At 66.6% G+C, this 56,718-nt stretch carries 51 protein-coding genes and 1 tRNA gene (2 of these 52 only partly in view); 24 read left to right on the top strand and 28 right to left on the bottom strand.

Features of this window, described 5'->3' with window-relative positions; translation table 11 throughout:
- The 3 genes in view from DYQ94_RS11850 to DYQ94_RS11840 are tightly spaced (at most 4 nt apart) and all read left to right on the top strand, a layout consistent with a single transcriptional unit that may run on beyond the window.
- Positions 1–205 carry the 3' end of a carbon-nitrogen hydrolase gene (locus DYQ94_RS11850; RefSeq protein ID WP_160954530.1) on the top strand. 680 nt of this gene lie to the left of the window's left edge, so the window shows 205 of its 885 coding nt (coding positions 681–885); the start codon falls outside the window, past its left edge; it ends in the stop codon at positions 203–205.
- Positions 206–209: 4 nt separating this feature from the next.
- On the top strand, positions 210–737 hold the full coding sequence (locus DYQ94_RS11845) for a GNAT family N-acetyltransferase (RefSeq protein ID WP_160954588.1): 528 nt from the start codon (positions 210–212) through the stop codon (positions 735–737).
- Positions 730–1,962 carry a TraB/GumN family protein gene (locus DYQ94_RS11840; RefSeq protein WP_160954531.1) on the top strand — a complete coding sequence of 411 codons (1,233 nt, stop codon included), beginning with the start codon at positions 730–732 and terminating at the stop codon, positions 1,960–1,962. Before DYQ94_RS11845 ends, DYQ94_RS11840 begins: the two co-directional genes overlap by 8 nt.
- Before the next feature lie 118 nt (positions 1,963–2,080).
- Here DYQ94_RS11840 and DYQ94_RS11835 read toward each other — a convergent pair whose 3' ends face one another.
- The 10 genes from DYQ94_RS11835 to DYQ94_RS11790 all read right to left on the bottom strand — a co-directional run bounded on the left by DYQ94_RS11835 (position 2,081) and on the right by DYQ94_RS11790 (position 16,005).
- Entirely contained in the window at positions 2,081–3,040 is a 960-nt protein-coding gene (locus DYQ94_RS11835) for an endonuclease/exonuclease/phosphatase family protein (protein WP_237474879.1), read from the bottom strand.
- The gene (locus DYQ94_RS11830) at positions 3,037–6,174 is read right to left on the bottom strand and encodes a discoidin domain-containing protein (protein ID WP_160954532.1); all 3,138 of its coding nucleotides are present in this window, start codon (positions 6,172–6,174) and stop codon (positions 3,037–3,039) included. Before DYQ94_RS11830 ends, DYQ94_RS11835 begins: the two co-directional genes overlap by 4 nt.
- A gap of 26 nt (positions 6,175–6,200) precedes the next feature.
- On the bottom strand, positions 6,201–7,037 hold the full coding sequence (locus DYQ94_RS11825) for a carbohydrate ABC transporter permease (protein WP_016904891.1): 837 nt from the start codon (positions 7,035–7,037) through the stop codon (positions 6,201–6,203).
- On the bottom strand, positions 7,034–7,918 hold the full coding sequence (locus DYQ94_RS11820; protein WP_184429050.1) for a carbohydrate ABC transporter permease: 885 nt from the start codon (positions 7,916–7,918) through the stop codon (positions 7,034–7,036). Before DYQ94_RS11820 ends, DYQ94_RS11825 begins: the two co-directional genes overlap by 4 nt.
- The gene (locus tag DYQ94_RS11815) at positions 7,915–9,267 is read right to left on the bottom strand and encodes a sugar ABC transporter substrate-binding protein (RefSeq protein WP_160954534.1); all 1,353 of its coding nucleotides are present in this window, start codon (positions 9,265–9,267) and stop codon (positions 7,915–7,917) included. The genes DYQ94_RS11820 and DYQ94_RS11815 overlap by 4 nt, the downstream gene beginning before the upstream one ends.
- 3 nt (positions 9,268–9,270) lie before the next feature.
- Positions 9,271–10,890, bottom strand: coding sequence for a glucoamylase family protein (locus DYQ94_RS11810; protein WP_126966098.1), 1,620 nt, complete (start codon positions 10,888–10,890; stop codon positions 9,271–9,273).
- A 101-nt stretch (positions 10,891–10,991) separates the two neighbouring features.
- Positions 10,992–13,970 carry a TonB-dependent receptor gene (locus DYQ94_RS11805; protein WP_102581593.1) on the bottom strand — a complete coding sequence of 993 codons (2,979 nt, stop codon included), beginning with the start codon at positions 13,968–13,970 and terminating at the stop codon, positions 10,992–10,994.
- A 121-nt stretch (positions 13,971–14,091) separates the two neighbouring features.
- On the bottom strand, positions 14,092–15,114 hold the full coding sequence (locus tag DYQ94_RS11800) for a LacI family DNA-binding transcriptional regulator (RefSeq protein ID WP_160954535.1): 1,023 nt from the start codon (positions 15,112–15,114) through the stop codon (positions 14,092–14,094).
- A 325-nt stretch (positions 15,115–15,439) separates the two neighbouring features.
- Complete coding sequence (locus DYQ94_RS11795) at positions 15,440–15,709, bottom strand: BolA family protein (RefSeq protein ID WP_039521812.1); 270 nt, start codon at positions 15,707–15,709, stop codon at positions 15,440–15,442.
- Complete coding sequence (locus DYQ94_RS11790; RefSeq protein ID WP_016904541.1) at positions 15,706–16,005, bottom strand: YciI family protein; 300 nt, start codon at positions 16,003–16,005, stop codon at positions 15,706–15,708. Before DYQ94_RS11790 ends, DYQ94_RS11795 begins: the two co-directional genes overlap by 4 nt.
- Positions 16,006–16,355: 350 nt before the next feature.
- Between DYQ94_RS11790 and DYQ94_RS11785 the strand changes: the two genes are divergently transcribed.
- The 3 genes from DYQ94_RS11785 to DYQ94_RS11775 are packed head-to-tail and all read left to right on the top strand — an operon-like array spanning position 16,356 to position 20,077.
- Complete coding sequence (locus DYQ94_RS11785; RefSeq protein WP_024940608.1) at positions 16,356–17,261, top strand: segregation and condensation protein A; 906 nt, start codon at positions 16,356–16,358, stop codon at positions 17,259–17,261.
- Between the two features lie 13 nt (positions 17,262–17,274).
- On the top strand, positions 17,275–18,456 hold the full coding sequence (gene scpB, locus DYQ94_RS11780) for an SMC-Scp complex subunit ScpB (RefSeq protein ID WP_160954536.1): 1,182 nt from the start codon (positions 17,275–17,277) through the stop codon (positions 18,454–18,456).
- Positions 18,449–20,077: a pseudouridine synthase gene (locus DYQ94_RS11775; protein ID WP_046342972.1), complete on the top strand. Its 1,629-nt coding sequence runs from the start codon at positions 18,449–18,451 to the stop codon at positions 20,075–20,077. Before scpB ends, DYQ94_RS11775 begins: the two co-directional genes overlap by 8 nt.
- Positions 20,078–20,278: 201 nt before the next feature.
- Here DYQ94_RS11775 and DYQ94_RS11770 read toward each other — a convergent pair whose 3' ends face one another.
- Entirely contained in the window at positions 20,279–20,716 is a 438-nt protein-coding gene (locus DYQ94_RS11770; RefSeq protein WP_016904973.1) for a hypothetical protein, read from the bottom strand.
- 165 nt (positions 20,717–20,881) lie between these two features.
- On the opposite strand from DYQ94_RS11770, the gene DYQ94_RS11765 reads away from it, so the two are divergent.
- Positions 20,882–21,652, top strand: coding sequence for a glutaminyl-peptide cyclotransferase (locus tag DYQ94_RS11765; RefSeq protein WP_126966096.1), 771 nt, complete (start codon positions 20,882–20,884; stop codon positions 21,650–21,652).
- 86 nt (positions 21,653–21,738) lie between these two features.
- Here the strand turns inward: DYQ94_RS11765 and DYQ94_RS11760 are convergent, their stop codons facing one another.
- Positions 21,739–22,539, bottom strand: coding sequence for an amidohydrolase (locus DYQ94_RS11760; protein ID WP_024939977.1), 801 nt, complete (start codon positions 22,537–22,539; stop codon positions 21,739–21,741).
- A gap of 145 nt (positions 22,540–22,684) precedes the next feature.
- The gene (locus tag DYQ94_RS11755; RefSeq protein WP_102251913.1) at positions 22,685–23,833 is read right to left on the bottom strand and encodes a pyridoxal phosphate-dependent aminotransferase; all 1,149 of its coding nucleotides are present in this window, start codon (positions 23,831–23,833) and stop codon (positions 22,685–22,687) included.
- A gap of 198 nt (positions 23,834–24,031) precedes the next feature.
- Between DYQ94_RS11755 and ccmA the strand changes: the two genes are divergently transcribed.
- The 11 genes from ccmA to DYQ94_RS11700 all read left to right on the top strand — a co-directional run bounded on the left by ccmA (position 24,032) and on the right by DYQ94_RS11700 (position 32,962).
- Positions 24,032–24,676 (top strand): heme ABC exporter ATP-binding protein CcmA, encoded by a 645-nt coding sequence (gene ccmA, locus DYQ94_RS11750; RefSeq protein ID WP_024939979.1) that lies wholly within the window; start codon positions 24,032–24,034, stop codon positions 24,674–24,676.
- Positions 24,673–25,368, top strand: coding sequence for a heme exporter protein CcmB (gene ccmB / locus DYQ94_RS11745; RefSeq protein ID WP_126966095.1), 696 nt, complete (start codon positions 24,673–24,675; stop codon positions 25,366–25,368). The genes ccmA and ccmB overlap by 4 nt, the downstream gene beginning before the upstream one ends.
- Positions 25,369–25,462: 94 nt before the next feature.
- On the top strand, positions 25,463–26,215 hold the full coding sequence (ccmC, locus tag DYQ94_RS11740) for a heme ABC transporter permease CcmC (RefSeq protein ID WP_024939980.1): 753 nt from the start codon (positions 25,463–25,465) through the stop codon (positions 26,213–26,215).
- Positions 26,212–26,382 (top strand): heme exporter protein CcmD, encoded by a 171-nt coding sequence (locus DYQ94_RS11735; protein ID WP_024939981.1) that lies wholly within the window; start codon positions 26,212–26,214, stop codon positions 26,380–26,382. Before ccmC ends, DYQ94_RS11735 begins: the two co-directional genes overlap by 4 nt.
- Entirely contained in the window at positions 26,379–26,849 is a 471-nt protein-coding gene (gene ccmE, locus DYQ94_RS11730; RefSeq protein ID WP_024939982.1) for a cytochrome c maturation protein CcmE, read from the top strand. The genes DYQ94_RS11735 and ccmE overlap by 4 nt, the downstream gene beginning before the upstream one ends.
- A gap of 171 nt (positions 26,850–27,020) precedes the next feature.
- Positions 27,021–28,958 (top strand): heme lyase CcmF/NrfE family subunit, encoded by a 1,938-nt coding sequence (locus DYQ94_RS11725; RefSeq protein ID WP_126966094.1) that lies wholly within the window; start codon positions 27,021–27,023, stop codon positions 28,956–28,958.
- Positions 28,951–29,553: a DsbE family thiol:disulfide interchange protein gene (locus tag DYQ94_RS11720; RefSeq protein ID WP_024939984.1), complete on the top strand. Its 603-nt coding sequence runs from the start codon at positions 28,951–28,953 to the stop codon at positions 29,551–29,553. Before DYQ94_RS11725 ends, DYQ94_RS11720 begins: the two co-directional genes overlap by 8 nt.
- Positions 29,550–29,984: a cytochrome c-type biogenesis protein gene (locus tag DYQ94_RS11715; protein ID WP_160954538.1), complete on the top strand. Its 435-nt coding sequence runs from the start codon at positions 29,550–29,552 to the stop codon at positions 29,982–29,984. Before DYQ94_RS11720 ends, DYQ94_RS11715 begins: the two co-directional genes overlap by 4 nt.
- Positions 29,984–30,997, top strand: a complete 1,014-nt coding sequence (locus DYQ94_RS11710; protein WP_160954539.1) for a tetratricopeptide repeat protein — start codon at positions 29,984–29,986, stop codon at positions 30,995–30,997. Before DYQ94_RS11715 ends, DYQ94_RS11710 begins: the two co-directional genes overlap by 1 nt.
- A gap of 346 nt (positions 30,998–31,343) precedes the next feature.
- Positions 31,344–32,546 carry a homoserine O-acetyltransferase MetX gene (metX, locus tag DYQ94_RS11705; RefSeq protein WP_126966092.1) on the top strand — a complete coding sequence of 401 codons (1,203 nt, stop codon included), beginning with the start codon at positions 31,344–31,346 and terminating at the stop codon, positions 32,544–32,546.
- A complete protein-coding gene (locus tag DYQ94_RS11700) occupies positions 32,540–32,962 on the top strand; it encodes a DUF1294 domain-containing protein (protein ID WP_126966091.1) in 423 nt (140 codons plus the stop codon). The genes metX and DYQ94_RS11700 overlap by 7 nt, the downstream gene beginning before the upstream one ends.
- 57 nt (positions 32,963–33,019) lie before the next feature.
- Here DYQ94_RS11700 and cydC read toward each other — a convergent pair whose 3' ends face one another.
- The gene (gene cydC, locus DYQ94_RS11695) at positions 33,020–34,696 is read right to left on the bottom strand and encodes a thiol reductant ABC exporter subunit CydC (RefSeq protein ID WP_126966090.1); all 1,677 of its coding nucleotides are present in this window, start codon (positions 34,694–34,696) and stop codon (positions 33,020–33,022) included.
- On the bottom strand, positions 34,693–36,438 hold the full coding sequence (gene cydD / locus DYQ94_RS11690; protein ID WP_126966089.1) for a thiol reductant ABC exporter subunit CydD: 1,746 nt from the start codon (positions 36,436–36,438) through the stop codon (positions 34,693–34,695). The genes cydC and cydD overlap by 4 nt, the downstream gene beginning before the upstream one ends.
- A gap of 148 nt (positions 36,439–36,586) precedes the next feature.
- Between cydD and DYQ94_RS11685 the strand changes: the two genes are divergently transcribed.
- The 5 genes from DYQ94_RS11685 to DYQ94_RS11665 all read left to right on the top strand — a co-directional run bounded on the left by DYQ94_RS11685 (position 36,587) and on the right by DYQ94_RS11665 (position 41,067).
- On the top strand, positions 36,587–38,209 hold the full coding sequence (locus DYQ94_RS11685; RefSeq protein ID WP_126966088.1) for a cytochrome ubiquinol oxidase subunit I: 1,623 nt from the start codon (positions 36,587–36,589) through the stop codon (positions 38,207–38,209).
- Positions 38,210–38,225: 16 nt separating this feature from the next.
- Positions 38,226–39,377, top strand: a complete 1,152-nt coding sequence (gene cydB, locus DYQ94_RS11680) for a cytochrome d ubiquinol oxidase subunit II (protein ID WP_126966087.1) — start codon at positions 38,226–38,228, stop codon at positions 39,375–39,377.
- A 92-nt stretch (positions 39,378–39,469) separates the two neighbouring features.
- On the top strand, positions 39,470–39,580 hold the full coding sequence (gene cydX, locus DYQ94_RS11675) for a cytochrome bd-I oxidase subunit CydX (protein WP_024939993.1): 111 nt from the start codon (positions 39,470–39,472) through the stop codon (positions 39,578–39,580).
- A gap of 60 nt (positions 39,581–39,640) precedes the next feature.
- A tRNA-Pro gene (locus DYQ94_RS11670) sits at positions 39,641–39,717 on the top strand.
- Between the two features lie 123 nt (positions 39,718–39,840).
- Entirely contained in the window at positions 39,841–41,067 is a 1,227-nt protein-coding gene (locus DYQ94_RS11665; RefSeq protein ID WP_160954589.1) for a CynX/NimT family MFS transporter, read from the top strand.
- Here the strand turns inward: DYQ94_RS11665 and DYQ94_RS11660 are convergent.
- From DYQ94_RS11660 to DYQ94_RS11600, 13 genes are all read right to left on the bottom strand, one after another.
- Positions 41,048–42,961 carry a CocE/NonD family hydrolase gene (locus tag DYQ94_RS11660; protein WP_054591568.1) on the bottom strand — a complete coding sequence of 638 codons (1,914 nt, stop codon included), beginning with the start codon at positions 42,959–42,961 and terminating at the stop codon, positions 41,048–41,050. The genes DYQ94_RS11665 and DYQ94_RS11660 overlap by 20 nt on opposite strands.
- 127 nt (positions 42,962–43,088) lie before the next feature.
- The gene (locus DYQ94_RS11655; protein WP_160954542.1) at positions 43,089–44,333 is read right to left on the bottom strand and encodes a glutamate-5-semialdehyde dehydrogenase; all 1,245 of its coding nucleotides are present in this window, start codon (positions 44,331–44,333) and stop codon (positions 43,089–43,091) included.
- Positions 44,334–44,491: 158 nt separating this feature from the next.
- Complete coding sequence (proB, locus tag DYQ94_RS11650; protein ID WP_126966085.1) at positions 44,492–45,646, bottom strand: glutamate 5-kinase; 1,155 nt, start codon at positions 45,644–45,646, stop codon at positions 44,492–44,494.
- A gap of 13 nt (positions 45,647–45,659) precedes the next feature.
- Complete coding sequence (locus DYQ94_RS11645) at positions 45,660–45,920, bottom strand: YciI family protein (protein WP_126966084.1); 261 nt, start codon at positions 45,918–45,920, stop codon at positions 45,660–45,662.
- Complete coding sequence (locus tag DYQ94_RS11640; protein WP_039521854.1) at positions 45,920–46,273, bottom strand: cupin domain-containing protein; 354 nt, start codon at positions 46,271–46,273, stop codon at positions 45,920–45,922. Before DYQ94_RS11640 ends, DYQ94_RS11645 begins: the two co-directional genes overlap by 1 nt.
- A complete protein-coding gene (locus DYQ94_RS11635; protein ID WP_046343005.1) occupies positions 46,273–47,568 on the bottom strand; it encodes an argininosuccinate lyase in 1,296 nt (431 codons plus the stop codon). The genes DYQ94_RS11640 and DYQ94_RS11635 overlap by 1 nt, the downstream gene beginning before the upstream one ends.
- A gap of 176 nt (positions 47,569–47,744) precedes the next feature.
- Positions 47,745–48,695, bottom strand: coding sequence for an N-acetyl-gamma-glutamyl-phosphate reductase (gene argC / locus DYQ94_RS11630; RefSeq protein WP_046343008.1), 951 nt, complete (start codon positions 48,693–48,695; stop codon positions 47,745–47,747).
- A complete protein-coding gene (locus DYQ94_RS11625; RefSeq protein WP_046343010.1) occupies positions 48,692–49,303 on the bottom strand; it encodes a GNAT family N-acetyltransferase in 612 nt (203 codons plus the stop codon). The genes argC and DYQ94_RS11625 overlap by 4 nt, the downstream gene beginning before the upstream one ends.
- 5 nt (positions 49,304–49,308) lie before the next feature.
- Complete coding sequence (locus tag DYQ94_RS11620; protein ID WP_024940003.1) at positions 49,309–50,652, bottom strand: acetylglutamate kinase; 1,344 nt, start codon at positions 50,650–50,652, stop codon at positions 49,309–49,311.
- Between the two features lie 49 nt (positions 50,653–50,701).
- A complete protein-coding gene (locus DYQ94_RS11615; protein WP_126966083.1) occupies positions 50,702–51,802 on the bottom strand; it encodes an acetylornithine deacetylase in 1,101 nt (366 codons plus the stop codon).
- 323 nt (positions 51,803–52,125) lie between these two features.
- Entirely contained in the window at positions 52,126–53,370 is a 1,245-nt protein-coding gene (locus DYQ94_RS11610) for an argininosuccinate synthase (RefSeq protein WP_126966082.1), read from the bottom strand.
- Between the two features lie 71 nt (positions 53,371–53,441).
- On the bottom strand, positions 53,442–54,467 hold the full coding sequence (locus tag DYQ94_RS11605) for an N-acetylornithine carbamoyltransferase (RefSeq protein ID WP_104569960.1): 1,026 nt from the start codon (positions 54,465–54,467) through the stop codon (positions 53,442–53,444).
- Between the two features lie 312 nt (positions 54,468–54,779).
- On the bottom strand, positions 54,780–55,277 hold the full coding sequence (locus DYQ94_RS11600; protein ID WP_024940007.1) for a glycine zipper 2TM domain-containing protein: 498 nt from the start codon (positions 55,275–55,277) through the stop codon (positions 54,780–54,782).
- Positions 55,278–55,463: 186 nt separating this feature from the next.
- On the opposite strand from DYQ94_RS11600, the gene cysS reads away from it, so the two are divergent.
- Positions 55,464–56,718: the 5' portion of a cysteine--tRNA ligase gene (gene cysS, locus DYQ94_RS11595; RefSeq protein ID WP_160954543.1), read on the top strand. It continues 170 nt past the right edge of the window; 1,255 of the gene's 1,425 nt are visible here — the first part of the coding sequence; the start codon lies at positions 55,464–55,466; its stop codon lies off the right edge, out of view.

The raw sequence follows: 56,718 nt of genomic DNA, 5'->3' as shown, positions 1-56,718 counted from the left end.
GGGCACGTCGGGCATCCAGTTCTGGGGCAACAGCCATGTGCTGGGGCCGCAGGGCGAGTTCATCGCCGAAGCCGGACAGGACCCGACCGTGCTGGTCTGCGACGTCGACCTGCAGCGCAGCGAACACGTGCGCCGCATCTGGCCGTTCCTGCGCGATCGCCGCATCGATGCGTATGGCGATCTGCTCAAGCGCTACATCGACTGACCGCATGCCAGTGGAGTTGCGCGAAGTCCGCGACGCGGACATCCCGGCCATCACCGCGATCTACGCGGAGCAGATTGCCGGGGTCAACAGCTACGAATACAGCGCACCATCGCGGGATGAGATGGGTGCACGGGTGCGCGCGAGCGTGGATGCCGGCTACCCCTATCTTGTTGCCGAACGCGATGGCGTGGTGGTGGGCTATGCCTACGTCGGCGCCTATCGCGCACGCGCCGGCTACCGCTGGACCGTCGAGAATTCGATCTATCTCGCCAGCGGCGCGCAGGGCCACGGCATCGGCAAGGCCTTGCTCGGCGAGCTGATCGCACGCTGCCAACAGCGCGGCTATCGACAGATGATTACGGTGATCGGCGATGCCGACAACCTGGCATCGCGACGGCTACATGAACGTTTTGGTTTTCGCACGGTCGGAGTGTTCACCGGTATCGGCCGCAAGCATGGTCGCTGGCTGGACGGCGTGCAGATGCAACGCGCGCTCGGCTCCGGTGACACCGCCCCTCCTTCTGATGAATGACCCCATGACTGAGCAAACCACCCACGTTCTGGACGATGCGCTGTCCGGCCAGCCGCATCGCATCGTTGAACGCGATGGCGTGCGCTATACCCTGCTCGGCACCGCGCATGTCTCGTTGGCCAGCGTGGCTGCGGTGCAGCGGGCGATCGGCAGCGGCCGCTACGATGCGGTGGCGGTGGAACTGGACGCGCAGCGCCTGCAGGCGCTCAGCGACCCCGATGCCCTCGCCCGCCTGGACCTGGTGCAGGTGATTCGCAAGGGCCGGGTGGCCTTGTTTGCGGCCAACCTCGCCCTGGCCGCCTACCAGCGCCGCCTGGCCAAGCAGCTCGGTATCGAGCCGGGCGCGGAATTGAAGGAAGCGGTGAATCTGGCGCGCGCGCAAGGCCTGCCGGTGCACCTGATCGATCGCGAGGTCGGCCTGACCTTCAAGCGCGCGTCCGGGCGGCTGGGATTCTTCGGCAAGATGAAACTGGCCGGCGGCCTGCTCGGCGGCCTGTTCGCGGCTGACGAGGTGGGCGAAGAGGAAATCGAAAAGCTCAAGCAGGGCGACATGCTGAAGGCGAGCTTCGGCGACTTTGCCAGCGAAAGCCCGGAGCTATACGAGACCGTGATTGCCGAGCGCGACCAGTACATGGCCACGCGCCTGCGCGAGGAAGCCACCACCGATCAGCGCGAGATCCTGGCGGTGGTCGGTGCAGGACATCTGGCCGGGCTTGCACGCCACCTGGAGCAGGACACCGCCGCACCCGGCCCGTTGCGCGAGTCGCTGGAATTCGTGCAGCAGCGCAAGCGCATTCCGTGGATCACGCTGGGCATCCTGGCGGTCATCATCACCGGCATTGGCATCGGCTTCTGGCGCGGCGGCCTGAGCATGGGCGCGGACCTGTTGTTGCAGTGGGCGATGTATACCGGCGGACTGGCCGCGCTGGGCTGCCTGCTGGCCGGCAGCCACCCGTTGAGCATCCTCACCGCGGCGGTGGTGGCGCCGTTCAAGCCGTTCCGCCTGAGCGTGCCGACCGGTGCGTTCGCCGCCCTGGTCGAAGTGCATATGCGCAAGCCGGCCTATGGCGACTTCCTGTCGCTGCGCGACGATGCGCAGACCTTGCGCGGCTGGTACCGCAATCGCGTCTCGCGCGTGGTGCTGACCTTCCTGCTGACCAACGTCGGCAGCATGGCCGGCGTGTGGCTGGCCGGTTTGCAGATCTTCAATCGCCTGCATGGGTGAGCGTGGCGGGGCTGCAATCTGTTGCTCGTAGGAGCGCACCCGCGCGCGATGGGGCGTTACCGGTAATGCCCCATCGCGCCCGGGTGCGCTCCTACGACATTCGGTCGCTTGCGCGCGGCTACGGCGCGGACTGCGCCTGTGGCGCGAGCTGCAGGCGCACCCAGACGCCGTAGTGATCCGAGGCCCAGCGCCCTTCGGCATACGGGGTGTCGAACAGGATGCGCGCTTCGCGGGCCAGCAGGCGATTCTGCTGGAAGAACACGTGGTCGATCCGCGCCGGCGTGTCGAAGACATGCAGGTTCAAGGTGCTGACGGTGGCGTCGCTGTTGCGATGCACGCTGCCGTAGCTGTCGCCGTAGCCCTTGCGTAGCGCTTCCAGATCCAGGGCATCGGCGGCGGTGTTGAAATCGCCGGCGATCACGACCGGTGCCTGCTCGCTGTTGGAGGCAATGAAGTCCAGCAGGTCGGCGACCTGACGCGTGCGTGTGGCGGTGCCACGCGCATCGGCACGTTCGTTGAGGTGGGTGACGTAGACATTGATCGGCTGGCCGTCGACATCGACTTGCAGATGCGCGGCAACGCGGTAGTCGTCCAGCGGCTGCAGCAGGCGCTGATGCCGGGCCAGCACCGTGCGCCGGCTCAGCAACGCGTTGCCGTAGCGCTTGGGCGCGCCGACCGGATCTGCAGAGGCGAAGGTGTAGTCGTAATCCAGCTTGCGCGCCAACCAGGCGGCCTGGTTCTCCACGCTGCCGCGGCGCTCGATCACTTCCTGTAGCGCGATCACGTCCGGCGCCAGTTGCTTGAGCTGTCTGGCGATATAGGCGCGACGCGCCGGCCAGTCTTCGCGGTCGTGATGCAGGTTGAGCGTGACCAGGGTCATCTCGCGCTGCGCCGCGCCCGGCGACTGCACTGCCGGGGATGCGTGTGCTGCCTGATCGGTCTGCTCGAGTTGTGCGGGTTGCGCGGCCTGCGTGGCGTGTACAGCGACAAAGCACAGTAGCAGCGCCAGCCACGCGACCGGCCACCCGCCGCCGCGCCGCACCGGCGCTGCCCGGGTCGGTCGAGCCGCGTCGTTCATTGCGAGGCGCGCTCGGCCCGCCGCACCGCGCTGGGCACATCGATCTGCACGTTGGCCGGCAGCTGTTGAATCCGCAGTTCGCCGTTCTGCCATTCGGCAGATTCACCGTTGATGCTGGCCTTGCCCGGCGTGCCCTGGTACGGCCACGGCAACACCACGCCGCCCGGCGGCAGGATCAGGCCCGGCTGCAGTTGCAGCACCAGCTGCTTGTCGGTGCGCTGCAAGGTGTAATTGAGGCGCCCGTACGGTGTGCGCAGCTCGGCAATGCCGATGCCCTTGCCCTCGAACCAACGCGTCGGCGTGCCGGCAGCGATGACCAGGCTGGCGTCGGATTCGCGTCCGTAGGCGAACATGTCCAGCACCGAGCGCACGAAATCCGAGGCAACCCAGGCATGCGGCAGGTCGCCGACGAAGAACGGCGTACGCGGCGTGCGCGAGACCACTTCCGCCCATTGGTTCCAGGGTTGTGGCGCACGGTCCTTGAAGAAGAACGCGGTGGCGTCCCAGGCGCGGTCGCGCCAGCCCAGGCGCACGAACGCGGCCACGTTGCGCCATTCGTAGGGCGTGTAGTCCTTCCATGCGCGCTTGCCGTCGCGGCGGTCGGAAAACTCCTTCCAGTAGCGCTCGAAGGTATTGGTCAGCAGGTCCTGCGGCAGGCGTTGCTGCTCGCCGCCCGGGGCCAGCGCGATGGTGGTCGAGGTCGCATCGAAGTCGCCCAGCTCGGCCGAGCCGGGCAGGAAATCGAGACTGTGCTGGCGCACCGCCGCCCCCAGCGAGGCGACCAGGTCGCCACTGAATTCGTCGCGTGCGGCGCTGAAGCGGGCGACCTCGTCGGGCTTGTCGAGTGCGCCGGCCAGCATCGCCGCATCCTTGTAGCCGCGCAGCGCCCAGAAGTTGTCCCAGTACGAATGCACCGGCTTGGCCGAATAGCCTTCGTGGCTGATCGACACCGGCATCATTCCGTAGAAGGCCGGATTGCGCATGAAGTTGTCTTCGGTGCGTTCGCTGGCGCGCAGCTTTTCCATGTAGTCGTAGGCGCCGGTCACGTGCGGCCACATCTTTTCCAGGAACGCCTTGTCGCCGGTGTAGCGGTAGTACTCGGCGATGTTGAAGATCAGCTCGCCATGGCTGTCGTTCTCGGGCACCGGGTCGCTGCCGCGGTCGTCCACGCAGCACGGCACCATGCCGTCGGCGAACTGATACGGGGCGAACCAGTCGACGTACTCGCGCACCACGTCTTCGCGGCCGAGCCGCAGCAGGCCTTCGGAAATCATCGCGCCGTCGCGGATCCAGCTGCGCGAATACGAGCGCGTGCCCGGCTGCAGGCGCGGGCCGATGCGCGAGATCAACATGTGCGCCAGCGCGGTGCGCAGGGTGTCGACCACCGGCTTGCCTTCGGCCGGCACGCTGATGCGCACGCGATCGAGCTTGCTGCGCCACTGCTGGGCCACCTGCTGCTGCGCCTTGTCGGCATCGAAGCCGGCCGGCAGTTGCGCGGTGCCGGTCTGCGGAATCACCAGCGCCACCTCGCGCTGTTGGCCGGGCTCCAGCTTCCAGCGATACAGCAGCACGCCCGAAGCCAGGCCGGTGTCGTCCTTGACCTGGGTGATCGTCGGCGGCGTGGCGGCGGTGAGATGGCTGACATCCATGCCGCTGTCGAAGGCGCTGGCAAAGCCGGCATCCGGACGTTGTGCGGCGAATACCCGCGGCTTGCCGTTGACGCTGACCTGCGCGCCCTCCACCGCCAGTTGTTCGATCCGGCTCACGCCGCCCAGGGTATTGAGGAACTGCGCCGGCGGGTTGACCTGGAACGGCCGCACAGCCAACGCCAGGGTGAAGTCGCGCGCCTCCTTGCCGGTGTTGTGCAGCTGATAGCGTGCAACCAGTTGCGCCTTATCCGGGGTGCCCTGCACGAATGCGGTCACGCGCAGGTTCATCAGGTCGTGGTGCCAGTCGACGCTGGGAATCGGCAAGTAATCGTCCTGCAGGCTCTGTTCGCTGCTGACGTCGGACCAGTGCAGCAGCTTGCCGCCGGTGACCACGAAGGGCTCGATGCTGAAGCCGCCCTTGCCCACTTCCACCGCGCCGTCCTCGCCGATCAGGCCCTGCTCGGTGCCGCCGTCCAGACCCAGGATGGTCCAGTACGGCTGCTCGCCGGAGAAACCGCGCGGATAGCTGCCGCGCGGCATCTGCGCGGCCAGCGACTTGATGAAGTCGTTCGGGGTCGCCGCAAACGCCAGCGGCTGCAGCTGCACTTCCTTGATGCCATAGCGCCAGTTAGGACCGTCCTTGAGATCGAAGCGCAGATAACGCGCCTCGGTGTCCGGCAGCGCCAGCCAATCGGTGCCGCCGGCACCGGCCGTGACGGTGCGCAGGTCGCGCCAGCCGCGCCCGTCGCTGGACGCGCGCACCACGTATTGCGAGGCCTGCAGGCCGGGGACCCACTGCACCACCGCGCCGCCGAATTCGCGCACCTTGCCCAGGTCCAGCGTGACGGTCTGTTGCTTGACCGCGCCGCTGAGCCAGAAGGTCTCCGGCTTGCCGTCGGCCAGGCGTTGTTCCAGTGCGGGCGCGGTATCGGTGATCGCCTCGGCCTTCAACGGCGAGGTGTCTTCCGGCGGCAGCGGCGTGAGCGTCAGGCGGTCGAAGCACACCGTGCCCTTGCCGCCGACCTTGTTGTAGATGGTGAACTCGACATCCGCACTGCTGAGCAGCTGCTTGTCCTGGCCCGGGCCCCAGGCCTTTTCGATGTTGCGCTTGCGATAGCCGACGGTGGTCCAGTTCTTCGGGAAGTTGAAGCCGGGCCGGTTGACCCACCACACGTTGTCGCCGCTGGCATCGATCAGCTTGACCTGCAGATCGTTGGACGGCGAGTCGCCGCGCAGCGCAAAACCGATGCGGTAATTGTCCGGATAGTCGATCGGCAGGTTGCGACGGATGCCGACATAGCCGGACACGCCGTTGAAGTTGTAGTCCAGGCACAGCGCATGCCCGCCGGCACTGGTGGCGACCGGCCGCAGCGAGCCGCTGACCTGGTTGGACACCACCAGGCGCCAGGCGCCGATGTCGTTGAAGCCGTCGAGCACGCGTTCCTGCGCCTGCGCCGTGACCGCAGAGGTGGCAACAGCGGTCATGGCAAACAATCGCAGGAACATTGGCTTCACCCCTTCACACTCCCCAGCAGAAGACCTTGGATGTAGTAGCGCTGCAGCGCGACGAACAATAGCAGCACCGGAATCACCGTCACCACTGCGCCGGCCATCATCAGCTCCACGTCCATGATGTGCTCGCGCGACAGTGCGGCCAGCGCCACCGGCAAGGTGTACTGCTCCTGGTCGGTCAGCACGATCAGCGGCCACATGAAATCGTTCCACGAGCCCATGAAGGTGAAGATGGTCAGGGTGACCAGCACCGGCTTGAGCATCGGCAGCACGATCTGGAAGAAGATCCGCATTTCGCTGGCGCCGTCGATGCGCGCGGCCTCGATCAGTTCATCGGGAATGCTGCGCGCGTACTGGCGCACCAGGAAGATACCGAACACCGTCGCCAGCGCCGGCACCACCACCCCGCCGATGTTGTTGACCAGATGCAGCTGCTTCATCAACAGGAACAGCGGCAGCATCGCCACCTGCGCCGGGATCACCAGCGCCGCCATCAGGATCTTGAAGATGCGCTCGCGGCCGACGAACTGCAGCTTGGCGAACGCATAGCCGGCCATGGTGTTGATCAGCAGCGAGCCGAGCGTGATCAGCCCGGACACCATCAGGCTGTTGGCGAAGTTGCGCGCCATGCCGGTACGCGCGAACAGCTCGTGGTAGTTGGCGGTGGTGAACGCCGAGGGCAGCATCGGCGGCGGGAAGCGGCTGGCCTCGCCGGTGGGCATGAACGACACCGACAGCATCCACAACAGCGGCGCCAGGCTGACCAGCGCCAGCAGCAGCAGGCCACCGTTGATCAGCACGCCATTCCAGCGCGATTGGCCGACATCACGACTCATATCAAATCCCTCTTGCGGCCGAAGCGCAGCATTACGGTGGTCACCGCCAGGATGATCAGGAACAGCAGGAACGCCACCGCCGACGCGCGGCCGAGGTTCCACCACTTGAAGCCTTCCTCGAACATGAAATACAGCACGCTCACGGTGCTTTGCAGTGGGTCGCCGCGGGTCATCACGTAGGGCTCGGCGAACAGCTGGAAATAGCCGGAGATGGTGATCACCCCGACCACCATCAGCACCGGGCCGAGCATCGGCAGGGTGATATGCAGGAACTGCTTCCAGCGCGAGGCGCCATCGATGCGCGCGGCCTCGTACAGGTCCTGCGGGATCGCCTGCAGCCCGGCCAGGAAGATCACCATGTTGTAGCCGAAGTTCTTCCATACCGCGAACAGCATGATGGTCGGCATCGCCCAGCGCGGGTCGCCCAGCCAGTCGATCGGGGCGATGCCCAGATGGCTCAGACCGAAGTTCACCAGGCCGTACTTGATGTGGAACAGATAGCGCCAGATCACCGCCACCGCCACCAGCGTGGTCACCACCGGGGCGAACAAGGCGGTACGGAACAACGCCTTGAAGCGCGAGGCCTTGGCATTGAGCAGCAATGCCGCGCCCAGCGACACGCCGATCGACATCGGCACGCCCAGCAGCACGAAATACGTGGTGTTCCACAACGACTTCCAGAACAGCGGCGTCTGCAGCAGGTCGATGTAGTTGCCCAGGCCGACGAAGCGCAGATGGCCGCTTTCGGCCAGTGCGTACAGATCGAAGTCGGTGACGCTGAGCACCAGCGCGGCGAACACCGGCACGCCGAAGAACATGCCCAGCACCAGGATCGACGGCGCGGCGAACACCCAGCCGGCGACGGAATTACGCTTCATCATCGCGCCGCCCCCTCGCCCGCTGCAGGCGCTGCGGCAGGTGTCGCCGCAGGCGTTGCCGATGCACCGGCCGGACCGACATGCCCGCCCTCCTGTTCGAAGATCCAGCGGCGCTTGGCCAGAATCTCGTCCACGCGTTTATCCAGTTCCTGCACGGCGGCCTCATGTGATTGGCCGCCACGCACCACGCGCTCGGTCACCAGGCGCATTTCCTGCACGATGCGCTCCCACTCCAGCACCTTGGGCGTGGCCTTGACCCGCTCCAGCTGGTCGCCGAAGGCATGCGCCAGTTCGTCGTTGGCCAGCGAGGGCAACTTCCAGGTGCTGCGACGCGGCGGCAGGTCGCCGATGATGGCGTGAAAGCGCGCCTGCACCTGCGGCTGCGACAGGTATTCGATCAGCTTCCAGCTGGCGTCCTTGTGCTGCGACGACTTGAAGATCACCAGGCTGGAACCGCCGGCAATGCCCGCGCCCAGGCCGTTGGGCCCCGGCAGCGGCGCAGTGCCCCACTTGCCTTCCATGCCCGGCGGCTGGCGCAGCTTGAACTCGCGCACGTTCCACGGGCCGGACAGATAGAACGCGTAATAGCCGTTGAAGAACTCGTACCAGACGTTGGAGACCTGGGTCTCGGAGACCTTCGGCGCCCAGCCTTTCTGATACATGGTGTCGTAGAAGCCGAGCGCCTTGCGGAAGCCCTCGCCGCGAAAGTTGCCGTAGTTGTCGTGGTCGCGCAGCAGGCGGTCGTCCTGCTGCAGCGCGAACGACAGCTGCTGCTCGAACTCGTTGAGCGGCATCAGGATGGCGTAGCGGTCCGGGCCGACCTTGCGCTTGATCGCCGCCATCACCTGTTCCATCTCGGCCCAGGTCTTGGGCATCTCGCTATAGCCGGCCTCGCGCAGCAGGTCCTTGCGATAGAACAGCAGCCGGGTGTCCACATACCACGGCACGCCATACAGGGTGCCGTCGACCAGATTGGTGTCCCACACGCCGGGAAAATAATCCTGCGGGTCGACGATCCTGGAACGCGCCACATACGGCTGCATCGGTTCCAGCGTGTCCAGCAGGGCGAACTCCGGCAGCCAGGTGTTGCCGAGCTGGCACACGTCCGGCAAGCCATCGGCGGCAAAGGCGGTCAGCAGTTTTTCGTGCGCCGCCGTCATCGGGATGTTCTGCACATCCACGTGGATATCGGGGTTCTGCTTCTCGAAGTCGGTCACCAGCTCGGCGACCACTTCGGCCTCCTTGCCCATGGCCCAGAAGCGCACGGTGGTCTTGCCGGGGTCGGAGCGTTCGCATCCCGCCACACCCAGACACAGTGCGGCGGAGATCATCAACAGTTTCAAAAGGCGCACGGATTACTCGGGTTTTTGGCGTTGCGAGGGGTCTTGCTGGGCCTGGGCGGCGGCGGCACGCGACTCGGCCATGCCCAGCGCACGGGCGGCGGCCTTCTGCTCGTCCTTCTGCGGCGCCGGCTGCGGCTCGCCTTCGGGGGTGAGCCAGCCGCCGGTGAAGCCGGCGCGTTCCAGACCGGCCCGGATGTACGGGTTCTTCTTCATCACGGTCCAGACGAATTCGTTCTGGTAGTTGGCGATCATCGCCAGGATCGGGCCCTGGTCGATGGCGATGTAGTCGCTGGCCACCCAGCCACGGTCCGGCACCATGCGCCCGGTCTTGAGCGGGATGTCGTAGTTGAAGCTGGGATTGAACGAGTCCAGAAAGCCGTAGCTGGAATACAGGAAGTCGCCGTAGCGCTTGTGCATTTCCTCGGTGGCCGGGATCACCACTTCCGGGGCGAACACGATCGAGGAGATCGCCGCCGACGGCACGATGGTGCCGTCGTCGAAGTTCTCGCGCAGGCCGGCGCCGCGCGAGGAGTAGTGGCGGAACTGGCGCTGCTCGCCACGGTATTCCTGGCTGGTGTTCTGCGGGCCGTCGCCGGCGGTCAGGCCCCAGACGTTCTCGCCGTAGTCCTTCCACTTCATCGGGTTGTCGATGGCGTAGTCGCGCTGGGCCAGGGTGGCGCGGCGGCTGTTGAGGAAATAGTCGATGCCGCGTTCGCGCATGTACTGGTCCTGGATATCGCGGAAATCGATCCAGACATGGCTGTACTGGTGACCGAACAGCGGACCGAAGGACAGGTATTCCTGGCCCTGGTAGACGCCCCAGTCGTTGTTGTAGGTGCGGGTCCAACTGGTCCAGGCATCCACGTCCACGCCGTGGGTCGGCGAGCCCAGCGCGAGGATGTACAGCATCATCGCCTCGTTGTAGCCCATCCAGTCGTGGTCGATGAAGCCGCTCTCGGGGAACCAGCCCATCGAGATCAGCGGTGCGCGCTGCTGCAGCCAGCGCCAGTCCACGCGCTTGTACAGCGCATCGGCGATCTGCCGGATCTCCTTTTCGCGCGGGTCGTCGCCGTCGTAATACGACTGGGTGAACAACACGCCCATCATCAGCAGCGCGGTATCCACGCTCGACAGCTCGACCCAGCTGTCGTAACGGTTGCCCTGCTGCATGTCCAGAAAGTGGTAGTAGAAGCCCTTGTACCCGGCCCTACCGGTCCGCTGCGGCCCCATTGGCGCATCGCGGAAGAATTTGAGTGTGGTCAGGGTGCGGTCGATCGCCTGATTGCGACTGACCCAGCCGTTCTCGATGCCGATCGGGTACGCGGTCAGCGCGAACCCCACCGAGGCGATGCTGGCGAACGGACGTGACGGAAACCGGTCCGGCGACAGCCCATTGAGTTCGTTGGTGGTGTCCCAGAAAAACTGGAAGGTGCGGCGCTCGATGTCCGAGAACAGCGGTGGCAGCGCGGGTTTGACCGGCTTGGGTGGCAGCTGCGCTTCCACCAGGATGACTTTCACCGGCGCCTTCTTTTCAGCCACCTTGGGCTCCTCGGCCTGCTTGCAGGACGCCAGCACCAGCGCGCCCAGCAATAGTGGAATCTTCAACCAATACGAAGTCCTGCCCCTGTTCATCCGCCCCCCACTTGTGTAATCGATTACATCTCGCACGCCAACCTACCCTATCCAAGCGCCGAGTTCGACCGCCCCGGCAACTGCCGGGGCGGTCGAATACCTCACCAGTTCAGGCCGAAGGCCAGCCGGAAGGTACGCATCGGCGACGCCAGCACACCGGTCGGGGTGCCGTAAGCCGTGTTCAAGTCTCCGAGTGTCCCGGTCTCGCCGTTAAAGTTGGCGTAGTTCACCCAATTGAACACGTTGAGGATATCCGCACGCACGTTGAATTTGACACCTGCGCCGGTATCCCACTCTTTATTGGCGGCGATGCTGAACTCCTTGTAGCCCAGCGTGCCGTCCGGCTTGAACTGCACGATGTAGCACTGGTCGTTGCCGGCCAGGCAGTTCTGCCCGTAACGCGCGGTCTGGCTGGCCAGCGACAGCTTGCCGGACAGCTTGATCTCGTACGGCAGCTCGTAGATGCCGGTGACCACCAGGCGATTCTTCGGAATGCCGCCGGCCTCGCGCCAGCCGTAGTCCTCGATGCGTTCGCGATCCAGGGCGTAATGCTCGCCAAACTGGCGGTTCTCCTTGGCATCGGAATAGGTGTAGGCCACCGTCAGGCCCCAGCCGGACTCCTCGTCGAACGGCTTTTCGACCTGCAGGGCGAGCTGGTTGTTGCGGGTTTCCACGCCGTTGGTCCCCAGCACGATGGCGCTATAGCCATCCGGGCCGTCGGTCGGCGAGCCGGAGGTGGTACCCGGCTGGAAGAACGACCCGTCCGGCAGACGGTTGCCGCGCACGAACGCGAAACCGTCATGGCTTTCGATGCGGCTCAGGGTCACGTCGGTGAACCAGTCCTGGCCCCACAGCGGCACCATGTTGCGCATGCCGATGCTGAATTGATCGGAGTACGGGGTCTTGATGTTGTTGTCGATCAGGTAGACCTCGCGACCGCCGCCGCCACTGCTGCTGGCTGTCAGCGTGTTCAGGCCCTCCTGGGTGTTGTAGGCCGGATTCCATGCGGTGCACGGATCGCCCAGGCAGGCTGGATTGTTGGCGCTGGTGAAGTAGTAGCTATAGGAGTTGAACGAGTTGTTGAGCTGCTCGAGCGCCAGGTAATCGAAGATGTTGCGGTCGTAGGCACGGCCGGCACCGCCATAGATCACATGCGCCTGATCGCCGAACAGGTCATAGGAGGCGCCCAGGCGCGGCTGCCAGGCATTCTTGAATGCCTTGCGATTGTTGCCGGTGCTGATGAAGTTGTTGATGTCGTAGTTGGCGTTGCGCAGGTTGGTCCAGTTCTGCAGCGCACCGGCGACATCGGACGGGGTCACGAAGTCCAGGAACGCCGGGGTTTCTTCGTAGTCGTAGCGCACGCCCAGGTTCAGGGTCCAATGCTCGTTGACCTCCCAGTCGTCCTGCAGGTAGATGCCGTACTGCTTGTTCTCGGACACCACCGAACCGCCACCTTCGACCAGCGGCGCACCGAAGCGCACCCGGTACGGCGTTTCGACATCGCTGAGGATGTTGTAGTAGTACTGCGGGTTGGCCGGGTTGAACTGGGTGGAATCCAGATCGATGCTCTTGAACTTCACGCCCATCTTGACGGTGTGCGCGCCGTGCCATTCCAGGCTGTTCAGGGTCAAATCGTCCTGGAAGGTCCAGCCCTTCTGACCCTTGCGCTGGAAGCTGCTGCCGGCGCCTGCGGCAAGCACGTCGGTCTCGTTACCGCGGTTGGGCGTGTAGCTGAGGATGTAGCCGTTGCCGTTGTTGATCGGCGCCTGGTTCCAGAACGCGCTCTCGTAGCTGAGGTTGGCTTCGTTGAGGAAGTTGGCGCCGCTGTACTGCCAGCGCAGGTTGGCGCGCTTTTCTTCCTGGCCGTTGATGCTGCCGTGCTCGAGGGTCGAGGTGCCGCCGACGTCGTTGAGCTCGTCTTCCTTGCGGTACTTGCCGCTCAGCTCGAACAGGCTGTTGTCGCCGATGGTCCAGTCGATCTTGGCGAAGTACAGGTCTTCCTTGAACGGCGTGCTGTAGGTGGCGACCAGCGGCTGCAACTGCGTGGGCAGCTGATCGACGCGGTCCGAATAGATCGAACCGGGGATCACCACGTTCGGGGTGGTGTATTCCTTGGCTTCATAGGCGACGAAGAAGTGCGCCTTGTCCTTGAGGATCGGGCCGCTGAAGGTGGCGCCGTACTGGGTTTCCTCGAAGTCGTCACGCACGCCGGCGCGCTTTTCCAGCGGGCTTTCTTCGCGCCAGCTGTCGTTGCTGGTATCCCAGAAGAAGCTGCCGTGGAAATCGTTGGTACCGGACTTGGACGAGGCCACGATGGCCGCGCCGCTGACCTGGTCGAACTCGGCCTTGTAGTTGGAGGTGATGACCTTGTATTCGCCGATCGCCGACTGCGGGAACGGGTTGCCGCGGCTGGAATCCTGGCCGCTGACGCCGCCGGTCAGCACGTAGTTCTTCTGGCTCACGCCGTCGATGTAGACGTTGGTGCCTTCGGCCGAGGTAGCGCCCGAGCGCACCTTGGTGGTGCCGTTGGCCTCGCGGGTGAACTGCACGTTCGGCACGGTGTCGGCCAGTTCCAGGAAGTTGCGCGTGGCACGCGGCAGGTTCTGGATCTGCACGTTGGAGATATAGGTGGCGTTCTCGGAGGTACGGGTTTCCACCAGTACCGGCGGGGCCTTGACCTGCACCGCGTCCAGCGTGGTGGCGTTACCACCGTCAGCCGTGGCCGGTTCGCCGCCGACGCCCAGGTTCAGGGTCGCGGTCTGGCCGACCTGCACGGTGACGTTCTGCGAGGTGGTCTGGCCGTTGGCGGTGACGTCCAGGCGGTACGAACCCGGCGGCAGGCCGCCGAGCGAGTAGCCGCCGTTGCTGACCTGCACGGTGCGGGTCAGGCCGGTGGCGAGATTGGTCGCGGTGACCTGGGCCTGGCTGGCAGGCGCCGAGTCGACGGTGACCTGGCCGCGGATGGTCGCCGCAGCACTCTGCGCAAAGGCCGGTGCGGCACCAAGCAACAGGCAACTGGCCAGGGCGCAGCTGAGCAGCTTGCGCGCCGGACTGGCGGAATGGGGGTAGTGGTGGCGCATTGGTCCCTCCAGGGATCGGTACAGATTGTTGTTGTGGCGTTGCGACTTGCAGGAACGACCGCTGCGGGGGGCAGCGGGAGCGGACAGAACGTCCGCGAAAAGGGTCAGCGGGCAGGAAACCTCAGGGGCCGGGCTCGCCGGCGCCGCAGGAGGCGCGGATCACCAGCTCGGGCGTGAGCAATTGGCGGATGCCGTCGTCGCGGCCGGGCTGGTCCACCAGCCGCATCAGCCGGGACATCGCCTGCTCGCCCAGGCGCGCGATGCTGACCCGCATCGTGGTCAGCGCCGGATGGACGAAACGGGCCAGCGGAATATCGTCGAAACCGGCCAGTGCCACATCGCCGGGCACCGAGACATCGGCCTGGACAAACGCGTACAGGCAGCCCAGCGCGGTCATGTCGTTGGCGGCGAATACCGCGTCGGGCAGCGTGCCGCCGGCCAGCATCGCCTGGCCGGCGCGGTGGCCTGAGGCCTCGTCGAAGTCGCCGGTGAATTCGATGCACTGCGCGCTATCGCCGTGGGCGGCGATCGCATCGCGGAAGCCACGCAGGCGTTCGCGCGCATCGAAATTCAGCGCCGGCCCGCCGATGAAGGCGATGCGCCGATGTCCGGCCGACAACAGATGTTCGGTCATCGCCATCGCGCCGGCATGGTCGTCGATGCTCAGCACCGGATAGGCGTCGCCGGGGAGATGCGCGTTGATCAATACCGTGGGCAGCGCCTGCGGCAGGTTGTCGGTGAGGAACCCGGGCTGCTCGGCGTACGGCGACAGCACCAGCAGACCATCCACGCGCCCGCGCATGGACTGCAGTGCCCTGCCCTGCGCTTCCGGGTCGCCGTGGTAACTGGACACCAGCAGATGCTGGCCGGCGGCACGCGCCGCACCATCGATTCCACGGATCAGCTCGGAAAAGAATTCGCCATACAGATCGGGCAGCACCACGCCCAGGGTCTGGGTGCGTCGGCTGCTGAGGCTGCGTGCTGCCGCATGCGGGCTGTAGCGCAGCCGCGCGGCCACGTCCTGCACCAGCTGGCGCACCGGTCCGGCGACGTTGTCATGCCCATTGAGCGCACGCGACACCGTTGCAACGGAGACCTGTGCTTCCCTGGCGACATCTTTGATGGTGACCGCACCCTTGGCCATTCGTGTCGCCCTCCGCGACCGAGTTCCCAAAACTGGCGCGGACTGTAAGCGTTTTCATACGAGGGCGTAAACCCCTGTCTTCACGCCCGTGAAAACGCTTACAGATCAAGCATCTGCAAGTGATGAATGCGTGAAGCGATGTGTTGCGACGCAACAAATACCGCTCATGTGTCCACGGATGAAGGTCGACGGCGATCACGGTTGGGCGGTTTGGCGCTCCGGAGGGAACGGTCCCCCGCGTAGGAGCGCACCCGGGCGCGACAGGCCTTACCGATAAATCCGTCGCGTCCGGGTGCGCTCCTACGACGGCGGCTTGAGTGGCCTGTTAGCCCGCCTCGCCGGGCGCGATCGCCTCGATCGACAGCGCGTGGATATCGGTCTGCATCATCTCGCCCACCGCGGCATAGACCGCGCGGTGCCGCGCCAGCGGCGGCTTGCCGGCAAAGGCGGCGCTGACCACGCGCACATTGAAATGCCCACGCCCGTCGCGCGCGCCGGCATGCCCAGCATGGCGATGGCTGTCGTCCACCACGTCCAGTTCGGTCGGCGCCAGCGCCGCCTGCAGCGCGGTGCGGATACGCTCGACCCGGCTCATGGCAGCACCCGGCGGAACGGACGCACCTCGGTGCGCACGTAGACGCCCGCCTCGACATACGGATCGGCATCGGCCCAGGCGCGGGCGTCATCCAGCGCGTCGAATTCGGCGATGACCACGCTGCCACTGAAACCGGCCGGGCCCGGATCCTCGGCATCGATCGCCGGACATGGCCCGGCCACCAGCAGGCGCCCTGCCGCCGCCAGCGCCTGCAAACGCGCCAGATGCGCCGGTCGCGCCTGCTGCCGGGCCGCCAGTGCGTCGGCCCGGTCATACCCTTCGATTACGTACCACATAGGCCACCTCGCCCAAGACGTGAAGAACAGCCCCGGGATTCTAGCCGCCTCGGCGCTGGACACCGCCCCCGCGCACGCATTACCCTTGCCACCACTGCACACGCAATCGGACGCAGCGGCCCGTCGGCCCAGGCCCCACGCCTCCTCGACGACCGATTCGCTGCCCACCGCCGACCCGCGTAGACGACCTCCTCGCTGTTCCGTCGCCGCATGCCACGCGGCGCACGTTGTATGTGGATTTGTAGGATCGTGCCGGCACGGGCACGACATTGATCGCAATAACTCAAGGCAAAGCCCTGCAGGCGCGGCTCCGACCGTGGCCGGCGACCGTAAGACCCGATGTCGACCTGATGAATTCCGAACTCGCGCACGACGCGAATCCGCCAGCCACGAGCGCGCCGCCACAGCAGCAGGAAATGCGGCTGGCGGTGGTGCATGGGCAAGCGGTGCTGCAGATCCCGCAGGATCTGTATATTCCGCCGGACGCGCTGGAAGTCATCCTGGATGCCTTCGAAGGTCCGCTGGACCTGCTGCTGTATCTGATCCGCCGCCAGAATCTGGACATCCTGGATATCCCCGTCGCCGAGATCACCCGGCAGTACGTGGATTACATCAACGTGATGCAGGAGCTGCGCTTCGAACTGGCGGCGGAATATCTGGTGATGGCCGCGATCCTGGCCGAGATCAAGTCGCGCATGCTGTTGCCGCGCCCGCCCAGCGAGGAAGGCGAAGAAAACGATCCGCGCGCCGAGCTGGTGCGCCGGCTGCAGGAATACGAACGCTTCAAGCAGGCTGCCGAGGATCTGGACACGCTGCCGCGCATGGGCCGCGACAGCGCGCCGGTACAGGCGCATCTGCCCGAGCGCGCCGCGGTCAAGCTGCCGCCGCCGGTGGAACTGAAAGAAATGCTGATGGCGCTGTACGACGTGCTCAAACGCGCCGAACTGTTCACCGGCCATGCGATCAAGCGCGAGGCGCTGAGCGTGCGCCAGCGTATGGGCGATGTGCTGAGCCGCCTGGACGATGGCAGGTTCTACCGTTTCGAATCGCTGTTCACGGCCGAAGAAGGCAAGCTCGGCGTGCTGGTCACCTTCCTGGCGCTGCTCGAACTGGCCAAGGAGCAGTTGCTGGACATCGTGCAGGAGGCGCCGCTGGCGCCGATCTACGTGAAGTCGCTGGCCTTGGGCAATACCAATGCGCCGCTGCAATTCTCCAGCGAATTCGACGACAGCGATGCCGCCAACGAACCCCTCTGAAGCCGATCACCGAATGGATCAAGCGCTGATCACCCGCATTATCGAAGCCGCCCTGCTAGCGAGCAGCCAGCCGCTGACGCTGGCGCAGCTGCAGGGCGTGTTTCCGGAAGAAGAACCGGCGCCGCCCGGCAGCGTCGAGCGCGCGCTGGAACTGCTGCGCGACGGCTGCGCCGAGCGCGGCGTGGAGCTGGTCGAGGTGGCCTCCGGGTTCCGCTTCCAGGTCAAGGCGGACGTGCATGGCTGGGTCGCCCGGCTGTGGACCGAGCGCCGCACCAAGTACACCCGCGCCACGCTGGAAACCCTGGCGCTGATCGCCTACCGCCAGCCGATCACCCGCGGCGAGATCGAGCAGGTGCGCGGCGTGGCGGTCAGCAGCAACATCATCCAGGCGCTGGAAGAACGCGAGTGGATCCGCGTGGTCGGCCACCGCGACGTGCCCGGCAAGCCGGCCCTGTTCGGCACTACCAAGGGCTTCCTGGATTACTTCGGGCTCAAGCGATTGGACGAGCTGCCGCCATTGTCTGAGTTGAAGGACATTGCCGAGCTGGAACCGCAGCTGCCGCTGGACCGCGACGGCCAACTGGACGGCGCGGTGCCGGCGTCGGCGGCGATGGGTGCGGAGCATGCTGAAGCGGGTCCGGATACGGATCCACACCCGGATAGGGCGGATGCAGATGGCGCCGGCGCCGATGCGGCGATTGCCGCCCGGACTGACGCGGCGTCGGATGCAGGTGCTGACGTGGATGCCGACCCGGGCGACGCCGCGCAGGAACAGCGCGATGCCGAGGAGGTGCTGCCGGCATCGGACAGCACCACCGATGCAACCAGCGACAGCGACGACGCAACGCACGCCGATGTCGATGTAGACGACAGCGACCAGATCGCCAGCCCAGGCACTGCAGTCGACGACGAACACGAACACCACGCCGACGCGGTCGATGACCACGCCAGCGCCGATGAATCGAGTGACGACACACCGCAACACCCCGAGCATGCCTCGGCGCAGGACCCGAATCCGTTGAACCCAGATGACGCCCGTGAGGGCGACCCCGACACCGCGCCGGGAACGCGCGCGGACGCAGTGAACGAAGACGAAGACAACGCCGTCGCGACGACGACCGTGGCTGTTGACGAAGCCGATTCCGAACCAGAGGCCGACCCAGAACGCGTCGGCCGGAGCCAGACACATGAGTGACACCCCCCGCAAGCTGTCGTTGAACAAGCTTTCCCTCAAGCGCGACAGCGCGCCCGAAGCGCCCAAGCTGGAAGAGCGCCTGCACAAGGTGCTGGCCCAAGCCGGACTGGGGTCGCGCCGCGCGCTGGAACAGCGCATTGCCGATGGCCTGATCAAGGTCAATGGCGCCGTCGCGCAGACCGGCATGTCGGTGCGCAGCGGCGACAAGATCGAGCTGGATGGCCGCAGTTTCGTGGCCAGCGCGCTGACAGAGCCCTCGCGCGTGCTGATCTACAACAAGCCCGAAGGCGAAGTGACCACCCGCGAAGACCCCGAAGGCCGCCCGACCGTGTTCGAGTCGCTGCCGGCATTGAAGGGCTCGCGCTGGATCGCCATCGGCCGCCTGGACATCAACACCACCGGCCTGCTGCTGCTGACCACCGACGGTGAGCTGGCCAACGCGATGATGCATCCCTCCTACGAGGTCGAGCGCGAATACGTGGTGCGCGTACGCGCCCCGGAAGGCGAGGACAAGGTCTCCGACGCCATCATCGAGCGCCTGTCGCGCGGTGTGCTGCTGGAAGACGGCGGCGCCAAGTTCGACGAGATCGAACGCATCGGCGGCACCGACTCGCACGACTGGTTCCGCGTGGTGGTCAAGGAAGGCCGCAACCGCGAAGTGCGTCGCCTGTGGGAGTCGCAGGGCTGCCAGGTCAGTCGCCTCAAGCGCAGCCGCTACGGCAAGATCTCGCTGCCGCGCGAACTGCTGCGTGGGCAGTCCATCGAAGTGGCGCAGGACAAGGTCGACAGCCTGCGTGCCGAACTCAAGCTGGAAGAAGGCGCGCCGTCGGCGCTGACGCTGCAGCCGGTGATCGGCCAGCGCCGCGCCGCCAAGTCCACCGTGCACGTCTCGCGCGATGGCCGCAGCAATGCCTACGTCAACGGCCAGACCTCCGGCGCCGACGAAGGACGCGAACTGCGCCGCTTCGACAACCCGCGCGAAGATCGCGGCGGCCGTGGCCGTGGCAAGCCGGGCGGTTTCCGCGGCGGCCTCACCGTCAGCGGCGAAGCGGCAGCCAAGCAGTCGCAGCAGCGCCCATTCAAGCAACGCGCCCCCGCCAAGGGCGACCGCGGCCTTCCGGACGGCAACCCGGCCGCGTTCCGCAGCTGGTACGTGCCCGATGGCGTGAGCACCGGCCCGAGCGGCCACCGCAATGCCGGCCCCGGTGGCCCTGGCACCGGCCAGGCGCGCCCGTACGCGAAGAAGGGTCCGGGCGGTGCACGCCCAGGTGGCGGCGCGGGCAATGCACGCCCTGGCGCAGGCGGCACGGGACGTGGCGGCGCCGGTGGCGGACAGGGCCAGTCGCAGGGCCAGGGTCAGCGCAAGCACCCGTACGGTCATCCGGGCAATGCGCCGAGCTTTCCGTCCGATCACGCCAATCCGGGTTTCAGCCCGTATGGCGCGGCACGTCCGGCGGCCGGTCGCCCGACCGGCGCACGCGCGGGTGGCCCCGGTGGCAACCGTGGTCCGGGCGGCAATCGCGGTCCGGGTGGTCCGGGCGGCGCGCCGCGTGGACCGGGTGGTCGCCCGCCGGGTGGCGGCAATCGTCGTCCGCCAGGCGGTGGTAATCGCGGTCGCTAAGCTGCGGCACGCGCAATAAAAAACGGCCCTGCAAAGGGCCGTTTTTTATTGGTGTTTCCGTTCGCGCCCGGCATCACAGTTGCTGGAAACAGCAGCGACACCGAGTTCGTACAGCAACAGCGCAGAGCCCAATGTTTGGGGGCGCTGCGCGTTCACGCAGGCGTCGACCATTGGCGACGCTTGCGCTGCATGCACAGCGTCTTACTTGCGACGCTCGATGACGAAGTTGCCCACCGCCACGCCCAGATCGACGCCCTCACCCGTGCCGGCCAGGGCCAGCGAAATGTCGCCCTTGGTGACCACCTGTGCCGTGCTGGACTTGACCACGCCGGCATGCGCTTCGGCCGCCGCGTAGGTGCCGAACAGATCATTGAGGCTGTAGGCGCCGGAGAAGGTGCCGCGGCCGCCGACAATCTTGGACTTGCCGACGGTCAGGCCGCCGCCCTTGCTGGAGATCTTGACCGGGATCACCGCGCCGTTGTCGCACTTGATGGTGCCGGTACCGCTGGCGGTCTTGTAGAACACCGACCAGCCCGACAGGTTGAACGACAGCTGGCAGTCGATGTTGCCGGCGGCCTGCGCCTGCGGTGCAAGCGTTGCGGCGCCCAGCAGCGCGAAGAGGGAAAGGGACTTGATCATGCGGGCATTCCGGTTGGTGAACGTGGCGCCGAGCCTAGCAGCGCCGATGTGGCAGCCGCGACAACATGCCGGCACCACGCATGCGGCCGTTCAGCGAATCATTATTTCGCCGGCCGGCGGCCTGCGCAGCCACAGTCTGCGATGGCGGCATGGGATGATTGCGGCATGCCACGCACCGCCTACAGCCTGCTCTTCGCCGCCCTGCTGCTGCCCACCCTCGCCCACTGCGGCGAGACCATCCCGACCCAGGGCTATACCGTCGTGCGCACCTATCCGCACGACACCGCCGCCTTTACCGAAGGCCTGTTCTATCTCGACGGCTACCTGTACGAGAGCACCGGCGAACTGGGCCAGTCCAGCGTGCGCAAGGTCGAGCTGGCGACCGGCCGCGTCCTGCAGCAGGCCACGACACCAGCGCCGTTTTTCGGCGAAGGCATCGTGGCCTGGCACGACCGCCTGATCCAGCTGACCTGGCGCAACCAGCGCGGGTTTGTCTACGACCTGGCCACGCTGACGCCGCGCACGCAGTTCAGTTATTCCGGCGAGGGCTGGGCGCTGACCCGTGACGACAGCAGCCTGTACATGAGCGATGGCACTGCCCGCATTCGACGGCTGGATCCGCAGACGCTGCAGCAGGTCGGCAGCATCAAGGTCACTGCCGGCGGCAGGGCGCTGGACAATCTCAACGAGCTGGAATGGGTCAACGGCGAGCTGTTGGCGAACGTCTGGCTGACCACCCGCATCGCACGCATCGACCCGGCCAGCGGCAAGGTCATCGCCTGGATCGACTTGAAGGCGCTAGTGCCGGACGCCGACACCCTGAGCGACCCTAGCAACGATGTGCTCAACGGCATCGCCTACGACGCCGAGCACGATCGCCTGTTCGTCACCGGCAAGCGGTGGCCGAAAATCTACGAGATCAAGTTGGGTGAGTAGCCGGGATTGGGGATTGGGGATTCGGGATTCGCAACAGCGGGCAAACGGATAGCTGTGCCTTGCCTGCTTGCACCAATCCCCAATCCCTAATCCCTAATCACAAATTCATCCGCATCCAGCATCGCCGGGAAGCGTGCGCGGTGTTCGGCCAGGGCGGCAGCGCTGAGGGTGGTGGTGACCACCTGTGGCTGCTCGCGGATTTCCACCTGCGGCTGGCCGAGGAAATCGATCACGGCGCTGTCGCCGGCGTAGTGCAGCTGATTACCGTCGACGCCGACGCGGTTGACCGCTGCCACAAAGCACAGGTTCTCGATCGCGCGTGCGCGCAGCAACGTCTTCCAGGCATAGGCGCGCGCGGACGGCCAGTTGGCGACGAACAGTTGCAGATCGAAATCCAGCTGGCCCGGCCGCTCGACATCGAAGCGATTGCGGCAGAACACCGGAAAGCGCAGGTCGTAGCAGACCTGCGGATTGATCCGCCAGCCCTTCCACTCCACCGTCAGGCGATCGCGCCCGGCCGCGTAGCGCAGGTGCTCGTTGCCGAAGCGGAACAGATGGCGCTTGTCGTAATACTGCAGCGCCCCGTCCGGCGTGGCCCACAGCAGCCGGTTGAACACGCCTTCGGGCGTGCGCAATTGCACGCTACCGGTGACGGCAGCATCCAGCCGCGCCGCCTGCGCACGCACCCAGGCCACGGTCGGCCCGTGCATGTCCTCGGCCTTGTCGATGGCGTCGTTGGAGAACCCGCTGGTGAAGGTCTCCGGCAGGATCACCAGATCGGTCTGCCCGGCCAACGGCTCCAGCAACGCACCGTAATAGTCGCGATTGCCGGCCGGGTCATGCCAGCGGGTGTCGCCTTGGATCAGGGAGATGCGCAGGTCGTGCATTAAAGGCTCGGGATTCGGGAGTGGGGATTTGGGATTCGAACGGCGGGTTTCGGGTGGCTTCCTGTCATCGGCATTCTGCGAACTCGTCAACAAACGACCAACCGCCGTTACGATTCCCCAATCCCGATTCCCGATTCCCAGCTCTTCAGAGCTGCTGCAACCGCGCGATCGCCGCATCCAGGGTTGCATCGTTCTTGGCGAAGCACAGCCGCGCCAGTCGTTGCCCTTGCGGCGCGGTCTCGTAGAACGGCGACAGCGGAATCGCGGCCACGCCCTTTTCCACCGTCAGCCACTTCACGAACTCGGTGTCGGGCAGGTCGCTGATGGCCGAATAGTCGACCAGCTGGAAATAGCCGCCGGGCACTGGCAACGGCTTCAGGCGCGTGGTCAGCAACTGTTCGCGGAAACGGTCGCGCTTGGCCTGGTAGAACGCGCCGAGGTGTTCGTCGTGTTCGGGTTCGTCGCGAATCATCGCGGCGAATGCGTGCTGGGCCGGACCGAAGCTGGTGAAGGTGTTGTACTGGTGCACCTTGCGGAACTCGGCGCTCAGTGCCGGCGGCGCGATGGCGTAGCCGATCTTCCATCCGGTGCAGTGATAGGTCTTGCCGAAGCTGGAAATCACAAACGCGCGCTCGCGCAGTTCCGGCCAGCGCAACACCGATTCGTGGCGGCGGCCGTCGAACACGATGTGTTCGTACACCTCGTCCGAGAGCAGGAAGATGTCGCTGCCGCGCAGCAGCTCGGTCAAGCGCTGCATGTCATCGGCAGACAGCATCGCGCCGGAGGGATTGTGCGGCGAGTTGATCATCAGCAGGCGCGTCTTCGGCGTGATCGCTGCGCGCAGCGCCGGCCAATCGATGGCGAAGGTCTGCGGGTCCAGCGCCACGTGCACGGCGCGCGCGCCGGCCAGGTCGATCGCCGGCTCGTAGCAGTCGTAGGCCGGGTCCAGCACGATGACCTCCTCGCCTGCGCGCACCACCGCGTGGATGGCGTTGAAGATCGCCTCGGTGGCACCGCTGGTGACGGTGATCTCGCTGTCGGCATCGACCTGCGCGCCGTAACAGCGCTGCGCCTTGCCGGCGATGGCCTGGCGCAAGGCCGCAACGCCGGTCATCGGCGGGTACTGGTTGTGGCCGGCCGCCATGGCCTTGGCCAGTTCATCGACCAGCCGCTGCGGCACCGCGAAATCGGGAAAACCCTGGCCCAGATTCACCGCGCCGTGTTCGGCCGCCAGCTGCGACATGACGGTGAAGATGGTGGTGCCCACCTTGGGCAGCTTGGTCGTGAGGGGCATCGGGCCTGTCCGGGCAACAAACGGGGGGACCGCGAGTGTACGCAAAGCCGCCAGGCGGTTGCGCCCGGGCGATGCAAAACAGCGTTCCCGGACACATCACGCCGCCGAACGCGCCCCCGGCAGCGCGCCATCGTCGCTACAATGCGCGCCCTGCCTCGCCCACCCCATGCCGTCCTGCGACGGGAGCCCGCTGCGCCGATGATCGAACCGCTGCACACTGCGCCACCGCTGCTGGCGGCGCGCGCGCTGGCTTTCAGCCGCAACGAGGAGCCCGTGTTCGGCCCGCTGGATTTCCATGTCGATGCCGGCGAGGCGCTGCTGGTGCAAGGCGACAACGGCGCCGGCAAGACCACGCTACTGCGGGTACTGGCCGGACTGCTGCATGTGGAGCGCGGGCAGATCCAGATCGACGGCAAGACCGCGCGGCGCGGCGACCGCAGCCGCTTCATGGCCTATCTGGGCCATTTGCCGGGGCTGAAGGCCGATCTCAGCACGCTGGAGAACCTGCACTTCCTGTGCGGCCTGCATGGCCGCCGCGCCAAACAGATGCCCGGCAGTGCGCTTGCCATCGTCGGCCTGGCCGGCTACGAGGATGCGTTGGTGCGGCAGCTGTCGGCCGGCCAGCGCAAGCGCCTGGCGCTGGCGCGGCTGTGGTTGTCGCCGGCCCCGCTGTGGCTGCTGGACGAGCCCTACGCCAACCTGGACCTGGACGGCATCACCCTGGTCAACCGGATGATCTCCGCGCACCTGCGCGGCGGTGGCGCGGCGCTGGTCACCACCCACGGCGCCTATGCGGCGCCGCCGGTACGCACGCGCATGCTCACGCTGGAGGCGGCGGCATGAGCCTGCATTCGCCACAACCCTCGCTGTGGCAGGCCGCGCGCGCGCTGCTCAGCCGCGACCTGCAGCTGCTGTGGCGCCGTCGCAGCGATGCCTTGCAGCCGGCGCTGTTCACCCTGCTGATCGTGGTGTTGTTCGCGCTGGGCCTGGGCGGTCGCCCGGACCTGCTGGCGCAGGCCGCACCGGCGGTGCTGTGGCTGTCGGTGCTGCTGGCCGGCCTGCTGTCGCTGGATGCGCTGTTCCGCAGCGACGTGGAAGACGGCTCGATGGAGCAATGGTTGCTGGCGCCGGTGCCGTTGGCGTGGCTGATCGCGGTGCGCGTGCTACTGCACTGGGCGACCAGCGCGCTGCCGTTGATCGCGGTGACGCCGCTGCTGGGCGAATTGCTGCACCTGCCACATGACCAACTACCGGTGCTGCTGGCATCGTTGGCGCTGGGCACACCGCTTCTGAGTCTGCTTGGTGCCGTGGTTGCGGCGCTGACGGTGACGATGAAACGCTCTGGTATTCTCGTGGCGTTGCTGGCGTTGCCGTTGTACGTGCCGGTGCTGGTGTTCGGTGCCGGCAGTGTCGCGGCCAGCGGACAAGGGCAGGATGCGGTGGGTGCGTTGTTGTTGCTGGGCGCCGGATTGGTGATCGGCGTGGTGCTGGCACCGCTGGCTGCGGCTGCCGCAATCCGGATTTCCTTGAGTTGAGCCCTGCGGTCGATGCGCTGTCGGCAAGACGCTCCACTCATTGCGTTGTTGCTGTTTCGAGAGCCAATGCCATTCCAAAGGCTGCTGCCATCGCATGAACGTCGTCGCCCGCTGGTTCCACCAACTCGCCTCGCCTCCGATCTTCGACCGTTTCACTGCGCGCTGGGCGCCGTGGTGCTACGCGCTGGCCGCGGTGTTGCTGGGCGTGGGCATCTGGCAGGCCTTGTTTGCGGTCCCGGCCGACTACCAGCAGGGCGATAGCTTCCGCATTCTGTATATCCATGTGCCGAGCGCGTGGATGAGCCTGTTCGTGTTCGGGCTGATGGCGGTGTACGCGGCGATCGCGCTGATCTGGCGCATCAAGATCTGCGAAATCCTGGCCATGGCCTGCGCGCCGATCGGCGCGGCGTTCACCGTGATCACCCTGCTGACCGGCAGCATCTGGGGCAAGCCGATGTGGGGCGCCTGGTGGGATTGGGACCCGCGCCTGACGACCGAGCTGATCCTGCTGTTCCTGTATCTGGGCGTGATCGGTCTGTACCAGGCCATCGACGATCGCCGTCAGGCCGCGCGCGCGGCCGCCTTGCTGGCGATCGTCGGCGTGGCGCTGCTGCCGGTGATCCGCTATTCGGTGGTGTGGTGGAATTCGCTGCATCAGGGCCAGAGCATTCGCCTGCTCGGCCCCTCCAGCATCGATGCCAGCATGCTGCTGCCGCTGTGGCTGATGGTGATCGGCACCAAGTTCTGGTTCGCCGGTTCGCTGCTGACGCGTGCGCGCGCCGACAACCTGCGCCGCGAGGCCGGCAAGGCCTGGATCGTGCACGATGCGCCGGAGGGCGCGGCATGAGCTACCTGCCCTACGTCATCGCCGCCTACGCGGTATTCGTGCTGGTGCTGCTGTGGGACCTGATTGCCGGCCGCTGGCAGCTGCGCCGCGCATTGAAGATCGCGCAGGCGCGGCGTCTGCGCGAGCGCAAGCGCGCGGTGCCCAGCGATGCGGAGCTGATCCGGTGAACCTGCAACGGCGCCGCCGGATCTGGCTGGTGATCGCGCTGGTGCTGGCCGGTGGCCTGGCGACCGCGCTGGTGGCGATGGCACTGCAGCGCAATGTGGCCTACCTGTACACACCGTCGGAAGTGCTGCGCGGCGACGCCGGCGAGCATGCGCGCTTCCGGCTCGGCGGCATGGTGGAGAAAGGCTCGTTCCAACGTGCGTCCGGTTCGCTGGAAGCGCAGTTCCGCGTCACCGATGGCGATGCACAGTTGCCGGTGCGTTACGACCGCATCCTGCCGGACCTGTTTCGCGAAGGCCAGGCCGTGGTGGCGACCGGGCGCATGCAGAACGGCGTCTTCGTTGCCGAAGATGTGCTGGCCAAGCACGACGAGACCTACATGCCGAAGGAAGTCGCCGACAAGATGGGCAGCGCGCACCGCAAGCACGATGTGCCGGCGGCCGCAGACCAGGCCGGAGCGCTGCGTTGATGGCAGGGGTCAAAACCTTCGCCTTGCTGCGCTGTGATCGCTTGCAGCTTGCCTGCGTGGCCGACGATGTCGCGATGCCTGGGCAGGCGCATGCAGACGCTGCCCGGATGCCGCCCCTGCATTGCGCCGGCAAGCGTCGCACCACTGCCTGCCCGCCAACGCGCCAACCCGATGCTGCCTGAGCTCGGCACCTTCCTGCTGATTCTGGCCTTGCTGGTGGCCCTGGTGCAGGCCGCGCTACCGCTGGCCGGTGCGCAGCGTGGGCGCAGCAGCTGGATGGCGGTCGCGCGGCCGGCCGCGTTGCTGCAGCTGGGCCTGATCGCAGCGGCCTTCGCGCTGCTGACGCATGCCTTCCTGGTGCAGGATTTTTCGGTGCGCTATGTCGCCGAGAATTCCAACAGCCTGCTGCCGGTGATGTATCGCTACTCGGCGGTATGGGGTGCGCACGAAGGCTCATTATTGCTGTGGACGCTGGTGCTGGCGCTGTGGACCGGGGCGGTGGCGCTGTGGTCGCGGCAGTTGCCCGCGCAGGTGGTGGCGCGCGTGCTGGGGGTAATGGCGCTGGTCAGCATCGGCTTCCTGGCGTTTTTGCTGTTCACCTCCAATCCGTTCGCGCGCTTGTTGCCGGTGCCGCTGGAAGGCGCCGACCTGAATCCGCTATTGCAGGACCCGGGGCTGATCATCCATCCGCCGATGCTGTATTGCGGCTATGTCGGTTTCGCGGTGCCGTTCGCCTTCGCCATCGCCGCGTTGCTGGAAGGCCGCATGGATGCGCGCTGGCTGCGCTGGACGCGGCCATGGACCAATGTGGCCTGGGCCATGCTCACCGTCGGCATCGCACTTGGCAGCTGGTGGGCGTATTACGAGCTGGGCTGGGGCGGCTGGTGGTTCTGGGACCCGGTGGAAAACGCCAGTTTCATGCCGTGGCTGGTGGGCACCGCCTTGCTGCATTCGCAGGCGGTCACCGAAAAGCGCGGCAGCTTCGCCAGCTGGACCTTGCTGCTGGCGATCGCCGCCTTTTCGCTGTCGTTGCTGGGCACCTTCCTGGTGCGCTCGGGCGTGCTGACCAGCGTGCATGCGTTTGCGGCCGACCCGTCGCGCGGCCTGTTCATCCTGGTGTTCCTGCTGGCGGTGGTCGGTGGTTCGCTGCTGCTGTACGCACTGCGTGCGCCGCGCCTGTCGCTGCTCGATGACCCGCGCCGCGCGTTCGCCGGCAGCTCGCGCGAAACCTTGCTGCTGTTGAACAACCTGCTGCTCGCCTGCGCCTGCGCAATGGTGTTGCTGGGCACGCTGTATCCGCTGCTGGCCGACGCCTTGGGCCTGGGCAAGCTGTCGGTGGGGCCGCCCTACTTCGGCACCTTGTTCCTGGTGCTGATGGCGCCGTTGGTGGCGCTGTTGCCGTTCGGCCCGCTGACCCGCTGGCAGCGCGAGCAGGCCTCGCGTCCGCTGGCGATGCTCGCACCATGGGCAGGCCTGGCGGTTGCCGCAGGCGTGCTGGCCTGGTTCGCCGCGCCGCAGGGCCAGTGGAAGGCGGCACTCGGCGTGGCCGGCGCGGCCTGGGTACTGCTGGGCACGCTGCGTTTCCTGTGGACGCGGCGCGCGGCCAAGGGCCGCAAGCTCACTGCCGAAATGCTGGGCATGCTGCTGGCGCACCTGGGCGTGGCGGTGTTTTTGGCTGGTGCGTTGCTGGTGGAATCACTGAGCCTGCAGCGCGAGGTCGCACTGGCGCCCGGGCAGCAGATGCAGATCGGCCGCTACGCGCTGCACTTCGATAATGTCGAAGAACTGCGCGGGCCCAATTACGTCTCCGACCGTGCCAATCTGCAGGTGTTCAAGGACGATGCGCCGGTCGGCCTGCTGCATGCGGAAAAACGCCGCTACGCCAGCGGCGGGCAGACCTTGACCGAGGCGGCGATCCGTCCCGGCCCGTTCGGCGACCTGTATGTCGCGCTTGGCGAACCCCTGGGCAATCAGGCCTGGGCGGTCCGCGTCCACCTCAAACCGTTCGTCCGCTGGATCTGGCTGGGGGCGCTGCTGATGGCGCTTGGCGGCCTGGTCACCGCGGCCGACCGGCGTTTTCGTCGTTCTCCGGAGATCCAAGATGGTTGAGTCACGTTCACCCCGCCTGCCTACTGCGGTTCTGGTAGGTGCCATCGTGCTGCTGCTCGCGCTGGCAGCGCTGCTGGTCTATGCGGTGGTGCGCTCCGGTCAGGACGATCGCGATGCTTTGCCTTCTGCGCTGATCGGCAAGCCGGCGCCGGAGTTCGCGCTGCCGCTGCTGCACGACCCCAGCATCGTGGTGCATGCGCGCGAACTGCGCGGCGCGCCGTACATCATCAACGTGTGGGGCAGCTGGTGCCCGGCCTGCCGCGAGGAGCACCCGGTGCTGAGCCGCTTTGCGCTGACCAAGCGCGTGCGCGTGATCGGCTACAACTGGAAGGACGAGCGCAACGATGCGCTACGCTGGCTCGAACAGCTGGGCAACCCCTACCTGCTGGTGGTCGCCGACAAAGACGGCCGTACCGCGATCGACTTCGGCATCGCTGCGGCACCGGAGACCTTTCTGGTCGACGGGCGCGGCGTGGTGCGCTGGAAGTACAGCGGCATGCTCACCCAATCCATCATCGACACGCAGCTGATTCCGGTGCTGAGCAAGATCGAGCGCTCGCCCAGTGCCGCTCCGGACCTGCACGCCAAGCAATGATGCGCGCATGGCTGCTGACGCTGCTGCTGTTGCCCTGGCTGGCGCTGGCCCAGCCGGTCGGCGACCCGGCGCCGCTGCGCTACGCCTCGGCCGAAGAAGAAGCGCGCTTCCATGCGCTCACCGCCGAGCTGCGCTGCGTGCAGTGCCAGAACCAGTCGCTGGCCGATTCCAATGCGCAGATCGCCCAGGACCTGCGCCGCGAAGTACTGGCGCTGATGCACGAAGGCCGCAGCGATGCGCAGATCCGCCAGTTCCTGGTCGCGCGCTATGGCGAGTTCGTGCTGTACCGCCCGCGCGTGGAATCGCGCACCTGGCTGCTGTGGTTCGGCCCGCTGCTGGTGTTGCTGCTGGGTGCTGGCGCCATTGTGTTGCTGGTGCGCCGACGCAGCGTGGCTGCGCCCGCCCTGCCCGCCGATGAGCAGGACTGGTGATGGTCGGCTTCGTCAGTGCGGTGGTGCTGCTGACCCTGCTTGTCTTCGGCGTGGCGCTGCGGCCGCTGTGGCGCGAGGCGCGCGGGCTGACCGCCAGCATCGCGGTGTTGCTGCTGGCGGCGAGCACGGCGCTGTACTGGCTGGTCGGCACGCCGAGCGCGATTCAGGCGCCGGCCGAGCGGCCGGCCACGCCACGCTCGCTGGATGAGGCCATCGTGCAACTGCGCGCCGCACTGGCGCGCAATCCCGCTCAGGCCGAAGGCTGGGTATTGCTGGGGCGCTCGCTGTCCAGCCAACAGAAATTCGCCGAAGCGCGCGATGCGTTTGCGCGCGCGGCCGCGCTGCGCCCGGACGAGCCGGATGTGCTGGTGGCTGCCGCGCAGTCGCGCATGCTCGCCGACGACAGCGGGCACCCTGATCCGCAGGCCATGCGCCTGCTGGAACATGCGCTGGCGGTGCAACCGGACCATCAACGCGCACGCTGGTTCCTGGGCGTGGTGCAGCGCCAGGCCGGTGAACCGGCCAAGGCCAGCGAGACCTGGGAGCCGTTGTTGCGCGTGGTGGATGCCTCTACCCGCCCCGGCCTGCTGGCACAGATCAACGCCGCGCGCCAGGAAGCCAGGCTGGCGCCGATCCAGGCACCGGCTACGCCTGCCGCCGATGCAGCCAGCGGCAAACGCATCCAGGTACGCGTGACGCTGGATGCCGAGTTCGCCAAACGCGCCGGGTTGCCGGGCAACACCAGCGTCTTCGTGATTGCGCGCGCGGCCGACACGCCGATGCCGGTGGCGGTGGAAAAACACGCGCTGCGCGAGCTGCCGTTGACCATCACCCTGGACGACGGCGACAGCCCGATGCCGACGCGCCGGCTGTCGTCGCTGGACACCGTGCAGGTGCTGGCACGGCTATCGCGCAGCGGCAATGCGATGCGCCAAGCCGATGACGTCGAGAGCGTGCCGGTGATGGTGGAACTGCCCACTGCCGCGCCGGTGGAGCTGGTAATCGGTCGCTGATTGCCCGCCACGTGTCGACGCGACGCAATCAATGATGACGCCGCACCGGAGTGAGTCGGCCGCGGTGTTAAAAACCATGCACACCCAACATCTCCACTGGTCCTTGCCCGCCCATCGTCGCGGGACCTTACGCGGCATGGATGCCGCGTAAGAGCCTACAAGGACGTACTTGCGGCGTGTCCTGCGACGGTGGGCGGGCAAAGGCCCTGCAACCAAACCGCAGATCCGCCGCTCTGCAGAGTGGCATCACACAGAGCAACGACTCAAACCGATTCCCAATTCCCGAATCCCCAATCCCGAATCCCATCCTGCCCCCGGCACCTGCCATGGCAGATAGAATTGCCGCATGACCGAATTCATTCCCCCCGGCACGCTGTTCCACGCGCTGCCCTCGCCGTTTCCGATGAAGCGCGGTGGTGTGCTGCTGCAGGCGCGTGTCGCCTACGAAACCTGGGGCACGCTGGCAGCCGATCGCAGCAATGCGGTGTTGATCGTCACCGGTCTGTCGCCGAATGCGCATGCCGCGGCAAATCCGGCCAATCCCGAGCCGGGCTGGTGGGAAGCAATGCTCGGGCCTGGCAAGCCGATCGATACCGAACGCTGGTTCGTGGTCTGCGTCAATTCGTTGGGCAGCTGCAAGGGCTCGACCGGCCCGGCGTCGATCGACCCTGCCACCGGCACGCGGTATCGCCTGGGTTTCCCGGAACTGTCGATCGAAGATGTGGCCGATGCCGCAGCCGACGTGGTGCGCGCGTTGGGCATCGAACAACTGGCCTGCCTGATCGGCAACTCGATGGGCGGCATGACCGCACTGGCGTTGTTGCTGCGCCACCCCGGCATCGCGCGCAGCCATATCAATATCTCCGGCAGTGCGCAGGCGCTGCCGTTCTCGATCGCGATCCGCTCGCTGCAGCGCGAAGCCATCCGCCTGGATCCGCACTGGAACGGCGGCCATTACGACGACACGCATTACCCGGAATCGGGCATGCGCATGGCGCGCAAACTCGGCGTGATCACCTACCGCTCGGCACTGGAATGGGACGGCCGCTTCGGCCGCGTGCGGCTGGATTCCGAACAGGCCGCCGACGATCCGTTCGGCCTGGAATTCCAGGTCGAAAGTTATCTGGAAGGCCATGCGCGCCGCTTCGTGCGCTTCTTCGATCCCAACTGCTATCTGTATCTGAGCCGCTCGATGGATTGGTTCGATCTGGCCGAGTATGTCGACAACAGCCCGTCCATCGACGCGCGGGTCGATGGCACGCAAGCCGACAACGCTGCGGTCGCCGCCAGGCCGGATACAGGCATCTCGACCGACGCCACGGTGCTGGCCGGACTGGCGCAGATCCGCATCGCGCGTGCGCTGGCGATCGGTGCCAACACCGACATCCTGTTCCCGGTGCAGCAACAGGAACAGATCGCCGAAGGCCTGCGCGCCGGCGGTGCCGAGGCACACTTCATCGGGCTGGATTCGCCACAAGGCCACGATGCCTTCCTGGTCGATTTCGCACGCTTCGGGCCGGCGGTACGCAACTTCCTGGACGCTTGCTGATTTCCAGACCTGCGCAACGGCGTCGCGGCACGTCCCAGCAGCAGAGCCTGCCGCGCAAGACGCTCGCCCTGCTGTTCCTGATCGGCATGACTGCCATGGTGGTTGCAGGCCGCCTGCCGGCGCTGCTGGCGCTGTGGTACGCGGCTGCAAGCTTGCTGGCGATGCTGGTCTACCGGCTCGACAAGAGCGCAGCCCAACGCGGCCGGCAACGCACACCGGAAGCCACCCTGCACCTCATCGCACTGCTCGGCGGCTGGCCGGGCGCGTTGCTGGCGCAGGCGCTGTTCCGGCATAAATCCAGCAAGGCGGCCTTCCAGCTGCGGTTCTGGATCACTGTCGTAGCGAACGTCGCCGCCTTGTATTGGGCATGCCGCCAACCTGCGCTGCTGGCAGCACTCCACGCATTGCTGGGGTAAGCGGCGCATGCGTGATACATGCGCGCAACCGGTCAGTGCGAACCGGCAACAGCATCCTCAGGCCAACGGCTCCAGCGCACCGGCCCGCAGGCGATAACGTCGCTGCACCACGCCATCGGGCACGCTGTCGTGGGTGATCATCACAAGGCTGCGCTCGCCCAGCGCGGCAGCTAGATCCAGCAGCAAGGCGTGTGCGGTATCCACATCCAGGCCGTCGGTGGGTTCGTCCAGCAGCAGGATCGGCGCCTCGCGCAGCAAGGCGCGCGCCAGCGCCAGCCGGCGCGCCTGGCCGGCCGAGAGCGTGGCGCCGTTTTCGCCGACCCAGGTGTCCAGACCGTTCTGCGCGGTGGCCCAGGCGCGCAGGCGCACCTGGTCCAGCGCGTTCCACATGGCCGCATCGCCTGCGCCGGCATCGCCGATGCGCAGGTTGTCGCGCACCGTGCCGGCAAACACCGGGGCATTCTGCGGCAGCCAGGCGATGCGTTGATGCCATTGCGCCTGCGCGAAGTGGCGCAGGTCGATATCGGCGTAGCTCACCTGCCCGGCCTGCGGGTCCCACAGCCGCAACAGCACTGCGGACAAGCTGCTCTTGCCGCTGCCGCTGTCACCGCTGATGGCGATGCGCTCGCCAGGCGCCAGGCTCAGATCGAGCGCCTGCAGCAGCGGGCGTCCACTGCCCGGCCACGCAAAACTGACCTGTTGCAGGCGCAGCGTGCCGCTGCGTGGCGCATCCACTGGCTGCGACGGATCGACGACCGACGGCGCCTGATCGACGATGGACTGCAAGCGCCTGGCCGCAACGCGCGCGCTCTGCAGCGCCTGCAAGGCGAGCCCGGCGCCGGCCCAGACCTCCAGCAATGCCATGGTCAGGAACACTAGCCCAGCCGCCATTTCCGCAGCAATCAATCCACGTTCTGCCGCGCTCAACCCAAGCCACAACATGCCGGCCAGACCGATACCGCCGCAGACCGCATGCAGCAGGTTGCCGCCGATCAGGCGACGGCGCTGCAGGCGATCGCCATCGACCACCGCCGCCGCCGTTGCATCGACCTGATGCAGCCAGGCACCTTGCGCATCCACCGCAGCGAGATCGGCCGCACCTTCCAGGCCCTCGAACGCCTGCGTGCGCAAGGCGGTGCGTTGCCGGGCGCGCAGCTGTTCGCGCTGCGCACCGCCGCGCGCCACCTGCCACGGCACCACACCGCCGATGACCACGCCCAGCACCACCAGCAACACGCCAGCCGGCGGATAGATCAGCGCCGCTGCCACCACGCCGGCCACCCAGATGCCGAGCAATGCGCTCAACGGCGCCAACGCGCGCACGCTCACGCCATCGACCTCGCCGATGTCGGACATCAGCCGCGCCAGCAGATCGCCGGTACGCGTGGCCGACAGGCGGCCCGGCGCCAGCGGCAACGCGCGGCGGAAGAACCACACGCGCAGATCGCGGGCGATGCGCAGCGTGGCGTCGTGGCCGATCAATTTTTCGCCATAACGCGAGACGATACGCGCGAAGGTCAGCGCGCGAATGCCGGCCGAGGGCGAAAAGAAATTGAAGCCGCTGCCCATGCCGGCGACACCGGCCAAAGCAGCGGCGGTCAGGAAACTGCCGGACACGCCGAGCAAGCCCACGCCGGCCAGCATGGTGACAAGGACCAACAGCGCCGACAGCAGCAGGCGCCAGGCATGCCGGCGAAACACATCGCGCAGACGGTCGGGCTGTGTGTCGTTCATGGCAGCTCCGCTGTGACGGTGCCGCCGCGCAGGTCGATCACCGTGTCGGCCCAGCGCATCACCGCGGCGCTGTGCGTGGCCAGCACCACCGCGCGGCCGCGTGCGAACACACCCAGGGTGCGCAGCAACTCCGCTTCGGTGTCCGGATCGAGGAAGGCAGTGGGTTCGTCCAGCAGCAACAGGTCCGGCTCGCGCAGCAACAACCGCGCCAGGGCCACGCGCCGCGCTTCGCCACCGGACAACCCGAAGCCGCGCTCGCCGATCTGCGTGTCCAGGCCCGCAGGCAGCTGCGCGGCAAAGCGCAGCACCTGCGCGGCGTCGGCCACCGCGTGCAGGCGCGCAGCGCCGGCCTGCGGATCGGCCAGGCGCAGGTTGTCGGCGATGCTGCCGTGAAACAGATACGGCCGCTGCGTGGCATAGCCGATGCGGGTCCCCGGCCGCAGCACCACGCTGCCGGCCTCCGGCGCCAGCCAGCCGGCCAGGCCCTCCAGCAAGGTGCTCTTGCCGCTGCCGCTGGCACCGATCACCGCCACACGCTGCCCGGGCTGCAAGGTCAGCGAAAAATGCGCGACCACCGTGTGCGGTGCGCCCGGCGGCCGTAGCGCGAGATCGCGCGCCTGCAGCAGCGGGGCGTGTGCCTGCGCCGGTTCCAGTGCGCGCAAGGCAGGCACCGTCACCGGTAGCGCTGCCGATGACGGCGCGAAACCTTCCAGCAGGCGCTCGGCTTCGGCCACCGCCGCCAGCGCATTGGCACGGTCGTGGTAATGCGCCGCCAGCCGCCGCAACGGCGCAAAGAATTCCGGCGCCAGCAGCAGGCAGAACATGCCCGCGCCCAGCGTCGGCAAGCCGTGCAGATCCAGCATGCCCAGATAGGTCAGGCCGAAGTACAGCGCCACGATCGCCACGCTCACCGAGGCGAAGAATTCCAGCACCGTGGACGACAGGAAGGCGATGCGCAGCACCTTGAGCGAACGCTCGCGCACGCCTTCGGCCGCCGCGGCAATGCCGCTCAACTCGGCCTCGCCGCGGCCATACACGCGCAACAGGCCCAGGCCCTTGAGGCGATCGGCAAAGTGCCCGCCCATCCGCGCCAGCTCGCTCAGCTGGTCGCGCCCGGCGGCTTCGGCGCCCCAGCCCACCAGCATCATGAAGAACGGAATCAGCGGTGCGGTCAGCAGCAGCACCAGGCCCACCACCCAATCGACCGAAAACACCGCGACCAGGATCAGCGGCGGCACCAGCAGCATCTCGGTGCGTGCGAGCTGGTAGCCGACGAAGTAGCCCTCCAGCGCATCGGTATGCGCCAGGCTCAATTCGCCCAGTTCGCCGCTGCGCTGCCGGCGCAGCCACACCGGCCCATGCTGCACCAGGCGGCGCGCGATGCGGGCACGCAGTTCGCGCCTGGCCACATCGGCCACCTCGCCGGTCAGCGACTGCGCCCAGGCATTGAGCAGCGCGCGTCCTACCAGTGCACAGACCAGCCCCGCCCCCACGTCGCGCAATTGCGCCAGCGCCAGATGCTGCACCAGCACCGCCTGCAGCAACCACGCGATCGCCGCCGCCTGCGCCAGCAGCAGCACGCCCGCCACCGCCACCGCCACGCCGGCCAGGCGCCGCGCACGCGTGGCCGGGGCCGCCAGTGCATCCAGCCATTGGCCGCGTTGACGGCGCTGGGCTGGCGTTTCGCTGGCTCGCACGCTGGGCTGGCTCACATCGCTCTCAAGGAAGACATCGTGTTGCAAGCGATTGTAAGTCGCCACTTCCCGCTACGGGCTGCGCATTGTGCCGCACCCGCCCGCCTCGGCATTGATCTGGATCAACGCGCGTGTCGCGGCAAGCGCAGATGATCGGCTGCATTCCTTCATCGACACCCAACCAGGCCCACCCGCCATGATCGACTCGACAGTTGTTGAACTGTCGCGGCTGCAGTTCGCAGTCACCGCGATGTACCACTTCATCTTTCCGCCGCTGACCATGGGCCTGTCGTTCCTGCTCGGCATCATGGAAAGCGTCTATGTGATGACCGGCAAGGACATCTGGCGGCGCATGACCATGTTCTGGGGCGTGCTGTTCGGCATCAACTTCGCCATGGGCGTGGGCACCGGCATCGTGATGGAATTCGAGTTCGGCATGAACTGGTCGTACTACAGCCATTACGTCGGCGACATCTTCGGTGCGCCGCTGGCGATCGAAGGCCTGATGGCGTTCTTTCTGGAGGCGACCTTCCTGGGCCTGTTCTTTCTCGGCTGGAACCGGCTGAGCAAGGTGCAGCATCTGGCCACCACCTGGCTAGTGGCGCTGGGCAGCAACTTCTCGGCACTGTGGATCCTGATCGCCAACGGCTGGATGCAGAACCCGACCGGCGCGGTGTTCAACCCCGACACCATGCGCATGGAAGTGGTCGATTTCATGGCGGTGCTGTTCAACCCGGTGGCACAGGCCAAGTTCGTGCACACCGTCAGCGCCGGCTACGTGCTCGGCGCGGTGTTCGTGATGGCGATCAGCGCGTTCTATCTGCTGCGCGGCACCCATGTGGAGATGGCGCGGCGTTCGTTCGCAGTGGCTGCCGCGTTCGGCCTGTTGTCCTCGCTGTCGGTGGTGGTGCTCGGCGACGAGAGCGGCTACGCCGCCAACGAACACCAGAAGATGAAGCTGGCGGCGATCGAGGCGATGTGGGAAACCGAGGCCGCGCCGGCCGACTTCACCGCATTCGGCATTCCCAACCAGCAGACCCATCGCAACGACTACGCGGTCAAGATTCCATACCTGATGGGCTTGATCGCCACACGTTCGCTGGACCAGCCGATCCCCGGCATCCTGGAGCTGGTCGGCCGTGCCGAACATCGCATCCGCGGCGGCCAGATCGCCTACGGCGCGCTGCAACGCATCCGCGCCAACAAGGACGATGCCGAAGCACGCAAGGTCTTCGAGGCACATTGGCAGGATCTGGGCCACGGCCTGCTGCTCAAGCGCTATCGCGACGATATCGGCAATGCCACGCCGCAGCAGATCGCCCAGGCCGCGATGGACACCGTGCCGCGGGTGCTGCCGCTGTTCTGGACCTTCCGCATCATGGCCGCCATCGGCATCTACCTGATCGCCTTCTTCGCCATCGCGTTCTGGTTCGCCTGCAAGCACAACTTCCAGGAAAAACGCTGGTTCCTGACCCTGGCGCTGTGGAGCCTGCCGCTGCCGTGGATCGCGATCGAGTGCGGCTGGTTCGTGGCCGAGTACGGCCGCCAGCCGTGGGCGGTGGAAGGCGTGCTGCCGACCTTCTATGCCGCCTCGGGACTGGATCTGTACGAAATCGTGTTGACCCTGGTCGGCTTCACCGCGCTGTACACCACGCTGTTGGTGATCGCGATCAAGCTGTCGCTGAAGACCATCCGCAAGGGCCCGGATGCGCTATTTCCACCGAGCCAACGCCCCCCGTCGCCGCACGGCAGCTCGCCCCACGCGTCCTCACCCGACGCCCCATTGAGCACCGGCGCGCTGGCCGGCGGCGCACCGTAAGCCAGGAGAGACAACCATGGATTTCATCTTGCTCGACTACACCACATTGCGCGTGATCTGGTGGCTGTTGCTCGGCGTATTGCTGTCCGGCTACGCGGTGATGGGCGGCTTCGATCTGGGCGTCAGCACCCTGCTGCCGCTGGTGGCCCGCAACGATGCCGAACGCCGGCTGGTGATCAACACCATCGGCCCGGTCTGGGAAGGCAGCCAGGTCTGGTTGATCCTGGGCGGCGGCGCGATCTTCGCCGCATTCCCGCCGTTGTATGCGGTGAGTTTTTCCGGGTTCTATCTGGCGATGTTCCTGATCCTGTTCGCACTGATCCTGCGCCCGGTCGGGTTCAAGTTCCGCGGCAAGCTGGCCGACCAGCGCTGGCGCAGCAACTGGGACTGGGCGTTGTTCGTCGGCGGCTGCATTCCGGCGCTGATCATGGGCGTGGCGGTCGGCAATGTGCTGCTCGGCGTGCCGTTCCACTTCGACGCCAGCATGCGCATTTTCTACACCGGCAATCTGTTCGGGCTGCTGACGCCGTTCGCGCTGCTCGCCGGCCTGCTCAGCGTGGCGATGTTGATGGCGCACGGCGCGGCGATGCTGGTACTCAAGACCGACGGACCGGTGGCCGAGCGTGCGGCGCGTTTCGGCAGCATCGCCGCGCTCTGCGCGGTGGCGCTGTTTGCCGCCGCCGGTGCATGGGTGGCGCTGGGTCTGCCGGGCTATGCAGTGACTTCGCTCCTGGCCACCGATGCGCCGACCAATCCGCTCGGCAAGACCGCCGCACTCACCGCGGCCGGCGGCTGGCTGCACAACTACAGCAGCATGCCGGCCACATTGATGGCACCGCTGATCGGCCTGGTCGGGCTGGCGATGAATGCGCTGCTGTTGCGTGTGCGTCGCGGCGGCCTGGCGTTCATCGCCTCGGGTTGCGCCATCGTCGGCATCGTCTTTACCGTCGGCTTTGCGTTGTTCCCGTTCCTGTTGCCCTCGTCCACCGCACCGAGCGCAAGCCTGACGCTGTGGGATGCCTCCAGCAGCCGCCTGACGCTGTGGATCATGCTGCTGGCGACCACGCTGTTCATGCCGATCGTGCTGGCCTACACAAGCTGGGTCTATCGCGTGCTCAAGGGCAAGGTCACTACCGACGAACTCTCGGCCAATCCAAACGCCTATTGAGCATGCCCGCTGCGCGTTGCGATGCACAGCTGCATCGCGCTCGCAGCAGGCCTCAACCTCGCACCTGTTTCAACGACTCAAGGAGAACGACAATGTGGTACTTCGCCTGGATCCTCGGCACCGGTCTGGCCGCACTGGCGGCCGTGCTCAACGGCATGTGGTTCGAAGCACGCGAGCCGGAGCGTGGCCAACCGCATCAGTAAAATTATTTTCGCTAGATGCTTGCCGATTCCGCATTCCCTATGTAACATACGCGGCTCCTTCGGGGTGTAGCTCAGTCTGGTAGAGCGCTACGTTCGGGACGTAGAGGTCGCAGGTTCGAATCCTGTCTCCCCGACCAGTTTCAAAACACAAAACCGGCCTTGTGCCGGTTTTGTGTTTTCAGGCGCTGGCGCATGCATGCGCGCAGTGCGGATGGTCTGTCATGTCTGTTGTCATTGCCGCTGCCTCCCCGTCCGCCCGGTTGCGTGGTCGCGGCTTGGTGCTGGCTGCCATTTTGTTGTCCGCCTTCAACTTGCGTACCGCGGTGACGTCGTTGACGCCGCTGCTGGAACGCATTGCCGACGAGTACGCATTCGGCGCGCCCACGATGGGTGCGCTCGGCATGTTGCCGACGGCTGCATTCGCACTGACCGGTGTGGCCACACCGGCCTTGCTGCGCCGCTTCGGCCTGCTGCGCACGGCGCTGCTATCGATGGCATTGGCCACTGTCGGCCTGGTGCTGCGCCCGCTGCTGCCGGGCACTGCCGGACTGCTGATCGGTTCGCTGGTGGCACTGGCCGGCATGGGCATGGGCAATGTGGTGTTGCCGCCGCTGGTGAAGCGCTATTTCGGCGATCGCGTCGGCGGCGTCAGCACGCTCTACATCACCGTGCTGCAGGTCGGCACCCTGCTGCCGGCACTGCTGGCGGTACCGGTGGCCGATGCGCTGGGCTGGCGCAGCTCGATGGTGGTGTGGGTGTTGCCGGCACTGCTGGCATTGGCGGCCTGGGCCATGGTGCACACCAGCCACCGCCGCATCCGCGCGACCGGGCCGGCACCGGTCACACCCACGCCCGAGGCCGAGGGCCGCGTGGCACGCACCGCCCTGGGCTGGAGCATGGCGGTGACCTTCGGCATGACCTCGCTGGTCACCTATTCGATGTTCACCTGGTTGCCGACGCTGCTGCGCGAAGCCGGCGCCTCGCCCGCGTTCGGCGGCACCATGGTGGCGCTGTTCGCGGCACTGGGCATGGTCGGCGCCTTGACCATGCCGGCGCTGGCGGTGCGCATGCGCAACCCGTTTCCGATCGTGCTGCTGTGCGCGGCCTGCCACCTGGTCGCGTTTGTCGGGCTGTGGTGGGCGCCGCTGGCTGCGCCGATCCTGTGGGTGACCCTGCTCGGCCTGGGGCCGAGCACGTTCCCGCTGGCATTGGTGCTGGTCAATCAACGCAGCCGCACCGCAGCCGGTTCGGCGGCCCTGTCCGGGTTCTCGCAGGGCATGGGCTATGCGGTGAGCTGCCTCGGGCCATTCCTGTTCGGCTGGCTGCATGCGCACCACGGCGGCTGGACCTCGCCGTTCGTCTTCCTGGTGATCTGCATCCTGGTGCAGCTGGCCGCCGCCTGGGTGGCCTGCCGTCCGCAGTTGCTGGAAGACGTCTGGGCGCCGCCGCCACGCGGCGCCCGCGCGGTCAACGTACCGGCAGACTGATGTAGCTGGGCTGCTCGGGGCTCACATAGACGCGCTGGGTGGCCTTTCGATAATCGCCGGGCTTGGCGAAGAAGATGTTGTCCACGTAGGTCTGCGGATTGCGGTCGTACAGCGGAAACAGGCTGGACTGCACCTGCACCATCACCCGGTGGCCCGGCTGGAAGGTGTGGTTGGCGGTCGGCAGGCCGAACTGGAACGCCAGCGGCTGATTGGATGCCAGCGGCTTGGGCGTGCTGAAACTCTCGCGATAGCGGCCGCGGAAGATCGCCAGCGACACCGGCAACTCGTAGCCGCCCATCTTGGGACTGGACGCCATCTCGTCCGGATACACGTCGATCAGTTTCACCACCCAGTCGCTGTCGCTGCCGCTGGTGGAGGCCTGCAGATGCACTTCCGGTGCACCGGCGATCTGCAGGGGTTCGGTCAGCGGCTCGGTGACGAAGGTCAGCACGTCCGGGCGGCCGTCGACGAAGCGCTGGTCCTGCACCAGCCAGGTGGTCCACATGCTGCGATCACCGAAGTCCACCGGGCGCGGCACGAACGGTACCGGCTTGGCCGGGTCGGCCACGTATTCCTCGAAACCCGGCTGCCCCGCCGCCGGCTGCTGGAACGACAGCTTGCCGCCGGCCTGCAGGTACAGCGGTTTGCTGCTCGACGCACAGCCCTTGGCGCAGCTGCGCGGCCAAGCCTGCAGGCGGTCCCAGTGATTCTCTCCGGTGTTGTAGATGAACACCGGTGGCGTGCTCGCCTTGGGCGCGCCATCGACCAGGTATTGATCGAAGAACGGGCGCAGCACGTCGTGGCGGAACTGGCGCGCGGTATCACCGTCGAAATTCAATGCGCCCAACGCGCTGCCGTCGTAGTTGACCTGGCTGTGCCGCCACGGCCCCATCACCAGGTAGTTGAGCGTATTGCTGCGGTCGCGTGGCTCCATCGCCGCGTAGCTATGGATGGCACCCCACATGTCCTCCTGGTCCCACAGCCCCTGCAACCACATGGTCGGCACCTTGAGCGGGGTGCGCGCCATCACCTTGTCCAGCGCCTGCTCCTGCCAGAACGTATCGTAGGCGGCGTGTTCGGTGAGCTTGTGCCACCACGGCAGCTGTTCCAGGCCGGCGGCCCTGGCGAAATCGCCGGCCGAGCCGGCGCGCAGCAGGTTGCTGTAGTCGTCATGGCCCTGGCGCGCGATGCCGCTGCCCTTGCCGCGCTGGGTGAGCTGGCCGGTGAAATAGTCGAAGTTGACCTGGCGGAACGCGCCGTAGTTGAACCAGTCGTCGCCCATCCAGCCGTCGATCATCGGGCTTTCCGGTACCGCGACCTTGAGCGCCGGGTGCGGGTTGGTCAACGCCATCACCACGGTGAAGCCTTCGTAGGACGAGCCGATCATGCCAACCTTGCCGTTGGATTCCTTGACGTTTTTCACCAGCCAGTCGATGGTGTCCCAGGCATCGGTGGCATGGTCGACCTCGCTGGGATTGAGCGCACCACGCAGCGGCCGGGTCATCACGTAATCGCCTTCGGAGCCGTACTTGCCGCGCACGTCCTGGATCACGCGGATATAGCCGCCTTCCACGAACACGTCGTCGCCCTGTGCGAGCAGGTCCTTCATATGCGGTGAGGCCATGCGCTCGGTGCGGCCGCTGGCGTTGTACGGCGTGCGCGTCAGCACCATCGGCGCATTGCGCGCGCCCTTGGGCAGCACGATCACCGTATGCAGCTTGACCCCGTCGCGCATCGGAATCATCACCTCGCGCTTGATGTAGTCGTTGGCGGCATCACCTGCCACGAACGGCTTGCCGGTGATGTCCGGCGTCATCGGCGAGGTTTGCGCCAGCGCGCTGCCGGTGGCGGCGGCAATGGCGGTGGCGAGCAGGCAGGCGGCAAAACGGCGCATCGACGACTCCGGAACGTGCGGGGGCAGTCGTCGACTGTAGGCAGAGCGCGGCCTGCCGGGGGAGTGTCAAAGGTCGTGGTTGCCGGGTAGGTCGTGATTGCCGGGTGGCTGGCCTGCGTATCGCCGATCAGTGCCGTATCTGGCCCTGGCCCCGCACCACGAAGCGCTCCACGGTCAGCGCCTCCAGGCCCATCGGGCCGTAGGAATGCAGGCGCGTGGTGGAGATGCCGATCTCCGCGCCCAGGCCAAGCTCGCCGCCATCGGAGAAACGCGAGGAGGCGTTGACCATCACCACCGCCGAGCGCAGCGACTGCACGAAGTTCTCCGCGTCGGCGGCGTCCTGGGTGGCGATCACCTCGGTGTGGTCCGAGCCGTACTGGCGGATATGCGCCAGCGCGGTGTCCAGATCCGGCACCACGCGGATGGCCAGGATCAGGTCGAGGAATTCGGCGGCGTAGTCGTCGTCGCTGGCAGCTGCGACGTCGGGCAACAGTGCGCGCGTGGCCGCATCGCCACGCAGCTCCACCTTGCGCTCGCGCAGGGCTTGCGCGGCCAGCGGCAGAAAGCGCGCCGCGATATCGGCATGCACCAGCAAGGTCTCCAGCGCATTGCAGGCCGACGGCCGGCTGGCCTTGCCATCGACCAATAGACGCACCGCCAGGTCCACGTCCGCCGATGCATCCACGAACAGATGGCACACGCCCTTGTAATGCTTGATCACCGGCACGCGCGCATGCTCGGCGACGAAGCGGATCAGCCCTTCGCCGCCACGCGGAATCGCCAGATCGACGATGTCGCTGAGTTGCAGCAGCTCCAGCATGGTCTCGCGGCGCAGATCCTCGACCAGGGTCAACGCCGCCTCCGGCACGCCGGCCTCGCGCAGGGCGCGCTGCAGGGCGCGCGCAATCGCGGTGTTGGAGTGGATTGCTTCCGAGCCGCCACGCAGGATCACGCCATTGCCGGCCTTGATGCACAGTGCTGCCGCATCGGCGGTCACATTCGGGCGCGCTTCGTAGATCATCGCGATCACCCCCAGCGGCACGCGCACCTTCTGCACGACGATGCCATTGGGGCGAACGTCCTCGCGCGTGACCTGCCCGACCGGATCGGGCAGCTGCGCCACCTCGCGCAGCGCGGCGGCGATGCCGTCCAGGCGCTTTGTGTCCAGCGCCAGACGATCGAGCATCGCAGCACCAACCCCCTTCTCACGCGCCGCCTCCAGATCGCGCGCATTCGCCGCCAGGATCACCGCCGCATCCTGTTCCAGCGCGGCCGCCATCGCCTCCAGCAAGGCCTGCTTGGCAGACGCGGACAGTTGCGACAGCACTTGCGCGGCATCACGGCATTGCAGGGCTAGGGTTTTGATGGTCATTGGAGGGCCGGGATTGGGGAGTCGGGATTGGGGATTGGCAAAAGCGGCAATACCGTTTTATCACCACAGGGAATCAGTCGTCGGGACACGGAGGCAACGTTGGGCAGACGCGGTGCATACGCGTTTGCAAATCCCCAATCCCGACTCCCCAATCCCCGCTACAAAAGCACCAAATCATCGCGATGCACCACATTCTCGCCGTAGCTGTAACCGAGCACGGGCTCGATCTCGCGCGAGTGGCGGCGGGCGATGCGGCGGATATCCACCGCCGAATACTGGCTGACGCCGCGTGCCAGGCAGCGCTCGCCGGCGTCGTCGCGCAGGTGGATCTCCACCATGTCGCCACGCCGGAAGTCGCCCCGCGCACCGGCCACGCCGCCCGGCAGCAGCGAGGCGCCCTTGTCGGTCAGTGCGGCGGCGGCACCGGCATCGATCAGGATCGCGCCCGCTTCCACCGGCGCATGCCGCAGCCAGTACTTGCGGGCGGCGATGCGCGTGCGTGCGGCGTGGATACGCGTGCCGTGCAGGCGATCCTGCGCCAGGGCACGCACCACATCGCCATTGCGGCCGTTGAACAGATAGGTTTCGATGCCGGCCGCGCCGGCCTTTGCGGCGGCTTCCAGCTTGGTGCGCATGCCGCCGGTGCCCACGCTGCTGCCGCTGCCGCCGGCCATCGCCAGCACCTCGGCGGTGAGTTCGGTCACCTCGTCGAGCGGCCGCGCCAGCGGATTGCTGCGCGGGTCGGCGCTGTACAACCCGTCGATATCGGTGGCGATGAACAAGCCATCGGCATCGACCAAGGCGGCGACGATCGCGGCCAGGTTGTCGTTGTCGCCCAGCTTGAGCTCGTCCACCGACACGGTGTCGTTTTCGTTGATCACCGGCAACGCGCCCAGCCGCAACAACTCGCCCATGGTGGCGCGTGCGTTGAGATAGCGGCGGCGGTTACGCAGGTCGTCGTGGGTGAGCAACACCTGCGCCACCGGGCGCTCGAAAAAGCGCTGCCAGAGCGCGATCAACTGTGCCTGCCCCAGCGCAGCCAGCGCCTGGCGCGCGGCGATCGGCGCACCGGCCTCGGCAGCCTTCGGCAGGATCGCGCGGCCGGCGGCCACCGCACCCGACGACACGATCACCAGCTCGCGCCCGGCCATCAGGTTGGCCGAGACGAACTGCGCCAGCCCCAGCGCAAAACGCGGCGATAGGCCACCGCCATCGGCGGCGAGCAGGCTGCTGCCGACCTTGAGCACTGCGCGTCGCCACGGCGGCAGCGCCTGCTCGGTAAATGACGCAGCAGTGGCGATCGGCGTGCTCATGGCGACAACCTGCTCAGTGCGTGTTCCACTCATGGACGGTCAGCGTGGAGGCATTGCGCAGCGCCAATGGGTCGCGCGCGACGATCTGCTGTGCGTCTTCCAGGCTGGCGACGTTGATCAATACGTATGCGCCACCGCTGCCATCGCTGAAGCCGCCGGTCAGTTCCAGCTGCCCGGCCGCCCGCAGCGTGTCGAGAAATGCACGGTGCGGCTGCACCACATCGGCCGGAAAATCCGGCTTGCGCATCGCCAGCACCAGATAGCGTGTCGCCATCAGCCTGCCTCCTTGTCGGGTGTTGCCTCGCTACGGCCGAACGGCGTGGAAATCACCAGAAAGCGCGCTTCCATCTCGGACAGGTTGTGCATCTGATGGGTGGAACCGGGCGGCACATGCAGACCCTGCCCGACCCCGAGCACGTGCTGCTCACCATCCAGCTGCAGCATCACCTCGCCGGCCAGCACATAGAAGAAATGCCGTGCGCGGCTATGCCGGTGACGCAGCTCGGCCGCGCCGGGCGGCATGTGCTCTTCGAGCACGCTCAGGTTGGGGTCGCGCAACAGGTGCCAGCCGTCGCTGGCTTCGCCCCAGGGGTAATGCTCGGCGGTGTCGGTGCTGATCACGGCCATCAGACCAGCGCCTGCCAGCGGGCACGCAGGACGTCCAGCTGCAGATCTGCGGCGGCGCCTGGCGAGACGCGGGCGGCCAGGCTGCCTTCCGGCGTGCGCCCCTGCCCTGCGGTGTCGGCCGATTCCGCGGCCGCCTTGTAGGCCTCGCGGAACGGCACGCCGGCAACCGCCGCTTCCACCGCCACGTCGGTGGCGTACATGCCCGAATCGATCGCCGCACGCAGCTTGTCCGGACGCCATTCCAGATTGGCCAGCAGGGCCGGCAGCAGTTCCAGTGCCGCCAGGCCACGCCCGAAGCCGTGCACGATGGCGCCCTTGCTGCTCTGCAGGTCGCGGTGATAGCCCGATGGCAGCGACAGCAGCTGTTCGATCTCGGTCCGCGCGGCGGCCACGCTGGCGTGGGTGGCACGCATCAGTTCGATCACGTCGGGGTTACGCTTGTTCGGCATGATCGAGCTGCCGGTGGTGTATTGCGCCGGCAACGCGACGAAGGCGAACTCGCCGCTGGTGAACAACGACAGATCCCAGGCGATCCGGCGCAGGTCCAGCGTTGCGCTGCCAAGCGCCTCGAGCGCGGCCAGTTCGTACTTGCCACGCGAGAGCTGCGCATAGATCGGCGACACCTGCAGCCGTGCAAAGCCCAGCTCGGCAGTGGTGTGTGCACGGTCCAGCGGCAGGTTGACGCCGTAGCCGGCCGCAGTACCGAGCGGATTGCTGTCCACCAGGCGCAAGGTATCGGCCGCACGCACCGCGTTGTCGATAAAGGCCTCGGCCCAGCCCGCCCACCACATGCCGGCCGAGGACACTACCGCACGCTGGATATGCGTATAGCCCGGCACTGGCAACGCGGCTTCGGCATGCGCGCGGTCCAGCGCCACCTTGGCGATTTCCGCGCCGAGCTCGGCCACGCGTTGCAGCTTGTCCTTCAACCACAGACGCGTGGCGACCAGGATCTGGTCGTTACGGCTGCGCCCGGTGTGGATCTTGCGGCCGGCATCGCCCAGCCGTTCGGTCAGGCGCGCCTCGATCGCCGAGTGGCAATCCTCGTAGCGCTCGTCCAGCACGAACGCGCCACTGCGGAAATCGGCCGCCAGCAGGTCGAGCTGCTCGCTCAGTCCGCCCAGCTCCTGCAGCGACAGGATGCCGATGTGCTGCAGTCCCTGCGCATGCGCCTTGCTGGCAGCGATGTCGTACAGGAAGAACTCGCGGTCCAGGATGACGTCGTCGCCGGCCAGGAAGCTCTGGATCTTGGCGTCCACCGCCACGCCGGGTTTTTGCCACAACAGATTGGTCATCGGAAAGCGTCTCGAAATAAATTGTCAGCTTAAATCCCCGCACACGGAGGTGCGGGCTGTTGCGAGGGACTCGCATCTTTAAATCCCCGCACACGGAGGTGCGGGCTGTCGCGAGGGACTCGCATCTTTAAATCCCCGCACAAGGATGTGTGGGCTCTTGCGAGGGACTCGCATCATCAGCCAATCGCAGTCAATTCGTCCCAGCCCAACGCCAGGTTGAGATTCTGCATCGCCTGCGTCGCCGCGCCCTTGAGCAGGTTGTCCAGCGTTGCCACCACCACCACGCGCTTGTTGCCCGGCGCCAGCGTCACGCCGCCGATCTGTACGCCATGCCTGCCGGCGATGCGGCTGACCCACGGCGCTTCATCGACGATCTCGATCAACGGCTCGTCGGCGTAACGCTGCGTGTAGCGCGCCTGGACCTGCTCGCGCGTCAGCGCTTGCTGCAGCCACAGGTTGACGGTCATGGTGATGCCACGGAAATGTGGCGCCACATGCGGCATGAACTCTACCGGCACGCCGAGCTGCGCAGAGACTTCGCGCTCGTGCATGTGGTTGGTCAGCGCATACGGCATCAGGTTATCGGCCAGCAACTCGGGGTTGTTCTTGTCCGACGGCGTGGTGCCCGCGCCGGAATACCCGGACACGCCGAAACACTGCGGCGGGCCGGCCAGTTGGTCGAGCAAGGGCGCGATCGTCAGCTGCATCGCGGTGGCATAGCAGCCCGGATTGCTGATGCGTCGCTGCCCGGCGTAGCTGCCGCGCGTCAGCTCCGGCAGCCCGTAATACCAGGCCGGATCGAAGCGGTAATCGGCCGACAGATCGATCAGCAGCGTCTGCGGCCTGGCCGAGTCGATCGCCGCGACGAAGGGCTCGGCCTTGCCGTTGGGCAATGCCAGGATCACCACGTCGGCGGCCTTGGCGGCCACCGCATCGGCATCCAGGCTCTCGTAGCGCAGCTCGCCGCGATACGCCGCGTTGTGCTCGGCCACCGGTTGCCCGGCCAGCTCGCGCGAGGACACGAACAGCAGCTGCAGATGCGGGTGTGCCACCACCAGCTTGATCAATTCCGATCCGGTATGCCCGCGGGCCCCGACGATGCCGATGGTCGTTGTTTGAACAGTCATGCGTTTGCTTCCAGGCGGAACTGCAGGTGGCGTTTGACCCCAGCCCATTCCGTATCGATGATGGAGAACACCACGGTGTCGCGCGGCGTGCCGTCAGGGTGACGGGTGTAATTGCGCAGCACGCCGTCCTGCTTTGCACCGAGCCGCGCAATCGCCGCGCGCGAGGTGTGATTGAACCAACTGGTCTCGAACACCACGCTCAGGCAGCCCAGCGTCTCGAAGGCGTGCTGCAGCAGCATCCGCTTGGTGTCGGTATTGACGCCGCTGCGCTGCACGCGCGGCGCGTACCAGGTGTAGCCGATCGACAGCTTGGGCACTGTCGCATCCAGCCCGTAATAGCGTGTGCAGCCGACGACCTCGCCGGCCGCATCGCATACCACGTAAGGCAGCACCCGCCCGTCGGCTTGCGCATCCAAGGCCGCGCCCACGTAGTCGTCCACCTGCGCCGGTGCCGGCACGCCGGTGTACCACAGCCGCGACAAGGCCCCATCGCCCAGCGCAGCGCGCAAACCATCGGCGTGCGCAGCCCGCAATGGTTCCAGTGTTGCGTGTTGCCCGCGTAGCGTGGGCAGCTCGCGCCAAAGCGCTGGCAATGCGACGGGCGCCATCGTACTCAGCCCAGCAGCGTCGGCTGACGCGTCGCGCAATGCGCCACGCAGTGCTGGATCTGCTCGAAGTTCTCCAGCCCGTACCAGAACACCTTCCACTTCTCCTGCTTGATGCAGCCGTCGGACTCGGCGTAGTAGAAGATGTTGACCTGGTTGTTGTGACGCGAACGCCAGAACAGTTGCGGGGTTTCCTCGCGCATCACGTTCCACACTGCACGGCCCAGGCCTTCGCCCTGGGCGTCGTCGAGCACGGCGAACTTGTCCAGGTAGATCAGCGCGCTTGCACCCAGCATGCCTTCGTCGGTGAGGATCACCGCGGCGCGGTAGTTCTCGCTGACATAGGCGCGCAGCAACCTGGTGTTGCTGAAGTAATCGGGCACCAGCGTACGGCCGAAACTGGATTCGATCAGCGTCCTGAGCCGCGGCAGGTCCAGTTCGTCCCAGGAGGTCGCGCGCAGCACGCGCTCGCCGCGCCGCACCAGCGTGCCCGAGCCCTTGTGGGTGAACAGTTCCTTGGCCAGATCGGCCGGCCGGGTGATCGACACCGACGACTCCAGCGGCAGGCGATCGAGCAGATCCTTGATCTGTTCGATCTTCACCCGCATGCCACCGTTGATCCACGGCTGCTGCATCAGATGGTCGAACTCGGTGGACAGGTTGATCGAGTCGATCACCTTGCCATCGGCATCCAGCAGACCGCCGGTGCCGGTGAGGAAGATGATCTTGTACGGCTGCAGCTCTTGCACCAGTTCGTTGGCGGCAAAATCCGCGTTGACGTTGAGGATCTGCCCGCTCGGCGTCTCGCCTAGGCTGGTGATCACCGGAATCGAGCCGGCCTGCAGGCTGGCTTCGATCGGCGCCAGGTTGACCGCCTTGACCTCACCGACCAGGCCGTAGGTGTCGCGGTCCAGATACTGCGCTTCGAATACGCCGCCGGTGATCGAGGTCGCACGCGCGCCGTTCTGCTGCAGCGCCTCGACCAGCTTGAGGTTGGAGGCCTGGAACACCTTGCGCACGATCGCCAGCGCTTCCGGCGAGGTCACCCGCAAGCCGTTGACGGTGCGCTTCTCGATACCGGCCGCCGACAGTTCGGCATCCAGCTGCGGGCCGGCGCCATGCAGCACGATCGGGGTCAGCCCCACTTCCTGCAGGAACGACAGCGACGAGGTCAGCGCGTCCAGGTCGTCGCGCAGCACCGCGCCGCCCACCTTGACCACCGCAAAGCGTTTGGCATCCAGCTGCGAGAAACGCTTGAGGTACTGGCTGATTTCCTTGGCGCTGGCCATGCTCGAAAGCAGGCGCACGATGGTCTGGCGGGTCTGTTTGTGGGGCTGTGCGGAGAGGGACATTGCCGTGATCGAAGAGAGGGATGGCCGCGCCTGGGCGCGGAACGCGGCTTCAGTTTGAGCCGTTGATGATGCGATGTACCGACTCGGCGTAACGCTGCAGCTGCGCAAGCGTCACGAACTCGTCGGCGGTGTGCGCCTGGGCGATATCGCCGGGGCCATAGACCAGGGCGGTGTAACCGCCGGCCGAAAACAGCGAGGCCTCGGTCCAGAAATCCACTGCATTGCCGATCGGCAGGTCCAGCGCATCGGCCACATCGCGGGCGGCCAGGCGGCGTTCCTCGGCCCGTGCGATGTCGCCGGACGGCAGGCTGGGGCCGCGGAAGGTTTCTTCGAAATACGCCGCGTGTGGATCGGCAAATCCGGCAAACGTCGCCAGCAAACCGTCCACGTCCATCGACGGCAGCGGACGAAAGCCGAAACGCAGCTCGGCCGCCGGCGCGATCATGTTGGCCTTGATGCCGCCCTCGACCCGACCGATGTTGAAGCGCAGGCCGGTCAGGCCGCCGAAACGCGCATGCGCCAGCGACTCGACATGGTCCAGCGCCCTGCCGCCCCAGCGCATCGCCTGATGCAACGCACTGGCGGATGGATCCTGCTTGCCCGAGGCATGCCCGGCACGCCCGGCAAACTGCATCAGCACCGAGCTGATGCCGCGATGCGCCAGCACCGCCTCGCTCATGGTCGGCTCGGCGACCAGCACCGCCTCATACGGCACACCGCGCGCCAGGAACGCGGCGATGCAGCGCGGGTCGTTGGCTTCCTCGTCGGAGGAAAACAGGAAGGCCGCATCGCCCTGCCCGGCATTGGCTGCCGCCACCAGCGCCGCTGCCGCACCCTTGATGTCGCAGACGCCCAGGCCGATCACGCGATCGTCGGTACGCCGCATCACGTGCGGATCGGCGCTCCAGTGCGGCGAATCCGGCACCGTGTCCAGATGCACGTTGAACAGGTAGCTGGGCGTGCCGCGCACCGCATACAGGCTGACCGCACCGGCACCGTGGTCGATCACCTCGACCTGGAAACCGGGCAGCTGCGCGCGCAGATAATCGAAGATGCCGCCCTCGGCAGCGATCGCCCGCGGCGGATTGCGGGTGTCGAAGGACACCAGCTGTTCCAGGTGTTCGAGGGTGGAGGCAAGTAGATCGGTCATGTCGGTTTGATCAATGGTCCGAAGTGGCGGCTAACAGAAGTCACAACTGCACCGTGGTGCGAGGTTGCGCAAACAACACCTACAGCGCATCCAGGCCACCCTTCTCCCACCGGGAGAAGGTGCCCCGAAGGGGCGGATGAGGGGACGGGCGAAGCCGAGTGCACCGCACCCTGCGGGAGCTTCGCTCGCACCCTCACCTCACCCCCGCTGCGCGCCCCGGCCCGCGCTTGCGGCGCGGGCGCTCCAAGGCACGCGCGCCAGTGGCGCGTACGCCGTGCCTCTCGCCCCGGGGGAGAGGGGCTTTGCATACGTGCCCTGAAACTTCAGCGATTCACCTGGGCATACAGCGTCGAGCTCATCCCGAACAGCTTGATGAAGCCTTCCGCTTCCTCCACGCCCCAGTCGGCCGACTGCGCATAGGTCGCGCCCTTGGTGTTGAGCAGGTGCGGCGAACGCACCGCCACCGCATCGACGCGGCCGCCGCGGGTTTCCAGCGTGACCTCGCCATTGACCTTGGCCTGCGACGACTTCAGGAATGCCTCGATGTCGGTCTTGAGCGGGTCGTGATAGAAGCCCTCGTACACCAGCTCCACCCACTTGCGCGCCACATCCGGCTTGAAGCGATTCTGCTGCTTGGTCAGCACCGCATCTTCCAGCGCGCGGTGTGCGGTCAGCAGCGAGATCAGGCCTGGCGCCTCGAACACGATGCGGCCCTTCAACCCGATCACGGTGTCGCCGGTGTAGACGCCACGGCCCACGCCGTAGGGCGCGAACAATTTGTTGAGCTGGGCCAGGATCTGCTCGCCAGGCAGCGCCTTGCCATTGAGTTCAACGGCCTCGCCTTCGACGAACTTCAGGGTGACGGTCAGCGGCTCGGCCGGCCACTCGCTGCGCGGCGCGCACCAGCCACGCGCACCCTCGCCTGGCGCTTCCCAACGGTCGATCTCGCCGCCGGACATGGTCAGCCCGAGCAGGTTCTCGTTGATGGTGTAGGCCTGCTGCTTGGCGCGCACGCCGAAGCCGCGCTCTTCCAGGTACTTCTGCTCGTAGGCGCGGGTCTGGGTGTGTTCTTTCTGGATCTCGCGGATCGGCGCCACGATCTGGTAATCACCCAGCGCCTTCACTGCCAGGTCGAAACGCACCTGGTCGTTGCCCATGCCGGTGCAACCGTGCGCGATGCTGCGCGTGCCCAGTTCCTCGGCGCGCTTGAGCGCGGCGTCGACGATCAGGTAACGGTCGGACACCAGCAACGGGTACTGGCCCTGATAGCCCTCGCCCGCCCACACGAACGGCTTGACGAAGCCCTGCCAGATGGCCGGGCCGCCATCGACGGTGACATGGCTGGCGGCACCGAGTTCGGCCGCGCGCTTTTCGATGAAATCACGCTCCTCGGCATCCACCCCGCCGGTATCGGCAAACACGGTGTGAACCGCATAGCCCTGCGCCTGCAGATACGGAATGCAGAAGCTGGTATCCAGGCCACCGGAGAACGCCAGGACGATGTCCTTTTTTGTGCCGGGATTGGAGAGTGGGGATTCGGGATTGGTGGAAGCGGTCTGCTGCGACATGGGGGTCTCTTTAGAAGTTGACTAGGTTGGGTCGGGAGCCGGGTTCGCCGTTGCGAATCCCACATCCCCAATCACGAATCCCGGCTGCCCTGGCCCACCAGGGCAGCCATGATCGCCTTCTGCACATGCAGGCGATTCTCGGCTTCATCGATGGCGATGCAGTTGGGCGAATCCATCACCGCGTCGGTGGCCTTGACGTTGCGACGCAGCGGCAGGCAGTGCGAGAACACGCCGTTGTTGGTCAGCGCCATCTTGCGTTCGTCGACGATGAAGTGCTGGTACTGGTCGCGGATCGGCTTTTCCGGCTCCCAGTTGCCGAAGAACGGCAACGCGCCCCAGCTCTTGGCATACACCACGTCGGCACCGGCGTAGGCACTGTCGATGTCGTGGCTGACCTGCAGCGAGCCGCCGCTTTCGGCCACGTTCTGCGCTGCCCAGTCCATGTAGCGCGGGTCCAGGATGTAGTCCGGCGTCGGGCACAGCAGGGTCACGTCCATGCCCATGCGGGTGGCGATCGTCAGCGCGGAATTGGCCACCGCGGTGTTCAACGGCTTGGGATGATAGGTCCAGGTCAGCACGTACTTCTTGCCGCGCAGATCCTGGGTGCCGAAATGTTCCTGCAACGCCATCGCGTGCGCCAGCTCCTGGCACGGGTGGGTGATGGTCTCCATGTTGATCACCGGTACCGGCGAATACTTGGCGAAGCTCCTGAGCACCTGGTCCTCGCGGTCCTTGGACCAGTCGACGAACTTCGGGAACGCGCGCACGCCGATCAGGTCGACATAACGGCCCAGCACCCGCGCCACTTCGGCGATGTGCTCCTCGGTGTCGCCATCCATCACCGTGCCCAGATTGAACTCGATCGGCCAGGCGTCCTTGCCCGGCTGCAGCACCACCGCATGCCCGCCCAGCTGGAACGCGCCCAGCTCGAAGCTGGTGCGGGTGCGCATGGACGGGTTGAAGAACACCAGCGCGATCGACTTGCCCTTCAGCTCGCTTCCCAGCTTGTTGCGTTTGAACAACGCGGCCTGGGTCAACAGCGCGTCCAGTTCGGCGCGGCTCCAGTCCTGGGTGTTCAAGAAGTGCTTCAGTGACATCGATCGATCCTTGTGCTGCGTGCTTCTGCTGCGTGGTCCGCCAGGAGCGGCGGGGTGCGCGACATGCGCGTTTCTTGCGGTTGAAACTTTTGTGACTTCAAAACGAAAAAACCCAGCCTGCGGGCTGGGTTTTCAACGGCGGAACAGCAAAACGCTCCGGTTACCCAGCGAAAATGTGGGATTCCGGTCGGCGGGCACGCGAGGTCATGCCGGAGGCCATTCGGGCGGCGCTGGTGTCGTGCTGAAAGGCGTTTGCGTACATAGGGCGCGAATCCTCGCATGCATGCGGGCACGGCGCAACCGCCGCGCGGCTCAGCGCGGCGGCGCGACGATGGCGTCGGGGATGTAGGGGGTGACCGACACGCGGACGCGCAGCCGGTTACCCGGGTCTTCCGGCAGCCGCGAACGGTACTTGGTGCCCTTGTAGACGTAATCCACATCGAAGGCGATCGGCCGCCGGAACTCGCGCGGCACTTCCACCACCCGGCAGTTGCGCCGTGTGCTGGTCGGCGGCACCGCCATCGGCACGGACGCCGGCTCGGGGCGACGGGAGAACATCTCCTTGACCGAATCCACCATCCGGTTGATACGGCCTTCGTCCTCGACCGGTGCCGCTGCTACCGGCGCAACCTGCTCGGCCTCGCACTGTTCCTCCATGCGGGTGGCACGCAGGGTCTGATAGACCGGCTCGACATTGAGCACCTGCGCGTAATCCAGCTTCACGTTCTCGATCACCACCACCCGGTTCTTGGGATCGGTTTCCGCCGCGTGCGCTGACGATGCCTGCCAGGCGAACACACAGAGCAGCAGGAAGAACGGGGAAGGTCGCATCAGTACCAGGAGGGCGCAGCCAGGCAATACGTAAGTGTATGGAGCTTGCGATCCCTTGGGCTGAACGCAGCCCATCCGGTCACCGGCGCTGCTGCGCGCGTGCGGTTGGTTCGCCACATCGCCGCGACCGGCTAGAATCGCCCGGTTATCCTTTTTCAGATGCCGATGAGCCTGCGCCTGCACAACAACCTGACGCGGCGGGTCGAGCCGTTCGCACCGCTCGATCCGTCCAGCCCCACCCTGTATGTGTGCGGCCCCACCGTCTACAACTACGCGCATATCGGCAACGCCCGCGGCCCGGTCGTGTTCGATGTGCTGGCCGCCCTGCTGCGCCGGCGCTACGGCGCGCTGCGCTACGCGCGCAACATCACCGACGTGGACGACAAGATCAACGCCGCCGCGCAGGCGCAGGGTGTGCCGATCTCGACCATCACCGACCGCTTCGCCGCGATCTACCGCCAGGACATGGCCGCGCTCGGCGTGCAGCCGCCGGACATCGAACCGGAAGCGACCGCGCATATCCCGCAGATCGTGGCGATGATCGAGCAGCTGATTGCCAACGGGCATGCCTATGCCGCCGAAGGCCATGTGCTGTTCGCGGTGGCCAGCTTTGCGCACTACGGCAAGCTCTCGCGCCGCGACCCGGACGAGATGCTGGCCGGCGCGCGCGTGGACGTGGCGCCGTACAAGCGCGACCCCGGCGACTTCGTGCTGTGGAAGCCCTCCAGCGACGAGCTGCCCGGCTGGGACTCGCCCTGGGGCCGCGGCCGCCCGGGTTGGCATATCGAATGCTCGGCGATGGCTGCCGCGCACCTGGGCCCGACCATCGACATCCATGCCGGCGGCGTGGACCTGCAATTCCCGCATCACGAGAACGAGATCGCGCAGAGCGAATGCGCGCATGGCGGGGCGACCTTTGCGCGGTTCTGGCTGCACAACGGCATGCTCAATTTCAGCGGCGCCAAGATGAGCAAGTCGCTGGGCAACATCGAGACCGTGCACGACCTGATCGCCCGCCACCCGCCCGAGGCGCTGCGCTACGCACTGCTGAGCGCGCATTACCGGCAGCCGCTGGACTGGTCCGATGGCCTGATCGACCAGGCCAAGAACACGCTGGACCGGCTGTACGGCACCTTGCGCGACCTGGCCGCGGCCGAACACGCTGCCGGGATCGCCCCCGCGCAGCCGGCCACGATTCCCGACGAGGTGGAAGCCGCGCTCGACGACGACCTCAACACCCCGCTTGCATTGTCGGTCATCGCCAGCATTGCCTCCGAGGCCCGCGCGCTGCGCACCCAACTCGCACAGGGCAGCGACGCATCGGCAGGTGTTGCCGCGCTGTCCGGGCTGAAGTCGCGGCTGCTCGGCGCAGGCCTGGCGCTGGGCTTGCTGCAGCAGGACCCGGCCGCCTGGTTCTCGC

Source organism: Xanthomonas sp. LMG 8993, from assembly GCF_009835065.2.
Lineage (GTDB): Bacteria > Pseudomonadota > Gammaproteobacteria > Xanthomonadales > Xanthomonadaceae > Xanthomonas > Xanthomonas arboricola.
This window is presented reverse-complemented; position numbering and strand designations above follow the sequence as displayed.

Excerpts from the sequence above, each read along its gene's own strand:
- DYQ94_RS11810 (WP_126966098.1), bottom strand. The coding sequence starts at position 10,890 with ATGAACAGGGGCAGGACTTCGTATTGGTTGAAGATTCCACTATTGCTG.
- DYQ94_RS11635 (WP_046343005.1), bottom strand. The coding sequence starts at position 47,568 with ATGACCAATCTGTTGTGGCAAAAACCCGGCGTGGCGGTGGACGCCAAG.
- DYQ94_RS11720 (WP_024939984.1), top strand. The coding sequence starts at position 28,951 with ATGGTTGAGTCACGTTCACCCCGCCTGCCTACTGCGGTTCTGGTAGGT.
- DYQ94_RS11820 (WP_184429050.1), bottom strand. The coding sequence starts at position 7,918 with ATGATGAAGCGTAATTCCGTCGCCGGCTGGGTGTTCGCCGCGCCGTCG.
- DYQ94_RS11785 (WP_024940608.1), top strand. The coding sequence starts at position 16,356 with ATGAATTCCGAACTCGCGCACGACGCGAATCCGCCAGCCACGAGCGCG.
- cydC (WP_126966090.1), bottom strand. The coding sequence starts at position 34,696 with ATGAACGACACACAGCCCGACCGTCTGCGCGATGTGTTTCGCCGGCAT.
- DYQ94_RS11715 (WP_160954538.1), top strand. The coding sequence starts at position 29,550 with ATGATGCGCGCATGGCTGCTGACGCTGCTGCTGTTGCCCTGGCTGGCG.
- DYQ94_RS11840 (WP_160954531.1), top strand. The coding sequence starts at position 730 with ATGAATGACCCCATGACTGAGCAAACCACCCACGTTCTGGACGATGCG.
- DYQ94_RS11625 (WP_046343010.1), bottom strand. The coding sequence starts at position 49,303 with ATGGCGCCCGTCGCATTGCCAGCGCTTTGGCGCGAGCTGCCCACGCTA.
- cydX (WP_024939993.1), top strand. The coding sequence starts at position 39,470 with ATGTGGTACTTCGCCTGGATCCTCGGCACCGGTCTGGCCGCACTGGCG.
- scpB (WP_160954536.1), top strand. The coding sequence starts at position 17,275 with ATGGATCAAGCGCTGATCACCCGCATTATCGAAGCCGCCCTGCTAGCG.
- DYQ94_RS11605 (WP_104569960.1), bottom strand. The coding sequence starts at position 54,467 with ATGTCACTGAAGCACTTCTTGAACACCCAGGACTGGAGCCGCGCCGAA.
- DYQ94_RS11825 (WP_016904891.1), bottom strand. The coding sequence starts at position 7,037 with ATGAGTCGTGATGTCGGCCAATCGCGCTGGAATGGCGTGCTGATCAAC.
- argC (WP_046343008.1), bottom strand. The coding sequence starts at position 48,695 with ATGACTGTTCAAACAACGACCATCGGCATCGTCGGGGCCCGCGGGCAT.
- ccmC (WP_024939980.1), top strand. The coding sequence starts at position 25,463 with ATGAACGTCGTCGCCCGCTGGTTCCACCAACTCGCCTCGCCTCCGATC.
- DYQ94_RS11755 (WP_102251913.1), bottom strand. The coding sequence starts at position 23,833 with ATGCCCCTCACGACCAAGCTGCCCAAGGTGGGCACCACCATCTTCACC.
- DYQ94_RS11845 (WP_160954588.1), top strand. The coding sequence starts at position 210 with ATGCCAGTGGAGTTGCGCGAAGTCCGCGACGCGGACATCCCGGCCATC.
- DYQ94_RS11710 (WP_160954539.1), top strand. The coding sequence starts at position 29,984 with ATGGTCGGCTTCGTCAGTGCGGTGGTGCTGCTGACCCTGCTTGTCTTC.
- DYQ94_RS11790 (WP_016904541.1), bottom strand. The coding sequence starts at position 16,005 with ATGTGGTACGTAATCGAAGGGTATGACCGGGCCGACGCACTGGCGGCC.
- DYQ94_RS11610 (WP_126966082.1), bottom strand. The coding sequence starts at position 53,370 with ATGTCGCAGCAGACCGCTTCCACCAATCCCGAATCCCCACTCTCCAAT.
- DYQ94_RS11660 (WP_054591568.1), bottom strand. The coding sequence starts at position 42,961 with ATGCGCCGTTTTGCCGCCTGCCTGCTCGCCACCGCCATTGCCGCCGCC.
- ccmA (WP_024939979.1), top strand. The coding sequence starts at position 24,032 with ATGATCGAACCGCTGCACACTGCGCCACCGCTGCTGGCGGCGCGCGCG.
- DYQ94_RS11640 (WP_039521854.1), bottom strand. The coding sequence starts at position 46,273 with ATGGCCGTGATCAGCACCGACACCGCCGAGCATTACCCCTGGGGCGAA.
- proB (WP_126966085.1), bottom strand. The coding sequence starts at position 45,646 with ATGAGCACGCCGATCGCCACTGCTGCGTCATTTACCGAGCAGGCGCTG.
- DYQ94_RS11655 (WP_160954542.1), bottom strand. The coding sequence starts at position 44,333 with ATGACCATCAAAACCCTAGCCCTGCAATGCCGTGATGCCGCGCAAGTG.
- DYQ94_RS11830 (WP_160954532.1), bottom strand. The coding sequence starts at position 6,174 with ATGACCGCTGTTGCCACCTCTGCGGTCACGGCGCAGGCGCAGGAACGC.
- DYQ94_RS11800 (WP_160954535.1), bottom strand. The coding sequence starts at position 15,114 with ATGGCCAAGGGTGCGGTCACCATCAAAGATGTCGCCAGGGAAGCACAG.
- DYQ94_RS11725 (WP_126966094.1), top strand. The coding sequence starts at position 27,021 with ATGCTGCCTGAGCTCGGCACCTTCCTGCTGATTCTGGCCTTGCTGGTG.
- DYQ94_RS11805 (WP_102581593.1), bottom strand. The coding sequence starts at position 13,970 with ATGCGCCACCACTACCCCCATTCCGCCAGTCCGGCGCGCAAGCTGCTC.
- DYQ94_RS11685 (WP_126966088.1), top strand. The coding sequence starts at position 36,587 with ATGATCGACTCGACAGTTGTTGAACTGTCGCGGCTGCAGTTCGCAGTC.
- DYQ94_RS11620 (WP_024940003.1), bottom strand. The coding sequence starts at position 50,652 with ATGTCCCTCTCCGCACAGCCCCACAAACAGACCCGCCAGACCATCGTG.
- cydB (WP_126966087.1), top strand. The coding sequence starts at position 38,226 with ATGGATTTCATCTTGCTCGACTACACCACATTGCGCGTGATCTGGTGG.
- DYQ94_RS11775 (WP_046342972.1), top strand. The coding sequence starts at position 18,449 with ATGAGTGACACCCCCCGCAAGCTGTCGTTGAACAAGCTTTCCCTCAAG.
- DYQ94_RS11735 (WP_024939981.1), top strand. The coding sequence starts at position 26,212 with ATGAGCTACCTGCCCTACGTCATCGCCGCCTACGCGGTATTCGTGCTG.
- DYQ94_RS11795 (WP_039521812.1), bottom strand. The coding sequence starts at position 15,709 with ATGAGCCGGGTCGAGCGTATCCGCACCGCGCTGCAGGCGGCGCTGGCG.
- DYQ94_RS11770 (WP_016904973.1), bottom strand. The coding sequence starts at position 20,716 with ATGATCAAGTCCCTTTCCCTCTTCGCGCTGCTGGGCGCCGCAACGCTT.
- DYQ94_RS11765 (WP_126966096.1), top strand. The coding sequence starts at position 20,882 with ATGCCACGCACCGCCTACAGCCTGCTCTTCGCCGCCCTGCTGCTGCCC.
- ccmB (WP_126966095.1), top strand. The coding sequence starts at position 24,673 with ATGAGCCTGCATTCGCCACAACCCTCGCTGTGGCAGGCCGCGCGCGCG.
- DYQ94_RS11760 (WP_024939977.1), bottom strand. The coding sequence starts at position 22,539 with ATGCACGACCTGCGCATCTCCCTGATCCAAGGCGACACCCGCTGGCAT.
- metX (WP_126966092.1), top strand. The coding sequence starts at position 31,344 with ATGACCGAATTCATTCCCCCCGGCACGCTGTTCCACGCGCTGCCCTCG.
- DYQ94_RS11645 (WP_126966084.1), bottom strand. The coding sequence starts at position 45,920 with ATGGCGACACGCTATCTGGTGCTGGCGATGCGCAAGCCGGATTTTCCG.
- DYQ94_RS11835 (WP_237474879.1), bottom strand. The coding sequence starts at position 3,040 with ATGAACGACGCGGCTCGACCGACCCGGGCAGCGCCGGTGCGGCGCGGC.
- DYQ94_RS11615 (WP_126966083.1), bottom strand. The coding sequence starts at position 51,802 with ATGACCGATCTACTTGCCTCCACCCTCGAACACCTGGAACAGCTGGTG.